The organism is Planktotalea arctica (assembly GCF_002105285.1).
GTDB classification, from domain to species: Bacteria; Pseudomonadota; Alphaproteobacteria; order Rhodobacterales; family Rhodobacteraceae; genus Planktotalea; species Planktotalea arctica.
Genome location: NZ_MUHR01000005.1, coordinates 1 through 56,546 on the forward strand (window position 1 = coordinate 1; position 56,546 = coordinate 56,546).

Below are 56,546 nucleotides of genomic sequence, written 5' to 3' on the forward strand. Positions count from 1 at the left end.
AACAATATAGTCGTTGGCCATGACGGCTCTCTCCTCAAAACACTCTTATTCTGCTGTGCAGATAGCACTGAGTGTCTATTGTTTCAAACACTAGACGAAACAAGGGTCAGAGCGCAGCGAAACTGTGATTAACGCTCGCCGGGAAAAAAGCCCTGCCAGTTTTCATCGCCCGCTTCGATATTGGCAGCGCGGCGCAAGGCCCAGCGCGCGCGAATGGCTTTGGAGACATTGAGATAGAGCGCACCGTCGTGCACACTCCAGGCATCGGGATCACCAGACGCGAAATAGCCGCGCGACATGGCGAAGGCGCAATAGCCGCCATAATGCGGGGCGTACTTATCTGGATCAGCACTGAAGGTCGTGAGGTTTTCAGCATTGGCAAAATGAAACATCGTGCCTTTGTGCATTACGCTGAACGCGTCACTCCCCATGACACCATCCCCGCCGCTCAGCGAGAAATAGGCGACGACGTCACGCCCCGTCGCGGCGAGACCGCTGCCAATGTCGTACCAACGCGGCTCTGTGCTCGCAAAGGCGGGCATCGCAACAGTTGCTGCACCAAGCGCTATAATTTTTCGACGCGAGAAGATCATGGCAAGTTTCCTTTTCATCTGGGGGCGGGCTGCGTTACATCTTGCCCTCAAATTAGGAATTGAAATTCACGGAGTCTCCCCTTGTCACAGAAACGTGCTTGGCAGCGCATGCTCTCGGGTCGCAGGCTCGATCTTTTGGACCCCACTCCGGTGGATATCGAAGTCGAGGATATCGCCCATGGGTTGGCCTTCGTTGCGCGCTGGAATGGCCAAACCAAAGGGGATTTTGCCTATTCAGTTGCCGAACACTCCTTGCTTGTCGAGGCGCTTTTCAGCCGCATGCAGCCCTCTGCACCCGTAAAGTGGCAACTGGCCGCTTTGTTACATGACGCGCCCGAATATGTCATTGGCGACATGATCAGCCCCGTGAAAACCGCCATCGGCCCCAGTTACGGCGTGCTGGATGATCGCCTGACGGCGGCGATTCATATCAGGTTTGGCTTGCCTGCAACGCTTCCAGCCGCAGTGAAGAAGCAAATCAAAAAGGCGGACCGGATCAGCGCATGGCTGGAAGCAGTGCAAATCGCGGGCTTCACCGAAAAGGAAGCGGATCAGTTCTTCGGCAAGCCCGATCCGGCGATGATCGAGGGGCTGTCGATCCGCTTGCGCGCGCCCCTTGAAGCGCGCAATGAATTTACCCAGCGCCATGCTGAATTATTAGAAAAGATGTGATGGCAATTTCTATTCGACCCTACCAGATCGGTGATGCGCCACAGATGGCTGACATCCTGAACGAGATTATCGAGATCGGCGGCACCACCGCCTATCTTTCCCCGCTCTCGGCTGAAAAGATGAAAGCCAAAATTGCCGGTGGCGGCGAGAGGGCCCGCTGGAACATTGCGGTTGACGAAAACGAACAGATCATTGGTTTTCAATGGGCGGAGCCACATTCGCTGTTGCCGCCAGAGGCGGCCAGCATCGCCACCTTCGTGCGCGTTGGCGTCGTTGGCGGCGGCATTGGCTCCAAACTGTTCGCAGTCACATGCGCTCAGATGCGCGCGCTCGGGTTTATTTGGATCAATGCCTCGATCCGCTCCGACAATGCGAGCGGGCTCAGCTATTACACCAAGATGGGCTTTCAGGATTGGAGCATCGAGCCGGACGCCGCTCTTAGCGATGGGCGCATCGTTGGGAAAACCCACAAGCGCTACAATTTATGAGAATCTCAATAACCCTAGGCGTGTATTTTCCAAATTCTTAGGTGTTTTTCGTAGTTTATGAGACAGCAATCACAATTCCGCCTCAAATGGGAACCATAAGAAGACGATGCCGATGGCTTGGCGTCGAATAAGGAATACCAAATGCGCACTTCTCGTATCGCACTCTCTACAGCAATAGCACTTGCTCTTTCAGGGTGCATGCCGTCGAACGAACCAATGTTCAGTTCGCGGGGTGCCGTTTCCAGCGAAATCACAAAAAGCAATGCTTCGAGCGAAATCCTAATGGCCGAGCAAACCAGCGCATTGACGCAAATGACCCGTGATATCATTCGCAAATCCACATTAAACGGAGCCGCGATCGGCGCGATTGCAGGCTGCGGCATGGCTGTTTTATCCGCGGGCAATGCTAAAAGCTGTGTAACGGCTGCCCTTTCGGGCGGCGCCGTTGGTGCGGTCGCAGGGAACATAAAAGGCAGACAGCACGCCGCGAAGCGTGTCGCACTGGTCTCTCCCAGCGCACTTGTTCGCTCGATCGGCAAAGCCGACGATCGCATGGATGCAGTCACACGCGACCTTCCCGAACTGTTGAAACAGCAAGATGCAGAGCTTGTAACACTCAACAGCCAGGTTAGCGCGGGGCAAATCACAGAGGCCCAGTTCACGCAGCGTTTCGAAGTGATCAAGGCTAACCGCCAACAGCTTGCCGAAGCGCTCAGCCTGAGCGCCGCACAGGCCGAGGAAGCGCATACAAATCTCGAAAACGCCCAATCCAAAGGGCAAACCGGCCTTGAGTGGCACCTGAGTGCAACACAAAACCTTGCGCGCGAAGCGACCTCTGCGCGCTCGGCAATCTCGCTTCTTTGAACTCACAGACATTTTAAGAACGCTCAGTCACCTTCGGGTGACTGTTTTTTTTGTCACTCGCCATTAAGAAGAATACAAAAACGCGAACAATCTTTCGAAAAATGGAAACAGTTCACATTCTTGCCTTAATTCAGCTGCTTACTCATTTACAGATACGCGCAGTGGTTGATTTGAAAAAGTAGGAATTGGTAAAATGCGGATTGTGGCAAGCGTCATACTATTGGGACTTTCGTTCTTGATTTCAGGCTGTACCAACAGTCCTGACACAACTTTCGCAACGCGCAACGCTGAGGTCGATTTCGATCTCCAAAGCATTGTGCGCACGCAGTCCAACGACATGCTAAGCCTTACAAGCGATCTGAAAAACCATGCAATAAGCGGTTTTCGATCTGCTAAAAAACTCGACCGCGATCTGGAAAAAACCGTCATCCATATGGATCAGCTTCACATGAATCTACCCGCCCTGCTTGCGGCGCAGGACATGGAACTAGCCGAACTTCGCGATATGATCAACAAAGGCATGGCTGACCAAAACGCACTTACCCTGCGCGCACAAGAGGTGCAGACCTATCGCAAATCCCTCGTCGGATCGCTCGATGCGAGCGCGAAGCGCGCGAATATCACAGCCATCAGTCTAGAAAGCAATTATGCGACGGGGCGCGCCGATCTGGCCAGTCCAACGCATACCGCCCAAGATCTTGCCCGTGATCTGCGCGCAGCGCGCACGATGATCGAAATGCAGCTTTAATATAGAAAACGCCACCCATAGGGTGGTGGAATTGTCCCTAACGGGGGCTGCGCTTTGCCAAAATACGCTGCAATGTGCGCCGATGCATATTGAGGCGACGGGCGGTTTCGCTCACATTGCGATCGCATAGCTCATAAACACGCTGAATATGCTCCCAGCGCACACGATCGGCGCTCATCGGATTTTCCGGAGGCGGGGGAAGTGCGTCGCCCGTTGCCAGCAACGCGTTGGTCACATCCGTCGCATCCGCAGGCTTGGATAGGTAATCCGTCGCACCGATCTTGACCGCAGCAACCGCCGTCGCAATCGCTCCGTAGCCCGTCAAAACGACAATGCGGCTTTCGGGGCGTTTCTCGCGCAGCACTTCAACCACATCAAGACCATTGCCATCCTCGAGCCTCAGATCGACCACGGCAAAGGCCGTCGGGCGCGCCGTCGCAATGGCCTTGCCTGCCGCTACAGAACCAGCGGTTTCCACTTCGAACCCGCGCTTCTCCATCGCTTTAGCAAGGCGTCGCAAAAAAGGTTCGTCATCATCTACAAGCAAAAGGGACTTGTCTTCACCGATGTCTTGAAGCGCTTCAGTGTTCACGAGAGGACCTCCCAAGGATGCGTATTTTTTAGACTTTTACGCATCTTGCGCGAATGGTCAAACCTTTGTCGCAGATCACGCACGATCCTAGCTGTTATCTACAAAGCACTGGATCGTGTCAGCCATCTGATCTGCCTGAATTTCACGGCGAAAGAACTCGACAAAGCCTTGTTCTGGCAGAACCAAATAGGAGAAGGTCGAATGATCCACTAGGTAGTATTCGTCTTCTGCAGGCTGAGCTTTATAGTAGGTCCGATAGGCTTGGCTGGCCGCCTTGACCTGAGCCGGCGATCCTGTGAGGCCAATCATTTTTTCATGCAAGTTATCAGCAAATTCACCAACCACCTGAGGCGTGTCACGCTCTGGATCAACAGTAATGAAAACCGGTGTGATCGAGGTTCCGCGCTCTTGCAGAATGTCGGTGACTTCCGCGTTGCGCGATGTGTCGAGCGGGCAAACATCCGGGCAGAACGTATATCCGAAGTAGATCAGCGAGGGTTCGGTGATCACATCCGTGTCGCTCACTTCTGCACCCGTTTCATCAAGCAGCGTGAAGGGGCCGCCGATCTGGCTTGTACCGCCTGCGACCTGGCCAATCCGGCACTCTGCAAACTGATCATCCGATCCACCAAACAGGGTGAACACCCAGATACCAGCAAGAGCCAAAACCACAGAGATCGCGGCAAAAATAGCAAGAAGGCGGGTCATAAACATCTCCAACTGTGACAGCGAGGTGATTGATTCATAGTGTCGTCTGCGCCTATCACTTGAAGCGTCGGTTGAAAATGCACCATGGCGTGAAGCCCTGCGACAGATTGAGGCGCAGGTAAATGAGCAAGGCGAACCTATGAGTGATCTGAATATCTATTCGCCCTTGGGGCAACAGCGCCACAACTGGGTGCGCCTTCGCACGATGATCATCCTACGCTGGGTCGCAATATTCGGGCAGATCGTTGCTATCACGGTGGCGCAGAGGCTTTATAACCTCCAGTTGGAACTGGGCCTGTGCTACCTTGCTATCGGCGTGTCGATCATTGGCAATCTGATCGCGATATTCGTCTTTCCAGAGAACAAGCGCCTCTCGGAAATTGAGAACCTGCTGATGGTTGTCTTTGATCTTTTACAACTGTCGTTCCTGCTGTTTCTAACGGGCGGCCTGCACAATCCTTTCGCGCTTTTGTTGCTTGGGCCCGTCACCGTTTCTGCCGCCATCATGTCGCTGCGCTCAACCGTAGTGCTTGGCGTGCTCGCTTTGATCATCGTAACAGTCTTGGCGCAATATCACCTGCCGCTGCGCACCGAAGAGGGGTTCATCCTGCGCGTTCCAAGCGTTTTCGTCTTCGGTAATTGGGTCGCCTTCGTAATCGCGCTACTATTCTTAAGTGCCTATTCATGGAAAACCACCAATGAAATGCACACGATGTCCGATGCGCTGCAAGCGACCTATCTGGCCTTGTCGCGCGAACAAAAGCTGACCGATCTTGGCGGTGTCGTCGCCGCTGCCGCGCATGAACTTGGCACGCCTTTGGCTACAATCAAACTGGCAAGCGCCGAGTTGATAGAAGAACTGGCCGATCGCCCCGACCTTGCCGAAGATGCCCGCCTGATCCGCCAGCAGGCTGATCGTTGCCGCGATATTCTTCGCTCTATGGGCCGCGCAGGAAAGGACGATCTTCACCTGCGCAAAGCGCCGCTTAGCACTGTCCTCGAAGAAGCGGCAGAGCCGCATTTGGATCGCGGTAAATTCATCACCTTCGAATACAATGGCCAAGAGGGTTTGCGTGACGTTCAGCCAGAAATCCTGCGTCGACCGGAGATCATTCATGGGATCAGAAATCTTGTGCAAAATGCCGTCGATTTTTCCGAACAGAATGTCTGGGTTGAATGCGAGTGGGCAGACGACAGAATTTCCGTGCGGATCGTGGATGATGGCAATGGCTTTCCTGCTCATCTGATCGGACGTATCGGCGATCCTTTCGTGAGCCGGCGAAAGACCGAAAGGGAACGCAAAGCGAGACCGGAATATGAGGGGATGGGGCTTGGGCTATTTATCGCCAAAACCCTGCTGGAAAGATCAGGAGCCGAGCTCAGCTTTGCCAACGGATCAAGTCCGTTTTCCGGCGATCGGCATGAAAAGCGCGGCGCTATCGTTGAAGTGGTGTGGCCACGCAATATGATTGATGCCGCCTTCTCGGAAGTCGCTGAGATTACGGGGGAAAATCGACGAAACCCAACACATTAAGGCACCGCTTAATTAAATATTAACCTTGCACTCATTACGGTGAACCCGGTTTTCTAAGGAATTGGGCATGCTTGTAACTTTCACTTGGATCGATCTTGGCATCGTCGTCGCGGCGGCCCTGTTCACAGCCCTCATTTTACTGATGGCGACAAGTAAGATCCAGCGGGGAAACGTGAGCCAGCAGGAACGCGCGGCGCTGCCTGTCGCGGGCCAAACGTTAAGTTTCGACTTTGATCTCTCTGGCCAGCTATTGTTCACCAACGAAGCCGGGGCGACCCTTCTCGATGAACTTGAAATTCCCGACCCGGACTGGGCGCAATTTCGCGCGATGTTCCTTGATAGATTTCCTGATCTTCCGGGCGGTATCGTCGCCTCAGACAAGCCCCGCCTAAGCACGCACATGCCCTGCTCGTGTGCAGATCCTATGGAGCTTGAGCTGGAGCAGCACGCAAGCGGACTTTCGATTAACCTTCGCAATCGCGGCTTCGACGCGCTGCGCCATAGCGCGAACCTTCATCGAACGCTTGCCAGCTTGCCCAACCTAGACCTAATCCGAACCGTCTGTGAACAGGCACCTTTTCCGATTTGGCAATCTTTTTCAGATGGCTCTATCGGCTGGTCGAATGGGCGATATCAATCACTTGATACCCATGTTGTTCGCCAAAACGGGGTCAAAGGCAGGCCTCTGTTTATCCTACCGGATTCACTTGCCGATGCAGGCAAACCTGTGCGCGTATCCCTGAAAGATATAGAGCATAACCGGACTTACTGGTTTGATGTATCGCGAGAGAAATTTGAAACTGGTCATCTGAATTTTGCGGTCGATATCCACGCGGTTGTGAACGCCGAATCTGCCCAACGCAATTTTGTTCAAACGCTCGCTAAAACCTTTGCCCATCTTGCGATCGGCCTCGCAATCTTTGACCGCAACAGACAACTTGTCTTGTTCAATCCGTCATTAATCGATCTGACCGAACTGCGTCCGGACTACCTGACGGCACGGCCAAATTTATTTTCATTCTTCGATCAATTGCGCGATAATCATGTCATGCCGGAACCCAAAAACTACGCCTCTTGGCGCGAGCGTATTGCGGACGTCATTTCAGCTGCATGCGACGATAATTTCAACGAAACCTGGCATCTACCCAATGGTTTGACCTACCGCGTGACAGGCAGGCCACACCCGGATGGCGCAATTGCTTTCCTCTTTGAAGATATAAGTGCCGAGATTTCCTTAACTCGTCGTTTTCGCGGCGAGGCCGATATCACCCGTTCTGCACTTGATGCGCTTGAGGACAGTCTCGCGATTTTCAATCAGGCCGGATTTTTGCAACTCAGCAATCGCGCAATGGGGCGGTTCTTCGATCCCAGAAAACCGTCTCCACTTGAGAAAATGAACATCCGCGAAGTCACGTATTTGTGGCAGGAGCAATTCCAGCCAAGTCCAGCATGGGGTGAAATTCGCGACTTCATCACCGGCAATGCCGAGCGTGAAACATGGAGCACGCAATTGCGTCACGTCGATGGCGACCGCTTTGATTTGCAAGTTTCCCCTTTGGTGTCTGGCGCAACTTTAGTCACGTTTCGCTATGCCCTCGCAAAGCAAGGGAAAGGCCTCGAAACTACCTCCAAATCGAAGCGATCTTCAACCGTCGCAGCCTAGGCGCATTTCACGGTTTCGCCTTGCTTCAAAGCGCCGTACCTTGGCACCATGAGCAACGCTGCGCGCCCCTTGATCCTCGCGTCACCCGACGCAACCGCCGCCCTCGCCCGGCGTTTCGGTACAGCCCTGCGTGCAGGCGACACGCTGCTATTGCAAGGCGACATCGGCGCTGGCAAAAGCTATTTCGCGCGCGCTTTGATCCAGTCCTTGCAAGATATTCCCGAGGACGTGCCCTCGCCCACCTTCACGCTTGTGCAGACCTACGACACACGTCTGGGCGAGCTTTGGCACGCGGATCTGTACCGGCTAGGCGATCCGGGCGAAGTCGAAGAACTTGGGCTCACCGAAGCCCTCACAAGCGCAATCTGCCTGATCGAATGGCCCGATCGGCTTGGCACACTCACGCCCTCCGCCGCAGCGGTTCTGACGTTTGACATCCTAGGGCGCGAAGAGCATCGCCGCATCACGCTGACCGGCCAAAACTGCGACCTTATGCGCAGACTTTCGAAAGCTATGACATGACCACACGAGACAGCAAAATCGATCGCTTTCTTCACGAAACGAACTGGCAAGGCGCAACGCGCGCGCCCTTGGCCGGGGATGCGTCGATGCGCAAATATCTTCGCATCGGCGCAGGCACAGATGGGCGCATCGCCGTGCTCATGGATGCAGACCCCACCCTTGGAAACGATGTGCGCCCCTTCCTGCGCATCACCGACTATTTGCGCAGTATAGATCTCAGCGCACCAGAGATTTATGTTGCGGATGAAGATTCTGGCTTCCTACTGATCGAAGATCTTGGCGATACCCTTTACGCCCGCGTCGTTGAGGCGGATCACACCCTTGAACACCCGCTCTACGAGGCAGCGGTGGACGCGCTTTTGCATCTGCACCGTACGCCGCCTCCACCGCTCGATCCCTATGACACAGCGTTTATGACGCGCATGGCGGCGCTGTCGTTCGAATGGTATCAACGCGGCGCACATACTGCAATCGATACCCGCGCCAAAGCTCACTTTGAAACTGCATTTTTTACCTTGTTAGACACATATATCGACCCGCCCAGTGTGTTGATCCAGCGTGATTATCATGCGGAAAACCTGCTTTGGTTGCCCGAGCGATCCGGCGTAGCGCGGGTCGGTTTGCTTGACTATCAGGACGCACTTTTGGGACATCCTGCCTATGATCTCGTGTCCTTACTGAAGGATGCACGCCGCGATGTTTCTGTCGAGAGCGAAGAAGCGATGATCGCGTATTACATCGCGCGATCTGGCATGGATAAAGCCGCATTTCGCAGCGCCTATCACCTGCTCGGACTACAGCGGAACCTGCGCATTCTGGGTGTCTTCGCACGCCTGTCCATGCACTTCGGCAAGCCATCCTACGTCGATCTGATTCCGCGCGTTTGGGGCCTGATCCAACGTGATCTGGAGCATCCTGTTAATGCGCCTGTGGCTGATATGTTACGCCAATCGCTTCCCGCGCCGACACCTGAAATTCTACAAAGGCTCAAAGACAAATGCGCGATCGTCCCGACGCTATAATGCTCTTCGCCGCTGGCTTCGGCACGCGCATGCGCCACCTCACGGCGGATCGCCCCAAGCCTTTGGTCAAGGTCGCTGGCCATACATTGCTCGATCACGCGCTGGCGCAGACTGATGGAGTTGCGCTTACCCGCAAGGTCGTGAATAGCCACTATTTGCCAGACCAGATCAAAGCACATCTTGCCAATCGCCCAGACATCACGGTGATCCATGAGGGTGGTGAGATCCTTGAAACGGGTGGTGGACTCAAGAACGCGCTGCCAGTGCTCGAAAACAGTCCTGTGTTTACCATGAACACCGATGCCGTATGGCAAGGGGAGAACCCGCTGCAGGCGCTGCTCGATGCTTGGGAACCAAACAAAATGGACGCGCTTTTGCTTTGCGTGCCCAAGGAAAATGCGATCGCTCACATGGGTACCGGAGACTTCACAATCACCGACGATGGCCGTCTGAATTATGGCCCCGGAGACATCTATTCGGGCGCTCAGATTGTCCAAACGGACCGCTTGCACGAAATTTCAGAAACCTCCTTTTCCCTCAAACAGCTTTGGGCAAAATTGTTGGATTCCAAGCGCATGTATGGCCTTCGCTACACAGGAAAATGGTGCGATGTCGGCTCGCCCGAGGGCGTGGAACTGGCAGAAACGATGCTAAGGACTCCCGATGTTTGATCCGCAGAAAACCCCCCGCATCTTTGCCTTGGGGCTTGGTGTCGATTTCCCCAAAGCCTTGGTGGCAGGCCTGCGCGAAAAGATGCAAGGTCAGCCCCCCGAAGCTATGGCGCGCATCCAGCTTATCGTGAACACGGCCCGCATGCGCCGCCGTGTCAGCACACTGTTCATGGACGGCACCGCGCAGCTTTTGCCGCAAATCACACTGCTGAGCGATCTGGGCAAAGACCCCAAATTCAACGCGATCCCCCAAGCCGTTTCCCCCCTCGTGCGGCGGATCGAATTGATCTCTCTGGTGGACGCCTTGCTGCGCCAGAACCCTTCCCTGGCGGCCCGTAGTTCCTTGTTCGACCTCGCAGAATCGCTCGCGGCGTTGATGGATGAAATGCAGGGCGAGGGCGTCTCACTCGCTGATATTTCCAACCTCGAAGTGACGGATGTATCCGGCCATTGGGCACGCGCGCAGAACTTTATCGGAATCGTCGGCCGCTTTCTTGATCAGTCGCAGGAAGCGCCGGATACACAGGCCCGCGCACGCGCCGTTGCGCTGGCTCAGATTACGGAGTGGACGCACAATCCGCCAGAACATCCTGTCATCATCGCAGGCTCGACCGGATCGCGCGGCACCACCGCTTTGCTGATGCAGGCCGCTGCGAACCTACCCCAAGGTGCCGTCGTTTTGCCGGGCTTCGATCGGGATATGCCCGAAACTGTCTGGGACGAATTGATCGCCCAAAGCCCCGCGCGAATGGCTGCGGAGGATCACCCGCAATATCGCTTTGCAAAAATGCTACAAGACCTCTCGATCCACCCCAAAAACGTTCCGAATTGGCACGAAACCGCCCCCGCCGATTCCGCCCGCAATAAGGCTGTCTCCCTCGCATTGCGCCCTGTTCCCGTCACTGATGGCTGGCTGCGTGATGGGCCTGACTTGGGAGATCTGCCCAGCGCGATGCAGGGCATCACTTTGCTAGAACCACAAACAGCCCGCGAAGAGGCACTCGCCATCGCGATGCGTTTGCGTATGGCCGCCGAGGAGGGAAAAACAGCCGCGTTGATCACCCCAGATCGCATGCTCACACGGCAAGTTACCGCCGCGCTTGATCGCTGGGATATCAAGCCGGACGACAGCGCAGGCATGCCTCTTCAACTCTCCCCGCCCGGACGCTTTCTGCGCCATGTTATTGAGCTGTTCACTCGCCCGCTCGATGCCGAGGCATTGCTGACATTGCTCAAGCACCCAATGACCCATTCTGGCAGCGAACGCGGCGCGCATTTGCTCCTGACCCGCGAATTGGAGCTCTCCATTCGCAAGAACGGCCCTGCTTTTCCGGATGCCGCAAGCCTTGGTAAGTGGGCGAAGGACAACAAACTCGCTGGCGCAGCAGAATGGACGGAATGGGTCGCGCAAATCTTCTGCGGCCACATGTGCGAGGGCACGCAAAACGCGGTGCATCTGGCAGAGCGGCACATCGATTTGGCCGAAAGAATTTCGCAAGGCCGTATCGGTAATGGGGCAGGCGAGCTTTGGAATGAGGGCGCAGGGCGCGAGGCGCTCAAACAATGGGAAGCGCTGCATCCTGCACTCGACGCCTTGCCTGATCTAAGTGCGCGTGATTACGCCGATCTACTGGGGGGAATCTTGTCGCGCGGCGAGGTGCGCAACCCCGATGTAGGCCATCCCAACGTACTGATCTGGGGCACTTTGGAGGCGCGCGTTCAAGGCGCCGATTTGTTGATCCTTGCAGGCCTGAACGAGGGTAGCTGGCCCGAAGCGCCAAGCCCCGATCCATGGTTGAACCGACGTATGCGCGCAGGTGCAGGATTGTTGTTGCCGGAGCGGCGCATCGGGCTGTCTGCCCATGATTTTGAGCAAGCAATTGCCGCGCCAGAGGTCTGGCTGACCCGCGCCCAGCGCTCGGATGATGCGCAAACTGTGCCATCCCGTTGGCTCAATCGGTTAACCAATTTGATGGGTGGCTTGAAAGGACAGCATGGTCCCGAAGCAATCAAACAGATGCAAGCGCGCGGCAACGCATGGCTAGAGCGCGCACGCCAGCTTGAAGCGCCGATAGAAACGCCACCGGCGCCCCGCCCCTCACCGTGCCCGCCGCTCGAAGTGCGTCCAAACAAGCTCTCCGTGACAGAGATAAAGACCCTCGTGCGCGATCCTTATGCGATCTACGCCAAGCATGTTCTAGGGCTTAATCCGCTCGAAAGTCTTGTCAAAACCGCCGATGCGCGCTTGCGCGGAATAGCGGTGCATCAGGTCTTCGAAGATTTCGTGAAAAACTGGGATGACACGCGCACCGCTGGCGATCTAGTCGCCCTAGCAAGGCATATCTTTGCCAAAGATGTGGATTGGCCCTCTGCCCGCCTGATGTGGGCTGCGCGCATCGCGCGATTGGCGCAGGACTTCGTGTTTGAGGAGCAGCAAAGGCAGCAAAGCACCGTTTCTTCTCATCTCGAAGTGAAGGGTGAAAGCGTGCTGGCCGATCTTGGCTTCACCTTGACCGTGAAAGCAGATCGCATTGATCTGGATGCTCGCAGCGGCGCGCACTTATACGACTACAAGACGGGACAAATTCCGTCGAAATCGCAACAGATCGCCTTTGACATGCAGCTCTTGCTAGAAGCCGCCATGGCAGAGCGCGGCGATTTTGAGGGCCTTCATCCGCGCCACATCGAAGGGGCAACGTATCTGGGCGTCGGCGCAGGTCTTAAATCTATCGCTGCGCCTTTGGATGAGAAACCGACAGCGCAGGTCTGGAAAGAACTTTTCAAGCTGATTTCCGATTATCAAGAGCCTAAAAAGGGATATACGGCTCGACGCGCCATGGAAAAATCCAAGTCATTCGGACGCTACGACCAGCTTTCGCGTTTTGGCGAGTGGGACGAAACCACCCGGCCCGATAATTCAGGAGTGACGCCATGACCCCACAAAATGATGCCACGCAGGCGCAGGTTGATGCGGCGCGCCCCCATGTGTCCACCTGGCTTTCCGCCAATGCCGGCTCTGGCAAGACCCGCGTGTTGACGGACCGCGTCGCACGTCTGCTTTTGGCGCAGGTTCCGCCCGAACGCATCCTGTGCCTGACCTACACCAAGGCAGCGGCGGCAGAGATGCAGAACCGTCTATTCAAGCGCCTTGGCGAATGGGCGATGCTGGGTGACGAGACGTTGCGTGCAGCCCTGCGTGATCTGGGCGAAGAAGGCAAAATCGACCCCGAAGCGCTGCGCAAAGCGCGCACCTTGTTCGCCGCGGCGATCGAAGCACCGGGTGGTTTGAAAATCCAGACAATCCATTCGTTCTGCTCCACCGTTCTGCGCCGCTTTCCCCTCGAGGCGAACGTCAGTCCGCAGTTCGCCGAGATGGAAGAACGCGCCGCCGATCTACTGCGCGAAGAAATAATCGAGGAGATGGCCTCCGGCCCAGAGGCCCCTTTGATCGTCGATCTTGCGACAATCACCGGAGCTTATGATCTCACCGATCTAAGTGGTGAAATCGTCCGCCATCGCAGTGCTCTTTTGACGCCGCCAACGGATGACGCCGTCTATGCGGCCTTTGAACTTGACCCCAAAATGGACGACACCGTGATTGCCGCGTCGGTATTTTTAGGCGGCGAAGATGCCATTCTTGACGCGCTCGTTCCCGTGCTGAAAGGCTCCGGCGTTAACGATGTTAAGCTGGCGGCGAAGCTGGCAGACCTCACCAACCTTGATGCGAAATCGCTCCCGAGCTTGGAGGCCGCATTCCTCACGCTTGACGGGCGCTCCAAGGCCGGGAAAATTCCCGCGAAAGCTGCGCAAAAGTCGTTCACCTCTCATCAAGACGCGCTGGATGCCTGGATCGAGCGGGTCGAGCGCGCGCGCACGGATCGGCTCAAACTGGCAGCAGTGCAAAAGACCCTCCATCTCAACCGTTTCGCTGCCACTTTCCTCAAGCGCTACGAGGCGAGCAAACAGGCGCGCGGCTGGCTTGATTTCGACGATCTGATCCTAAAGACCCGCGATCTTCTGGCCAATTCCGAGATGGCGCAATGGGTGCTCTACAAGCTCGACGGCGGCATCGACCACATTCTTGTGGACGAAGCCCAAGACACCAGTCCCGCGCAATGGGACGTAATTGAACGGCTGACCTCCGAAATAACCGCCGGGATCGGTGCGCGCGATGATGTGCCGCGCACGATCTTTGTGGTCGGTGACAAAAAGCAGTCGATCTATTCGTTCCAAGGCGCTGATCCGCGTGAATTCGATCGTATGCGTAGCGAATTCGATACGCGCCTGCGGCCTACCAATTCACCGCTTGTCGATGCGGAATTGCATTACTCCTTCCGCTCCGCACAGTGCATTCTCGAACTTGTCGATCAAACGTTCCAGGGCCACGCCGCCGCCGGTTTCGCCAGTTCAAACCATCTCGCGTTTGAGGGCGGCCCGCCCGGGCGCGTCGATATCTGGCCCGCCATTCCCAAAGCAGAAAAGGACGACGGCGACGCAAATTGGTCCGATACGCTGGATAAGCTCGGCGAGAAGGATGAGACGGTTCTGATGGCGCGGCGCATCGCAGATGAAATCGCGCGCATGACCGGATTGGACGGAAGCGCGCCCGAACCGATCTATGACGATGGCGCATTTCGCGCTGTTCGCCCGGGTGACGTTCTGATCCTCGTGCAGCGCCGCTCGGACCTGTTCGAAGAAATCATTCGCGCTTGCAAATCCGCCAACCTGCCCATCGCAGGCGCAGATCGGCTCAAGGTGGGGGCGGAAATGGCCGTGCGCGATTTGCAGGCCTTGCTCAGCTTTCTCGCCACCCCCGAGGACGATTACGCACTGGCGGTGGTCTTGAAATCACCGCTGGTCGGGTGGAGCGAAAAGCAGCTTTTCGATCTAGCGCATGATCGCGGATCACGCTTTCTCTGGCAGGCTCTGCGCAATCAAAAGGATCAGCATCCCGATGTGTTAACATTGCTCGAAGATTTGCGCACACAGGCCGATTTTCTGCGTCCCTATGATCTGATCGAACGCGTGCTGACCCGCCACAACGGGCGTCGCCGCATCATTGGCCGCCTTGGGCGCGAAGCTGAAGATGGCATCGATGCGCTGCTCGCACAGGCGCTCTCGTTCGAACGTTCGCGCATCCCTTCATTGACAGGGTTTCTGACATGGATGGAAAGCGATGATTTGACGATCAAACGCCAGCTTTCTCAGGACCGCGATGAGATTCGCGTGATGACGGTGCATGGCTCCAAGGGTCTTGAAGCGCCGATCGTCATTTTGCCCGAAACACAGAAACGGCGAAATCCCTCTGGTGGCTCGCTTTTCAAGACAGAAGCGCTGGTGGGCTGGAGCGTACGCAATGACGATGCGCCAGATATCATTCGCGCCGCCAAAGCACAGCGCGATGAAAAGCAAGCGGAAGAGCGGATGCGCCTGCTTTATGTCGCCATGACGCGTGCGGAGAAATGGCTGATCCTCGGGGCGGCGGGCGATCTGGGCAAGTCCGATGACGAGAGCTGGTACAGCATGGTCAGCGCTGCTGCGCGTGCACGCACGCATGTTGAACATGACTTTGGATTTGGTCTGGGCCTCAGGATCGAACCTATGCCTTGGGGCGTTTGCGAGGAAGTGGCATCCCTCGGACTGGCACAGGAAGCGCCTTTTTTGGAGCCGCTTTTTCGTGAAACCGTCGCCAATCCTGTTATTCTCGAACCCTTTATTACGCCCTCCGCCCTCGGAGGGGCGAAGGCCCTGCAGAGCGAGGGTGCCTTGGATGAAGAGGCCGCAAAACTGCGCGGCACCCGTATCCATCTTCTGCTCGAACATTTCGCTGCAACCCCACAATCCGCTTGGAACGACACCGCCAAGGCTCTTCTCGCGGATGCGCCTGATTTGACAGACATGATTCGCGAAGCGCGCAGAACCGCGACCCAGCCCGATCTCTCGTTCATCTTCGCAAAAGGCACGCTTGCCGAAGTCCCCATCACTGCCAATCTGGCAGAGCTTGGCGGTAAAACGATCCACGGCATCGTAGATCGCCTGATCGTAAGCGAAAAAGATATTTGGGTGATCGACTTCAAATCCAACGCCGCAGTTCCACCCGATGCAGAGGCTTGCCCCGAGGGCCTCCTGCGCCAAATGGGGGCCTATCATGCCGCGTTGAAACAGATTTATCCACAGCGCAAAGTGCGCCCCGCAATCGTCTGGACCCGCGATGCCACGCTCATGGAGTTGCCAGACCCTTTGCTGCACGCTGCGCTGGGCAGAGCAGGTGCATCTATGCGCCTTGACGCCCCCGTCCCCAATACCTAGGTTTGGGCAGCAAGATTTTCCGCGATATTCCCTAGGAGACGCACTATGGCTACCGTTGCCGTCACAGACGCCACATTTGACGCTGAAGTCAAAAATTCCACCGTTCCTGTTGTTGTCGATTTCTGGGCAGAATGGTGCGGTCCCTGCAAGCAAATCGGACCAGCGCTTGAAGAGCTCTCCGCAGAATACGGCGATCAGGTCAAGATCGTTAAGGTTGATGTAGACAGCAACCCGAACTCCGCCGCCGCCATGGGCGTACGCGGTATTCCTGCGCTGTTCATTTTCAAGGACGGCGAAGTCGTATCCAACCGTGCAGGCGCCGCACCAAAAGCCGCTCTTCAAAGCTGGATCAACGACGCGATCTAATTGCTTTCTTTCAAAAGCCATAAAGGGGCGTGCCGATGGCGCGCCCTTTTGCTTTTTTAGTACGCTTTCTTGCGCGTCGCCGCACGGCCCGCCATATACGAGTTAACGAACAAGGAGAGAGTCCATGAGCAGCAATGAATTCCCCGGCTGGCACGGCACCACGATAATCGGCGTTCGCAAGGACGGCGAAGTGGTGATTGCGGGTGATGGTCAAGTTTCCCTTGGGCAAACTGTGATCAAAGGAACCGCGCGCAAAGTGCGCCGTCTCTCCCCTGGTGGGTATGATGTTGTCGTGGGTTTCGCGGGCTCCACCGCAGATGCATTTACCTTGCTTGAGCGCCTTGAAGCAAAACTGGAAGCGACCCCAGGACAATTGGCGCGCGCGTCCGTTGAATTGGCAAAGGACTGGCGCACAGACAAATACTTGCAAAAACTCGAAGCTATGTTGATCGTCACAGACGGCACGGAGTTGCTCATTATCACAGGCGCAGGCGATGTGCTGGAACCCGAGCATGATGTTGCTGCCATCGGATCTGGTGGTAACTTCGCTCTCGCCGCTGCACGCGGCCTCATGGACGCTGATGGAACAGCCGAGCAAATTGCGCGCCGCGCTATGGCGATTGCGTCCGATATTTGCGTTTACACCAACGGCAATCTCACTGTTGAAACGATCAAAGCATGAGCCTTGATAAAGACGACATTCGCGCGGCCGTTGCCGGTAATATCCTGACAGAACCACAGGCGGCCTCTCTCATGGCGCTGGCCGAAAAGCGGCGCGGCACACGTGAAAACATGGATGGGCTTGATGAGCCGTTCGAGTTGTTCCGCGGTTTCAACGAGGTGTTCATTGTGATCGGCCTTGTAATTCTCTACGCGGGCTGGATGGGCCTTACGGGGCTGAACATTTTCTTCTCCGAAGATGCGAACCTGAGCACGTTGATCTATGGCGTCATTTCCGTTGCCGTGACCTATTTCCTTGCGCGCTACTTCACGTTGAAACGTCGCATGGTCGCCCCCTCGATCATGCTGGTCGTGTTAATGTTGCTGAGCGGGCTGCAAATCGGTGCAAGTCTGGCGAACCTGCTAGCGCTTGAGAACGCATCAATGACAGGATTTTCCGCCGGCTTCGCCACACTCCTTTTAGCTGCTTTCTACGCCATGTTCCGCATCCCCGTGACCGTATTTTTCATCGCCCTTGGCGTGTTTATCGCCATTGGTGCGCTCTTCGTGAAAGGCGGCGCAGACGCCCCAGTCGTGAGTGATCTGTTCATGCTCACCAACGACGGCCCCTTCGCGATCATCACCATCATCTTGGGCCTCATCGGCCTGACAATCGCGCTACGCTTTGATATGTCAGATCCACACCGCGTGACGCGTCGCGCCTCCGCTGGGTTCTGGCTGCATGTCATCGCAGCGCCCGCAATTGTGAACACTATCGCGCTGACACTGTTTGAAGCGGGCGGCGTAGCTGGTCAAATTGTCTTGCTCACTTTCCTCGCGGCCATGGCTATCTTTGCAATGATCATCGACCGGCGCAGCTTTCTGGTCGCTGGCATCGGCTATATTGTTGCAATCGCCATTGCATTTCTTGAAGGAAACGCGGCCATCGTCATTTTGATCCTCGGCCTAGGTCTCGTAGTCCTTGGTGCAAAATGGGAAGGCTTGCGCGCCCGCATAATGGATGCACTGCCAGCCTTTCCAGGCAAAAATAAACTTCCCCCATGGGGCCTGACGGAGACATCCTTATGACCGACCTCACCCCACGCGAAATCGTCTCGGAACTTGATCGCTTCATCATCGGCCAAAACGATGCCAAGCGCGCAGTAGCAGTCGCCCTGCGCAATCGCTGGCGGCGCAAACAACTCGCCGATGATCTGCGCGACGAGGTTTACCCAAAGAACATCCTGATGATCGGGCCGACTGGAGTAGGCAAAACCGAGATCAGTAGACGCCTCGCCAAACTCGCGCGCGCGCCGTTCATTAAGGTCGAGGCGACGAAATTTACCGAAGTGGGTTACGTTGGCCGCGATGTGGAGCAAATCATCCGCGATCTGGTCGATGCCGCAATTGGCGAGACGCGTGAATACATGCGCGAGGACGTGAAAACCAAGGCAGAAGCCGCCGCAGAAGAACGTGTGATCGAAGCGATCGCTGGCGACGGCGCACGCGAGGCCACGCGCGAAATGTTCCGCAAGAAGCTGCGCTCGGGCGAATTGGACAACACACTGATCGACATTGAAATCGCGGATAGCTCTAACCCCATGTCCGGCTTTGAAATTCCGGGTCAACCCGGTCAAAACATGGGAATGATGAACATCGGTGATCTGTTCGGCAAGGCCATGGGCGGACGCACGACGCGCAAGAAATTGACCGTTGCAGAAAGCTATGATGTGCTGATCGGCGACGAAGCCGACAAGCTGCTTGATGATGAAAGCGTTACTCGCGCCGCGCTTGAAGCTGTCGAACAGAACGGCATCGTTTTTCTGGATGAAATCGACAAGGTCTGCACCCGGGCCGATGCGCGCGGCGGCGATGTGTCCCGCGAGGGCGTGCAGCGCGACTTGCTGCCACTTATCGAGGGAACGGTCGTAAGCACCAAACACGGGCCCGTGAAAACCGATCATATCCTGTTCATTGCCTCCGGCGCGTTTCACATCGCCAAGCCCTCAGATCTGCTGCCCGAACTACAGGGTCGCCTGCCGATCCGCGTTGAATTGCGCGCACTGACCGAGGGCGATTTCGTACGCATCCTGACCGAAACGGACAATGCACTGACGCGGCAATACACAGCGCTGATGCAGACCGAAGAGGTAATTGTGTCCTTCACCGATGATGGCATTGCAGCGTTGGCAAAAATCGCGGCAGAGGTGAATCAAAGCGTTGAAAACATCGGAGCGCGCCGCCTTTATACCGTGCTGGAGCGTGTGTTCGAGGAGTTATCCTTCACTGCGCCCGATCGCGGCGGCGAGACGATTTCAGTCGATTCAGCTTTTGTAGAGACGCATTTGGGCGAACTCTCCCGCTCTACCGATCTTTCGCGATACGTGCTCTAGCGCGCGAAATCAGATCATTTTCAATACCTGCGATGCGCTGTAGCTTGGGTCCAACTGTTTGATTGGACCCACTGCAATGCGCCGCGCCTTATTGATGATCACCCTATTCGCGCTCGGGGCCTGCACCGACAGAACGGACGCGCCCTACGTCAAGGACGTACCGGAAAGCACGACGAAAACCTCTGTGCTGACGATCACCGCGCGCGATCGCAACGGCGCGGGCAATTTCACTTCTGCACGGGCCGAAGCGCCACGCTATTTCAACAACACGATTTCCATTCCCCCGATCCACAAAGCAGGCGATATCGAACTTTCATACCGCGAGCCGGATCCTGAAAAGGTCTTTGTGATTGCGGATCAAAAACCACTTTCCGGCGCCGCCGGTTTCACGCACGAATTGCGCAGCGCGTTGACGCAAAAAACCAAAGTGAACCGCGAAGTCGTGATTTATGTGCATGGCTATAATTCGTCCTACACTGATGGCGTGTTTCGCGCGGCGCAGTTGCAGAACGATCTGTCCGTTCCGGGCGTTATGGTGAACTACTCATGGCCCAGCGCCGCCAATCCTTTGGGGTATTCGCATGATCGCGATTCCGTTCTGTTCGCGCGTGACGGCTTTCAAGACGCACTCGAACTTATCCGCGACAGCACGGACGCGCCGATCCTTCTTGTTGCGCATTCCATGGGGGCGTTTCTGGTGATGGAGGGCCTGCGCCAGATTGAAATCGCCAATCCGGGCTGGTCCGAAAAAGCGCTGAGCGGGGTCGTTCTGGTTGCCCCCGACATCTCGCTGGATGTGTTCCGCCAACAAGCGAGCCGCTTTGACACCCTGCCGCAACCCTTTGCGATCTTCACGTCGCAGAAGGATCCTGCGTTGAAACTAAGCGCGCGGGTGAATGCCGTCGATGCACGACTGGGAAATCTGGCCGATCCACTGGAACTTGCCGACTTGCCCGTCACTCTGATCGACGTCACCCAGTTTAGCGCGCGCGGCGTCGATCGCCATTTCGTACCCGGAACCTCGCCTGCGTTGATTGCTTTGCTGCGCAGAAGCCTAGAGATCGAAACCGCGTTTCGCAGTGACGCATCCGGCCGCTCGGGGCTGATACCGGGCGCGGCAATTTCGGTGCGCAAGGCGACGCAATTGGTGCTCTCGCCCGGTTTGGTGCGCGCAAATTGAGCGCGCTGAGCACCTATCTGCGCAGCAATCTTCCCTGGCTGAGCGCGGGTATGTTGCTGACCTGCCTGTCCAGCTTCGGGCAAACGTTCTTCATCGCCATTTTCGCCGCTGAACTTCAGACGGCTTTCGATCTTAGCCACGGTGCGTGGGGCGCGATGTACACGATCGGCACGACCGCTTCTGCACTGGTGATGGTCTGGGCGGGGCGTCAGGCGGATATTTTCCGCGTGCGCACTTTGGGGGTTTTGTCGCTCGCTGCGCTGGCGTTTGCCTGCCTCGCCATGGCGCTCAACCCGTGGGTTTGGATGCTGCCTGTGGTGATTTTCGCGCTGCGTCTCACCGGGCAAGGCATGATGAGCCATATCGCTTCTGTCGCGATGGCGCGCTGGTTCGTGGCGACGCGCGGGCGGGCCTTGTCGGTTTCAGCGCTGGGATTTTCTATTGGTCAGGCGCTGTTTCCCCTCGCGGTTGTCGCGCTTATGACGCTGCTCGATTGGCACGTGATCTGGGTGATTTGCGCAGGGATTGCGCTACTGGGCATTCCAGTTTTGCTGCGCCTTTTGTCACAAGAACGCACCCCCGCCTCAATGGCGAAAAGCAGCGAAAGTCTGGGGATGCAAGGGTTGCATTGGAGCCGCAAAGCGATGCTGCGCCATCCGCTGTTCTGGCTGATGGTGCCTGCTTTGCTGGGGCCTTCCGCGTTCAACACCGCGTTTTTCTTTCACCAAGTGCACTACGCCGAAGTCATCGGTATCACAAACATGCAAATGGTGAGCTATTTCCCGCTTTATACGGTGATCACGGTGTTCGCGATGCTGCTCTCCGGTGCGTTGCTGGACCGGTTCGGAACTGCGCGTTTGCTGCCGTTTCATCAATTTCCCATGGTGATTGCCTTTTTCATTTTTGCAACGCACACCTTCGGCCTCGGGATCGGGTTCTTCTTTCTTGCGCTTACAGCAGGCGCGCAAACCACGTTAATCGCCGCTTTCTGGGCTGAATTCTACGGCACTGCCCACCTTGGCGCGATCAAGGCAATGGCGGCTGCGGTGATGGTGTTCGGATCGGCCATTGGGCCGGGGATCACGGGCGCGTTGATTGATTTCGGGATCGGAATCGAGGTGCAGTATATCGGCGTCGCAGCCTATTTCGTGTTCACCACCGCGTCGATGTGGCTCGGCATCTCGCTTACGCGCGGGGAGTTAACGCGCGCGGCGTAGATAGACGTAATAGGCGCCGCCACCGCCGTGACGCAGATGCGATTCCGTCACCTGCAACACAGCGCTCGACACGGGGGCCATGGTCAGCCAATGGGGCACTTGCCGCTTCAACGTGCCCATCCGCTGCGGTGCGATCGCGCCGATATCCTCGCGCCGCCCGCCTTTTCCAGTAATCACCAAAACCAGACGTTTGCCGGCACCATGAGATGACAGAATGAAGGAAATCAGCGCCGGATGCGCCTCTGCCACGGTCATTCCGTGCAGATCGATGCGCCCTTCGGGCTTGAGCTTGCCACGCTGCATGAACTTGTAGGATTTGGCGTCCATCTTGACGGGCGCAGCACGCAGGCGATCCGGCACTGAGGGCATCACGTCGCGCATTTCGCGGCCTGCACTGCCCCCGCCAAGGGTGAAGGGCGCGATCGACCTCGCTTCGGGTTTCATTGCTTTGGGTTTGTTAGCGCGCGGCACATCGGCGATCACGCTGCGCTTGGGCGGCACCAACCGCGTCGTGGTGCGCGCGACCTGATCCCACAGATCAAGCTCGTCTGGTTTTATACGGCGACGGCGCATCCTATTGCACGTTCTCTGGCAAATAGGCGTAGGCGCGCTGGATCGGCATCAACACGACAATGCGGCCAGGATCGCGAAGGCGACCCGCCTCGCGACCCGCCTGATCGCCCGTTCCAAAGAACACGTCGGCACGCTGCGCGCCCTTGATCGCAGACCCTGTGTCCTGCGCGATCATCAAGCGGCGCAGTGGGTTCGCCCCATCCTTTTCTATCCACACAGGTGCACCGAGGGGTGTAAATTTCGGATCAACCGCGATCGAGCGCATGGTGGTGATCGAACGGTTCATTGCCCCAAGCGGGCCCTTGTCCGCTGGCACTTCGCTAACTTCGCGAAAGAACACATAGGACGGATTGTGATAGAGCAACTCCCTGCCCTCTTCGGGATTTCGGCGCACCCAGTTCTTGATCACTTCGGCAGACACTTGATGCGGCTCATAGATGCCGCGCCGGACCATTTCCTGCCCGATCGAGCGGTAATTGTGCCGGTTCGATCCACGATAGCCAACGCGCAGGAACGATCCATCCGGCAAACGCACACGCCCTGAACCCTGAATTTGCAGGAAGAAAAGTTCAACAGGATCATCAACATAGCAGATTTCAAGGCCAAGCCCGTTCATCACCCCGTCTTCAAGAATCTGGCGGCGCGTGTACCATTGACCTGCGGTCTTGGCGTCCTGCGGCATCGCGTAAATCGGATATCTGTAACGCGATGTTTTTGCGCGCGATCCATCGAGTTCTGGTTCGAAATACCCCGTGAACATCGCTTCGTTGCCATCCTCGATCATCAGGGGCCGAAAGAACAGCTCGAAAAAAGCGCGGGGGTTTTTTTGGTCCTCCGCCGCTGCGCAAAGCGAGCGCCAGTCAGAGGTTTTCATGTCGCGGCAGGTGCTCCGAAACACATCGAGCGCTGCGCCGTGATCATCGCTTGCCCAGCCGTCGAGGTCTTTGAAATCAAGAATGCTGTAGACGGTTTCCGCCTGTGCAGGGGCTGTCATCGCGATAGCCCCTGCCAATGATATTGCCCTAAGGGCACGAATCATTCGCCAGTGGCAACGAGTTGCCAGTTAGGATCATCGGAGCCCATGCGCCGTGCGAAGGTCCAGACATCTTTCTGGCGCTTGATCTTCTTTTCGTCGCCCTCGACGATTTCGCCCGCATTGTCGCGCACGACAGAAGTCATTTCTCCAATAAAGCGCACAGAGACTTCGCCAACACCGCTGTCATCGTCGAAGGTCGCGTCGGCCAGCGCCATTTCGCGGATACCGACGAATTGCGCTTCGACGCTAAGACCCTGCTTTTCGCGCAGTTCCACCACTTCGGCAAAGCTGGCGTAAACGTCATCATCGAGGAAGGGTTTGATTTCAGCCATATCGCCGCGCTCAAAACCCATGAGGATCATCTCATAGGCACCGCGTGCGCCGCCAAGGAAGTCGGATACGCCAAATGACGGCTCTGCCGCCTTCATCTTGGCGAGCGCCTCTGCGGCGCCAGGCATGCCGTCGGTGTGATCTGCAATATCAGGATCAGGACCGCCTTCGATTACCTCGAAGTCCGGACGTTTGCGCGCAGAACTTTGCACTTGTGCGGGCGGTTTTTCGAAACCTTCCCGTGTTCCAAGTACGTTTTTCAAACGCAAGATGAGGAAAACTGCGATGCCGGCAAGCACCAAAAGCTGAATAATGGGCGAATTCATGTATGTGTCGTCCTTATGGGCATAGCAACGCGTGTACTGTGGACTTATGTACGCAAGGCCAGTGGTCAAGTCCACTACACCGCCAAGTGACAGGAGAACCAGAAAGATGTGGTTATTTTTAGCCTTTTTATCAGTACCGTTAATAGAAATCGCCCTGTTCATCCAGATTGGCGGTGCCATCGGGCTTTGGTCGACTTTGGGAATCGTCGTTTTGACCGCCGTGATCGGTACGTTTTTGGTGCGCACACAGGGCGCATTGGCGTTGCAGAGCCTGCGCCAATCGTTCGGGACGCTTTCTGATCCGTCCGAACCACTTGCGCACGGGGCGATGATCCTCGTATCCGGCGCACTTTTGCTAACGCCGGGTTTTTTCACTGATGCGATTGGCTTTGCATTGCTCGTTCCAGCAGTGCGTTCTGCGGTCTTTCGCTATCTCAAGGCCCGCATCAAAGTGAAGAGCTTCGAGATGGGTAGTGCGCCACGCCAGAGACATCCACAAGATCCCACCATAATTGATGGCGATTTCAAAGAAGTGCCGCGCGATCCCAATGCACCGCCGTCAGGTTGGACCAAGCATTGAGGCCCACGCACCTTGCTGATAAGCACTGCGCCAAGTGACATATTAATGGAGAATTCCCATGGCTGAAGAAGACACAGTAGCAGCGGCAGCCCCCGAAGCACCGCAGATTAAAATGAACATCCTCGCGCAATTCATTCGCGATATGTCCTTCGAAAACATCCTTGCCCAAAAGGGCATTGAGGGCGAAGTGAACCCCGACGTTCAGGTTCAGGTGAACCTAGATGCGAAGAAGCGCAAAGCAGAGCATCAGTTCGACGTGATCACGAAAATCGAAATCAATTCAAAGGTCAAGGACACAGGTCAGCAGTTGTTCCTGCTCGAACTCGAGTACGCAGGCGTGTTCCACATCGAGGGCGTGCCAGAGGATCAGTTGCACCCGTTCCTTCTCATCGAATGCCCACGCATGACGTTCCCGTTCGTGCGCCGCATCGTATCAGATGTGACGCGCGATGGTGGCTTCCCGCCACTCAACCTTGAGAACATTGATTTCGTTGCACTATATCGCAATGAAATCGCGCGCCGTCAGGCCGAAGCCGCGGCACAAGCCCAGCCTAACTAAATTTAGACCAAAGCGCATCGGCACCGAGTTTATCAACAAAGGCCTGATGCGCTTTGACTTCCTCTTCGGTGATCCGCGGAGCAAGCAGGGTAGGGCGCTTAGATGCGCGCCAAACCTCTTCTGACCCACCCTCGGAGGCACCACCCGAGCGCGCAAGCACGAGGCCCGGCTGACGCCCGCCCAACAATTCCAGATAAACTTCCGCCAGAATTTCAGAATCGAGCAACGCTCCATGAAGCGTGCGGTTCGAGTTGTCGATATTGAAACGACGGCACAACGCATCAAGCGAGGCAGGCGAGCCCGGAAACCTCTTGCGCGCAATGGCGAGCGTATCGAGCGCTTGCTCCCACGGAAGTTGGCGCAGATTAAGTTTGGCCAGTTCCGCATTGAGGAATTTCATATCGAACGCCGCGTTATGGATGACCAACTTGTCATCCCTAACGAAATCCAGAAATTCTTGTGCAATTTTGGCAAACACAGGTTTGTCGCGCAAAAAGTCATCGCCAAGGCCATGCACCTCAAACGCCTCATTCGGCATGGCGCGTTCGGGATTAATATATTGATGATAGGTCCGGCCCGTCGGCATCTGATTGATCAACTCAACCGCGCCGATTTCCACAATGCGATCCCCCATCTGAGGATCAAAACCAGTGGTTTCCGTATCAAGCACCAATTCACGCATTTGCCAGCTTCCTTTTGATGTCTTTGATCACCGCCTCGACCTGCGCTTGCGCATGTTCCAGCGTGTCAGTTTCGATGACATAATCTGCGCTAGCGCGCTTTTCTTCAATGGGCATTTGTTTGGATTTGATCAACTCGAACTGCTGCTCACTCATCGTGCCGCGCTCTAGAACGCGCGCGCGTTGGGTGACGGCGTCAGTGCTCACACAAACGGTTGCATCCATGTTTTTGTCACCGCCCGTTTCGAACAACAGCGGAATATCAAAGACCAAAATAACCTTGCTAGACTCTGAAATGAAGCGCGCACGATCTTCGCCAAGCAGGGGATGCACGATCGCCTCAATCTGCTTCAGCGCGCTTGGATCATTTCCGATTATGCGCTTCAAAGCGTCGCGTGAAACGCTTCCGTCAAGGATAGCCTCAGGAAAAGCAGCCTGCATCGGATCAACCGCCGCTCCGTGTTTTTCATAAATCCGGTGCACCGCCGCATCCGCGTCCCAGACATCACATCCTGCATCTGCAAACATTTTAGCCGTGGTCGATTTGCCCATTCCGATAGAACCGGTCAGACCGAGTTTAAAGCTCATCTGAGGACCGCAGCGCGCAGTGCATCGTCCACTTCGGGGCGAATACCAAACCATCGCTCGAACGCGGGAACGGCCTGATGAAGAAGCATGCCAAGGCCATCGACAGGCGTTGCACCCGCCTCTGTCGCGGCGCGCAAAAGTTTGGTTTGCAAAGGCGCATAAACCAGATCGCTCACCACCATTCCAGGCGCAAGCGCATCGAGCGGCACGCGCATTTCAGGATGGCCGATCATGCCAAGCGATGTGGTATTAACCACGGTATTCGCCCCTTCCATCGCATTACCGGCCTGCACCCAGTCAACAATGGTGATCTTATCACCAAAATCAGCCTTCAACGCTTCGGCGCGCTCGCGAGTGCGGTTGGTCAGTAGAATTTCTGGGACACCGACATCAAGAAGTGAAGCAAGAACAGCCCGCGCTGCGCCGCCCGCGCCAAGCACAAGGGCAGGGCCAGCTTTCGGATCCCACTTCGGCGCGGATTGGGCAAGGTTTTGAACAAAGCCGTAACCATCAGTGTTATCCGCGTGAATTTTGCCGTCCTTGCGAAATACCAGCGTGTTTGCGGCACCAATCAACCTCGCGCGATCGGTTACCAGATCAGCAAGTTTCAGCACCGCCTCCTTATGCGGAATGGTCACGTTAACCCCGACAAAGCCAAGCGTCGGCAGCATCCGAATGACGTTTTCAAGATTGTCCGGTGCAACATCCATTGGGATGTAATGACCTCGTATCGCATATCTACGCAGCCAATAACCATGCAATTGCGGCGATCTGGAATGGGCAATCGGATGGCCGATCACCGCTGCCAGTGGAACCTTTTTGTCGGTCATTGCTGCAACTCCCCCTTGAGAGTGAGATAATTCAACAATTCAATCAGTGGAAGACCAAGGACAGTAAAATGGTTGCCCTCGACTTGCGAGAACAGGCGCACGCCCTCTGCCTCTAGTTTGTAACACCCCACGCAATGGCGCACGTCCTCGAAATTTCGTGAAAGGTAGTCATCCAGAAACGCATCTGTGAACACGCGCATGGTTAAACGCGCTTGGCCCACATGACGCCAGATCGGTTTACCATCTTCGTAAAGAACCGCCGCAGAAAGAAGACTGTGCCGTTTACCACGAAGCTCCATCAACTGCGCACGCGCTTCTTCAATGTCGCACACTTTGGAAAATAGTCTGCCCTTCAGATCAAGCACCTGATCACAGCCCAGAACAAGGCGGCCCGGGTGCTTTTCGCTCACACGGCGCGCCTTCATTTCCGCCAGCGTATCGGCGATATCGCGTGGAGATTCGTCATCAGCCAGCAGCGCGTCGCGCATCATCTCTTCATCGACGCGCGGCTTGATCACCTCAATCGCGACACCTGCGTTAACCAACATGTCGCGCCGCGTTTCGGAACCTGAGGCTAGGATAAGGGGCATTGGCATGTGGATACTTTCGGGGATCAAGTTAGGGATTTGTTAAGGTGTATTACTGGGCAACCTCGTGGAAGTTAGCAAGGCGGGGAGTAGCCTTCGCTCTCACAAGATTTTGCGCTGATTCCTCCCTTGTGGATTAGAATAAGTCAGTATCGGCCAAGCGGGGGATAGGTGTGAATCGCCCCCAAGCCACACCAGAGTTATACATATATAGAACAGGTTTAGTGCATTGTAATTAAATATAAAAATTATACCATTCACAATACTGTTAAACTCTCAGATACTCATTCAAAGAAGCAGACAAACTGTGGAAAACGAAGTAATCCACAGAAAACTGGCTCACTACTTAATCATCAACCTTTTATCTTTTCTTTATTATTATTATGAAAGACTCATGTCAGATTTGCTTGCCTCAGCGTACCCTTGGATCAAGTCCCTACATATCATGTCAGTGATATCCTGGATGGCAGGACTGTTTTATTTCCCAAGACTACTGGTGAACCATGCTGAGCGGGATGACCCCACAGGGCTTTTGAACACCACCTTTCAAGAGATGGAGCTGAAGCTGTTTAGAGTGATCATGAACCCTGCCATGATTGCGACCTGGGTTTTTGGTCTTTGCCTTGTATTCACGCCCGGTATTGTTGATTGGTCTTCTGCCTGGCCATGGATCAAGGCTGCAGGTGTTCTTGGAATGACGTGGTTTCATCATTGGCTTGGTTACCGACGTAAAGACTTTTCTAACGGCACAAATACGCGCACAGGGCGTACGTACCGCCTCATGAATGAGGTTCCGACGCTTTTGATGGTGGTGATCGTGATATCGGTCGTGGTTAAATTCTAAGGGCGTATTTGACTTGCCTACGCTCACGCGATAGTTGATGCGCAACGCGCGCCCGTTCGGGACTTCCGCGCACTTCCTTAATTTACTATGAAACGCCCCGCACGTGTTGCGGCGCTAGGATATTTACCATGCCTCAGAACTCCCTAACTCTCGCAGAGCTCAAAGCGCAAAGCCCAAAAGTCCTTCTGGCTATGGCAGAAGAGCTTGAAATCGAAAACGCATCTACGATGCGTAAGGGCGAAATGATGTTCCAAATTCTGCGTGAACGCGCTGATGATGGTTGGGAGATCATGGGCGATGGTGTGCTTGAAGTTCTGCAAGACGGATTTGGTTTCCTGCGCTCACCCGAGGCGAATTATCTACCCGGACCTGACGATATCTACGTCTCTCCTGAAATGATCCGTGCCAATTCCCTGCGCACGGGCGATACTGTGGATGGCGTGATCAAGGCACCGGATGAGCAAGAACGCTATTTCGCGCTTGTTACTCTGATGCAGATTAACTTTGAAGCGCCGGAAAAGGCCAAGCACAAGATTGCCTTCGATAACCTTACGCCGCTTTACCCTGACGAGCGCTTTAACCTTGAGATCGAAGATCCGACGATCAAGGATCGCTCAGCGCGCATCATCGATCTGGTTGCGCCGATCGGTAAGGGGCAGCGTTGTTTGATCGTTGCGCCCCCGCGCACGGGCAAGACGGTTCTTCTACAAAACATCGCGGCAAGCATCGAAACCAATCACCCGGAGTGCTATCTGATCGTTCTGTTGATCGACGAGCGCCCGGAAGAAGTCACCGACATGCAGCGCTCCGTCAAGGGTGAGGTCGTGTCCTCGACCTTTGACGAACCTGCGACACGTCACGTTGCCGTTGCTGAAATGGTCATCGAAAAAGCCAAGCGTCTTGTTGAACACAAACGAGATGTTGTGATCCTTCTCGATTCGATCACAAGACTTGGTAGAGCCTTCAACACTGTGGTGCCTTCCTCGGGTAAGGTACTAACAGGCGGTGTAGACGCGAATGCGCTGCAACGTCCTAAGCGTTTCTTCGGTGCTGCACGTAATATTGAAGAGGGCGGATCGCTTACTATTATTTCAACTGCATTGATCGATACAGGGTCGCGTATGGACGAAGTGATCTTTGAAGAATTTAAAGGCACGGGTAACTCCGAAATCGTGCTGGATCGCAAAATATCTGACAAGCGTGTTTTCCCGGCGATCGACATTCTAAAGTCCGGTACGCGCAAGGAAGATCTCCTGATCAACAAAGTTGATCTTCAGAAAACCTTTGTTCTGCGCCGTATCCTGAACCCGATGGGCACTACGGATGCGGTTGAGTTCTTGATCGGAAAACTCAAGCAAACTAAGAATAACGCTGAATTCTTCGATTCAATGAATACCTAACCCAGCACTGGAGCGCGTGTCATGGACACCATTTTTGCTCTAGCGACAGCGCACGGTAAAGCTGGCGTTTCGGTCATTCGCATTTCTGGTGCTTTGGCTTGGGATGCTGGCTCGCGACTTTGCGGTAGTTTACCGTCATCGCATAAAGCGGCGCTGCGTAATCTTCGTGACGCAGAAAATGAGCTTGTTGATCAAGCTCTTGTTCTGTCTTTTGAGGATCGTCGAAGTTTCACAGGTGAACCTGTTGTTGAATTTCATTTACATGGAAGTACCGCGATCGTGTCGCGCGTTATGCAACTACTAGGCAGCGTTGATGGCCTGCGCCTGGCTGATCCAGGTGAATTCACACGGCGTGCTTTGGAAAACGGTAAACTTGATTTGGCACAGGTTGAAGGACTGTCTGATCTGATTGAAGCTGAAACCGAGGCGCAACGCAAACAAGCGGTTCGTGTGCTCGCTGGTCAACTCGGTCGTATTGCTGAAGTTTGGCGTAGTGATCTTATTCGCGCTGCATCGTTGCTTGAAGCGACGATTGATTTTGCTGATGAGGATGTTCCGGTCGATGTGACACCGGAGGTTCTTGAACTGTTGGTACGCACTCAAGCGGTGATTTCGAAAGAAGCGGAAAGCGTCAAAACCGCTGAGCGCATTCGCACAGGATTTGAGGTTGCGATTATTGGTGCGCCAAATATTGGGAAGTCTACTCTACTCAATGCGATTGCAGGGCGTGATGCAGCAATTACCTCTGAATACGCTGGCACGACGCGCGATGTGATCGAAGTGAAACTCGATCTGAACGGTTTGGCCGTAACCTTGCTCGACACAGCTGGTTTGCGCGAGACGGATGATTTTGTCGAGAAAATTGGAATAGAGCGTGCTATTTCTCGTGCACATAGCGCTGACATGCGCGTATTTCTGAAAGAAACACGCGATGCAAAAACCCCTTTTGCCGCACTTTTAGGTGATCTGGAAGTTGTTGGCAAAGCTGATTTAGTGGTTGGTACTGATGGTTTAAGTGTATCGGGCGTAACAGGGCAGGGGGTCGACAGTCTAGTCGCTGAAATTTCCAGGACCCTGCTGGATCGAGCAAGTAACGCGGGAATTGCGACGCGTGAACGGCATCGAGAAGCGCTTCTTCTTTCTACACGTTACTTAAGTGCTGCTAGAGATGGGTTAGACCTGGGTCCAGATCATTACGATGTTGTGGCGGAAGACCTGCGAAGTGCAATACGGGCTTTGAACAGCCTAATAGGTCGTGTAGACGTCGAGAATCTGTTGGATGAGATTTTTTCGAGCTTCTGTCTCGGTAAGTGAGGAGTGTTTCACGTGAAACAATCACGCTTTGATGTTGTGGTTATTGGTGGTGGCCACGCGGGTTGCGACGCTGCGCACGCAGCCGCGCGCGTCGGCGCTGAAACCGCGCTGATCACTTTGGCTGAGGGTGGTATCGGCGTAATGTCGTGCAATCCAGCAATTGGTGGCCTTGGCAAAGGCCACCTTGTTCGCGAAATTGATGCGCTTGATGGTGTTATGGGGCGTGTCGCCGACAAGGCGGGTATCCAGTTCAGACTGTTGAACCGCCGCAAGGGTCCTGCGGTACAAGGTCCTCGCGCACAATCCGACCGTAAAATCTATCGAACCGAGATGCTGAAAGAAATTAAAGGTCAATCGGGCCTAAGCATCTTGGAAGGCGAAGCCGTTGATTTTCTGATGGACGGAAACACTGTTTGCGGGGTGATCCTCGCGGATGGGCATGAAATTCACGCGAAAGCTGTCGTTCTAACAACTGGTACTTTCCTGCGCGGCATTATTCATATTGGTGATGCTTCCAAACCCGGCGGTAGAATGGGTGATAAACCTTCCATCAAGCTCGCAGAACGCATCGACAGTTTTGGCCTGCCCCTAGGTCGTTTGAAAACGGGAACGCCCCCACGCCTCGATGGGCGCACAATCAATTGGGATATTCTAGACAGTCAGCCGGGTGACGATGATCCAGTGCTTTTCTCCTTTATGTCCAAAGGTGTAACTGCGCCTCAGGTGAACTGTGGAATAACTCACACGAATGAGGAAACTCATCGAATTATTGCCGAGAACCTCAAGCGGAGTGCGATGTATGGTGGTCACATTGATGGCGTCGGGCCCCGTTATTGTCCATCTATCGAGGATAAGATTGTACGTTTCGCCGACAAAACCTCGCATCAGGTCTTCTTGGAGCCTGAAGGTTTTGATGATCACACAGTTTATCCCAATGGCATTTCCACTAGCCTTCCGGAAGATGTTCAGGTGCGATACGTTCATTCAATGCTTGGATTGGAGGAGGCTGTGATCTTGCAACCAGGCTACGCAATTGAATATGATTACGTTGATCCACGTGCCCTAAATGCAAACCTTATGGTTAAGAACGTGCCAGGCTTGTATCTCGCCGGGCAGATAAATGGGACTACGGGTTATGAGGAAGCAGCGGCGCAGGGTCTTGTCGCTGGTTTGAACGCGGCTTTGGGCTCTCAAGGTCGTGCCCCTGCGCAGTTTAGCCGTACCAACAGCTACATTGGTGTGATGATAGATGATCTAACGACACGTGGTGTGACTGAGCCGTATCGCATGTTCACATCCCGCGCAGAGTTTCGCTTGTCCCTTAGAGCAGATAACGCGGATCAGCGACTGACTCCCATGGGGATGAAATTAGGTTGTATAAGTGTCGAACGTGCAGAAGCTTTTGGTGCAAAGAAAGAAAAGATTCATTCGGTTGTAGCCATCTTGAAATCAAGGTCGCTAACCCCAAAAGAAGTGAATGCGGGTGGTATCGCGGTCAATCAGGATGGAAATCGGCGGGATGGAGTTCAAGTCCTCGCATTTCCAGATGTTGCGTTTGGCGATCTGATCCCGCTTTTTCCCGAACTTGATGATACCCCATTAGAGATTCGCGAACAGGTTGAACGAGATGCACTTTATTCAAATTACATTGAGCGCCAACAAAAAGACGTGGAGGCTCTCAAGCGGGACGAAGCCCAGATCATTCCGAGCGACTTCGTTTATGCTGATATTGAAAGCCTTTCCAGTGAGTTGAAACATAAGCTCGGGCTTGTTCAACCGCATAATTTGGCGCAGGCGAGCCGAGTAGATGGTATGACACCTGCAGCTCTTACTTTGCTGCTGGCGAAGCTTCGGCAGAAACGGCGGGCCTAGATGGATTACAAAATCGGTAAGTTGAGTGTTTCACGTGAAACATTTGAACGCTTGGAACTCTATGCGGATTTGCTGAAAAAGTGGAATCCCAAGATTAATATTGTTTCAAAGACGTCTTTGGATGATCTTTGGGGGCGACACATAGTTGACTCGGCACAGATGTTTTCATTGCTGCCTTCAAGCGCACGACTCTGGGTTGACATGGGAAGTGGCGGCGGTTTTCCGGGGTTGGTCGTCGCAGTACTCGCGCGAGAATTGGCACCTGAATTACGCGTGACACTCATTGAGAGCGACCAACGCAAGTGCGCATTCCTTAGAACTGTTTCACGTGAAACAGAGGGTGGCGCTCAAGTTCTCACGGGGAGAATCGAAGAGATTGAACCACTCAACGCAGATGTTGTATCAGCAAGGGCTTTGGCTGATCTTTCAAAATTGTTGGAATTCGGTGTTTACCATCGAACCAAAACTGGCATTTGTTTGTTTCCAAAGGGCCTCACTTGGGAAAAAGAAGTACAGGCTGCACGCGACTCATGGCGCTTTTCTTTAGAGGTTATTACAAGTGAGACTCAAGAGAATGCGGTTATTTTAAAGATAAATGAGATAGATAATGCCTGATCCAACGCGCGTGAATGAAACGAAGATCGTGGCAGTTGTGAACCAGAAGGGTGGAGTCGGGAAGACCACGACAACCATCAATCTGGCTGCTGCGATGGTTGCAGAAGGCCTCCGCGTTTTGATCATTGATCTTGATCCCCAAGGTAACGCCTCTACAGGTCTTGGCATTGATGCGAGCGATCGTGAGCTAACCACTTATGAGCTTTTGTTGGACGATGTTGCGCTTGGCGATGTTATTCAGGATACGCAGACCGAAGGGCTGTGCATCGTTCCTGCGACCGTTGATCTAAGCTCTGCGGATATCGAGCTGATGGCGAACGAAAAGCGGAGTTTTTTGCTTCATGACGCGCTTCGACAACCTTTGATGGACGATTACCACTTTGACTATATTTTGATCGATTGCCCGCCTTCGTTGAACCTGTTGACGGTAAATGCAATGGTTGCTGCGCATTCGGTTCTCGTGCCCCTTCAAAGCGAGTTTTTCGCACTTGAGGGCCTGTCACAGTTGATGTTGACGATCCGTGAAGTGCGGCAGACAGCTAATCCTGATCTACGGATTGAGGGAGTGGTTTTGACGATGTTTGATGCGCGCAACAACCTGTCGCAACAGGTTGAAAACGATGCGCGCGACAATCTTGGCGATCTGGTGTTTCAAACAAAAATTCCCAGAAATGTGCGCGTTAGCGAAGCGCCGTCCTATGCGATGCCGGTTCTGGATTATGACCCTACATCCAAAGGGGCGATCGCGTATCGTGATTTGGCGCGGGAAGTGATAGCAAAGAACGCGAAACTCGCGGCTTAAGAGGAAAAGAGCATGGCAGATAACAAGAAAAATCGTGGGTTGGGTCGTGGTCTGTCGGCGTTGATGGCCGATGTCGGGCAGGAAGCGCAGCAAACGACGACAGGTCCCTCGCGCCCTGATATGATCGTTCCGGTCGAAAAGGTCTTTCCGAATCCAGATCAGCCGCGTCGTAGCTTTACGCCAGATCAGCTTGAAGATTTGGCCGCGTCGATCAAGGCGAAGGGGATTATTCAGCCGCTCATCGTGCGTGCGCGTCCGTCTGGTAAGGGCGAGTATGAAATTGTTGCGGGTGAACGCCGCTGGCGCGCGGCGCAGATGGCGCAATTGCATGAGATTCCGGTGCTTGTTCGCGAGTTTACCGACACTGAAGTGCTTGAAGTTGCGATCATCGAGAATATTCAGCGCGCTGACCTTAACCCTGTTGAGGAAGCCATGGGCTATCGTCAACTGATGGATAAATTTGGCCACACGCAGGAAAAATTGGCTGAGGAGCTGGGGAAAAGCCGTAGCTATCTGGCGAACCTTATGCGGCTTTTGCAATTGCCTGATGACGTACAAACCTTGCTGGTCGAGGGTAAGCTTTCTGCAGGACATGCGCGAGCACTGATCACCTCGGAAGACCCTTCTGGATTGGCGAAGCAGGTCGTAGCGCAGGGCCTTTCCGTGCGGGCGACGGAAAGTCTGGCGAAGAAGAAAGCAGACAGGGATAAGGGCGATCGCGCAAAGTCACGTAGTGGCGGCGAATTGAAGGATGCCGACACCAAAGCGTTGGAGGATGATCTTTCAGCAGCGATTGGTCTACCGGTTCAGATCACGCATAAGGCTGGAAGTGAGGCGGGGCAACTTTCGATCAAATATGCGTCGCTCGATCAACTGGACGAGATTTGCCGCATTTTGAGCATTAGCTAGAACAGCAATTCGCCGATCACGGAGTTGAGCAAAAGCCGGCCACGCGGCGTCGCCCTCAAGTATGGGCCGTTCTGCGCAACGAGCTCAAGATCGGTGAGGTGGGCTAATGCGGCAGTGTCCAGGGGTTGATTTGCCAGCGCTTCGATCCGGTCAACATCGATGCCTTCGGAAATGCGTAAGCCCATGATCAGGTACTCATTGGCTTGATCGATCCCCCCAAGTGGATTGCGCGGCTTTTCGGCTTTGCCGATTTCAGCGCGGTCAAGCCATGCGGTCGGCATTTTGTATTGCTCTGTCGCATAGCGTTGATCCTCGATAGTGATGCGACCATGCGCACCGGGACCGATACCGAGGTAATCACCATAGCGCCAGTAGATCAAATTATGCCGGGATTCAGCGCCGGGTTTGGCGTGATTGGAGACTTCGTAGGCTTCGAAACCGGCTCTCTCGCAGAGCTCCTGTGTGGTATCATACATATCCGTAGCGAGGTCCTCCACAGGAAGCCCCAAAAGCCCGCCTTTTTCATATCGGTCCGAAAAAGCTGTGCCTTTCTCTATAGTTAGCTGATAGAGAGACAGATGATCGATTGCCAAACAAAGTGCCTCATTTAGTTCATTCCTCCACTCCTGGAGGGTTTGATCCTGCCGTGCATAGATAAGATCAAAACTTACGCGCTCAAAAACTGAGCGCGCGGTATCGAAAGCAATTTTTGCTTCGGCAACGGTGTGAATGCGGCCGAGGCGTTTCAAGTCGCGATCATTCAGCGCTTGAACACCCATAGAGATACGGGTGACGCCGCCATCGGCATATCCGCGAAAGCGACCTGCTTCGACTGAACCAGGATTCGCTTCGAGCGTGATTTCAGGATCGTTGGGCATTGCCCAGTGTTTGCGAATGCGTGCGATGATTGCAGCAACCGTATCAGGGTGCATCAGGCTGGGTGTACCGCCGCCAAAGAAAACTGCGTTAACCACGCGGCCAGGCAGTTCAATCGCGGCGCGGTCTAACTCAGCGAGATAGGCGCTGCACCAGCGTGCCTCATCGATTTCACGTGAAACATGCGAGTTGAAATCGCAATAGGGGCATTTGGCTTGGCAAAAGGGCCAGTGGACATAAATGCCAAAGCCGCCATTTTGCCAATCAGCGCTCAAAACAGCCCTTAACCAATTTCGCGAAAGCGTTGGCGCGATGGCTGATTGTATTCTTTGCTGCGAAATCCATTTCGGCGAATGTGATGTCATGACCATCAGGCATGAACATAGGATCGTACCCATGACCGAGAGCCCCGCGCACGGGCCAGACAAGGCTTCCGCTAACGGTGCCCTCGAAAACTTCGTCGTGTCCGTCAGGCCAAGCGAGTACGAGCGTGGAGCAGAAGCGCGCTGTGCGAGGATGGGCAGCGTTAACCGCTTCGAGTTGGTCGTGTGTCTTGGTCATTGCCATCATGAAGTCACGACCATTCGGCGTTTCGGCCCAATCGGCTGTATACACACCAGGTGCGCCGCCAAGGGCATCAACTTCGATCCCGCTATCATCGGAGAGAGCAGGCAGACCGGTTGCCTTCACGGCTGCGACAGCCTTGATACGTGCGTTACCGGTGAACGTGCTTTCGGTTTCTTCCGGTTCAGAGAGTTTCATTTCTGCTGCGCCGACTACGCTCACCCCGAACGGGGCAAGCAGGTTGCGCATTTCATCCAGCTTACCTGCGTTGTGCGTGGCAATGAGGAGAGTTTTGTCAGTGAATTTCCGGCTCATGCAGTTGCGGCCAATTGCATTGCAGATAGTTCCGCAACGCCCTTTTCTGCGAGATCAATCAACTGGTTCATTTGATCACGCGAATATGTGCTGCCTTCGGCGCTCATCTGTGTTTCGATCATCTGACCGTTGGCAAGCATGATGAAGTTGCCATCAACGCCCGCCTCGCTGTCCTCGGGGTAGTCCAGATCAAGCACAGCTTGGCCCGCGTAGATGCCGCAAGAGATTGCCGATACGGGACTAATCAAAGGATCAGAGATGATATCTCCTGCTTTTATCAGCTTGTTCACCGCCAGTTTTAGCGCGACCCAGCCACCCGTGATTGACGCGCAGCGTGTGCCGCCGTCTGCTTGGATTACATCGCAATCAATGGTGATTTGGCGCTCGCCAAGCGCGACACGATCGACCCCAGCGCGCAAAGAACGCCCTATTAGTCTCTGAATTTCGACTGTTCTGCCACCTTGCTTGCCTGCTGTCGCTTCGCGGCGCATGCGCGATGTTGTGGAGCGGGGAAGCATGCCGTATTCGGCCGTGATCCAGCCAAGACCTGATCCTTTGATGAAAGGGGGGACGCGCGGCTCAAGTGAGGCAGTGCAAAGAACATGGGTGTCGCCCATTTTGATCATGCACGACCCTTCGGCATGTTTTGTTACGTTTGTCTCAATGGAAACAGCGCGCATTTCGTCTAGTTTACGTCCAGAGGGTCGCATGGGATATCCTTTTCGATTTGGCCTTTGGATACCTCTGCGCGCAATGAGTACGCAACCCCGATTGACCTTTGGGGCTAAGAGGGGTCTTAATGATGCGCTGATTAAGGTGTGAAAAATGCAGGACGGAGCACAAATTCTCTCGGAAATGAATGACCGCTCGCGCGAAGTGTTTCGCCAAGTGGTCGAGGGATACTTGGCGAATGGTGAACCGGTAGGGTCGCGTACATTGACGCGATCCCTTTCTGAAAAGGTAAGCGCGGCGACGATCCGCAATGTGATGCAGGATCTGGAGTTTCTGGGCCTACTTGGAAGTCCGCATATCAGTGCGGGGCGCGTTCCGACGCAAAAAGGGCTGCGCATGTTTGTGGATGGCCTGCTTGAGGTGGACGATCTTAACAATGATGACCGCGACAAGATTAACTCGACTGTCGGAAATGGCTCTGATGTAGGGGATTTGCTGGATCGTGTTGGGTCTGCCCTGTCGGGCGTTACGCAAGGTGCATCGCTGGTTCTGACGCCGAAACATGAGGCGCCGATCAAGCATATTGAGTTTGTTTCGCTTTCGGCCGAGCGCGCCTTGGTGGTGTTGGTGTTTGCTGACGGGCACGTTGAGAACCGTCTGTTCACACCGCCGCCGGGGCAAACGCCCAGTTCCATGCGAGAGGCGGCGAATTTCCTGAATGCGCTGATGGAAGGACGCACGCTTAGCGAGTTGCAAACAGTGATCCGGCGCGAAATTTCTGCACGCCGTCAAGAAATTGATGTGCTTGCGCGCGATCTGATAGATAGCGGTCTGGCGGTTTGGGAGAATGAGGGCGAACATCACGAGCGTCTTATCGTACGTGGCCGTTCCAATTTACTCGCGGGCGAGGCACCCGAAGAAGAGCTTGAACGCATTAGATCGCTGTTTGACGACCTGGAACGTAAGCGCGATATCGCTGACTTCCTTGAGTTGACGCAAGACGGCGACGGTGTGCGCATTTTTATTGGCTCTGAGAACAAACTTTTCTCACTTTCGGGTTCCTCTTTGGTCGTTTCTCCTTATATGAACGCTGATCGAAAAATTATCGGTGCTGTTGGGGTTATCGGTCCGACTCGTTTGAACTATGGACGGATCGTTCCAATTGTAGATTACACAGCACAACTGGTTGGGAAGCTGATTTCCGACCGGAGCTAGAGGTAGAGAAATGGCTGAGCGTAACGAAAACGAATTTCTGGACGATCTGGACGCGCTAGAGGCGGAGTTCGATGAGGCAGAAGAGGCAGAGCCGACAGAGGAAGAGTTGGCTGCAGATCAATTAGCTGTCGTGACGGCGGAGCGTGACGAATACAAAGATCGCTTCATGCGTGCGCTTGCGGATGCGGAGAACTCGCGCAAGCGATCGGATCGCGATCGCAAGGAAGCGGAGAATTACGGCGGCTCGAAACTGGCGCGTGATTTGCTGCCTGTGCACGACAACATGAAGCGCGCGCTGGAATCGGCGACAGACCAACAGCGCGAGGTATCTGCGGCATTGATTGAAGGTATTGAGCTGACGATGCGCGAGTTGGTTAACGTGTTTGGCAAGCACGGCATTACGGCGATATCACCGGCAGTTGGCGACAAGTTCGATCCGCAAGTGCATCAAGCGATGTTCGAGGCGCCTGTTCCGGGCACTAAGGCAGGCGAGATCATTCAGGTCGCGGCAGAAGGGTTCATGTTGTACGACCGCTTACTGCGTCCAGCGCAAGTCGGGGTTAGCTCCACGCCCGGTTGAGGGCGTCGATGGATTTGAAAACAAGATGAACAGAGGCGTTTCGATTAGGTTCGGGACGCCTCTTTCAGTTGGTAAATGAGGTTTAAGGCTTCTTTTGGTGTGAGGTCATCGGGGTGGATTTTTTCGAGCAGATCCACGGCGGGGGATTGTTTGGTTTGAACTGACGGTGGGGGCGGCGTAATGGAGAACAGTGGTAGGTCGTCGATAACTGCCTTTTGAACGCCGCCTTCTCGTTCGCCTTTTTCGAGGGCATCCAAAACGATGCGCGCGCGTTCGACTACAGCGGAGGGAAGACCGGCGAGTTTAGCGACTTGCACGCCATAGCTTCGGTCGGCGGCTCCCTTGATCACTTCGTGCAAGAAGATGACATCGCCTTCCCATTCACGAACGGAGACGGTGGCGTTTTCGGCGCCGTCCAGTTTAGCGGTGAGGTTGGTCAATTCATGGTAGTGCGTCGCAAACAGCGCGCGAGATTGGTTAACGTCGTGCAGATGTTCCAGTGTGGCCCAAGCGATCGAAAGGCCATCGTAAGTTGCTGTGCCACGCCCGATCTCATCGAGGATCACCAATGCGCGATCATCGGCTTGGTTCAGGATTGCGGCTGTTTCGACCATCTCCACCATGAAAGTCGAGCGACCACGCGCCAGGTCATCAGAGGCACCAACGCGGCTGAACAACTGGCTGACGATACCGATATGGGCGCTTTGCGCTGGAACGAAACTGCCCATTTGAGCGAGGACCGCAATCAGGGCGTTTTGGCGCAGGAATGTCGATTTACCTGCCATGTTCGGGCCCGTGAGCAGCCAGATCGCCGCGCCGTCTGCATCGTCTGACAGATCGCAATTGTTGGCAATGAAAGGCGTGCCGCCGTGATTTCGCAGCGCTTGCTCTACGACAGGGTGGCGCCCGCCTGTGATTTTAAAGCTGCGCGTGGCGTCAACCTTGGGTGCATTCCAGTCTTCTGCGCGTGCGAGGGTGGCAAGGCTGGTGTTCAAATCTATCTCTGCCAAGGCGCGCGCCGAGTTGGAAATTTCGCCAGCTTTGGTGAGTATTTCTCTTGTTAGTATCTGATAGTGCCGCTTTTCGATCTCGAGGGCATGATTTCCTGCATTGAGGATTTTTGTTTCGATCTCGGACAATTCAACCGTGGTAAAGCGCACTTGATTGGCTGTGGTTTGACGGTGGATAAAGGTCTCGTTCAGAGGTGGTGCTAGCATTCTCCCTGCGTGTGTTGCGGTGGTTTCAATGAAATACCCGAGGACATTGTTATGCTTGATCTTGAGTGATGAAATGCCTGCGCGCTCGGCATAGTCTTTTTGCATCGAAGCGATGACACTGCGCCCTTCATCGCGCAGAGCGCGAGTTTCATCTAGCTCTGGGTCATAGCCGGACGCAACAAAACCGCCGTCACGGGCGAGCAGGGGCGGTTCAGCGACAAGCGCATCGTTGAGGTAAATTAATAAGTCTCTATGCCCACCCAGTGCATCGAGGCTGCGGGCAAGCAATTCGGGCGCACCAGCAAGTCCTGCACTCAGAATCGTCTGGGCTTGCTCCAATCCGTTGCGGATGGCGGCAAAATCGCGGGGACCGCCGCGTTCGAGAGACAAGCGCGAAAGGGCACGATCTAGGTCAGGTACTTTGCGAAGAGTGCCGCGCAAATTTTCGGTCTTGTGCGTGTTTTCAAACAGCCAGCTGACAGCGGACAAGCGATTACTAATGGTTAACAGATCACGCGATGGACTGGACAAGCGGCGCTCTAGCAAGCGACCGCCACCAGCGGTCACCGTGCGGTCGATTACGGACAAAAGCGAGTTGGCGCGCCCACCATTCAAACTGGCCGTCAGCTCCAGATTGCGGCGGGTCGCGGCGTCGATCTGCATGGTGCCACCGCTACTTTCCTTTTGTGGGGGACGTAGCAGCGGCAATTTGCCTTTTTGAGTGATTTCTAGGTATTCGATCAGCGCGCTCATCGCGGAAATTTCGGGGCGTGTGAATTCGCCAAAAGCATCCAGAGACGCGATCTGGAAAACGGTGCAGATACGTTTTGCGCCTTGCGTACTGTCGAACGCGCCGGGGGAAAGAGGCGATATTGATGCGCCGGATTCAGACACTAAATTAAGGGTTTCAGCGTCTGACGTGTCGGACAGAATGACTTCGCTCGGGGCGAGGCGTGCTAGTTCAGGCGATAGCCGAACTGCATTGAGGGGCATCACATGAAAGGCCCCGGTCGACATATCGGCCCAAGCGAGCGCACCTTCACCACGCACATCGGCATAGGCGGCGAGGTAGTTGTGACGGCGCGCATCGAGCAGGCTTTCCTCGGTCAATGTGCCGGGAGTGACAAGGCGCACAACCTCGCGGTGCACAACGGATTTACCGCCACGTTTCTTGGCTTCGGCGGGACTTTCCATTTGCTCGCAAACGGCAACGCGAAACCCTTTGCGGATAAGGGTTAACAGATACCCCTCTGCCGCATGATAAGGCACGCCGCACATGGGTATTTCCGCACCCTCGTATTTACCACGCTTCGTCAACGCAATGTCTAGCGCTTCTGACGCGGCTACAGCATCATCGAAAAACAGTTCGTAAAAATCACCCATCCGATAGAATAAAAGTGCCTCAGGATAGCTTTCCTTGATCTCGAGAAATTGGGCCATCATGGGTGTGATGGTGGGTTTTGTAGCGCTCATATTAGTCCCCTGATCCTAGCGCGCAGACTAGCGGCGCGCGCCACGCTGCGAAAGGCGAAAACCAACAGGGAGTTGAGCGCAAGGATTGCATAAGATATGAGACGAAGACGCCAAAAGGAACGCAAAAACATGTCAAAGCAAAAGATCACCGAAGAAGACGCCCTGGCGTTCCATCTGGAGCCGACGCCCGGTAAGTTCGAAATTAGCGCAACCGTGCCGATGACGACCCAGCGTGATCTGTCGCTGGCGTATAGTCCGGGCGTTGCGGTGCCCTGTTTGGCGATCGCGGAAAACCCCGAATTGGCCTATGATTACACTAACAAGGGCAATCTGGTTGCGGTGATTTCCAACGGTACGGCGGTGCTTGGCCTCGGCAACCTTGGCGCGCTCGGGTCCAAGCCGGTGATGGAGGGCAAAGCAGTTTTGTTCAAGCGTTTCGCTGACGTGAACTCCATTGATATCGAGTTGGATACGGAAGATCCTGACAAGTTTTGCGAGGCCGTGCGCCTTATGGGACCAACGTTTGGTGGCATTAATCTTGAGGACATTAAAGCACCCGAGTGTTTTATCATCGAACAGCGCCTCAAGGAAGAGATGGACATCCCCGTTTTCCATGACGACCAGCACGGAACGGCGGTGATTTGCGCCGCAGGTTTGTTGAATGCGTTGCACCTGTCGGGCAAGAAAATCGAAGATGTGAAGATCGTTTTGAACGGTGCTGGTGCCGCTGGAATTGCCTGTATCGAATTACTGAAATCCATGGGTGCGCGGCATAGCAATTGCATCGTTTGCGATACAAAGGGGGTCATCTATCAGGGCCGCACGGAAGGCATGAACCAGTGGAAATCGGCGCATGCTGTGACCACTGAATTGCGTACATTGGAAGAGGCAATGAAGGGTGCGGATGTGTTTCTTGGCGTGTCGGTCAAAGGGGCGGTAACGCAGGAGATGGTGCAAAGCATGGGCGATAATCCGGTGATTTTTGCCATGGCGAATCCCGATCCGGAGATCACTCCAGAAGATGCCCATGAGGTCCGCGTCGATGCGATTGTTGCAACGGGGCGCAGCGATTATCCTAACCAAGTCAATAATGTACTTGGGTTTCCCTACCTGTTTCGCGGTGCCTTGGACATTCATGCGCGCGCGATTAACGATGAAATGAAGATCGCTTGCGCTCATGCGCTCGCGCAGCTGGCGCGCGAAGATGTCCCGGACGAGGTGGCGCTGGCATACGGAAAGAACCTGACATTCGGGCGTGATTATATCATTCCGACACCATTTGATCCGCGGCTGATTCATCGCATTCCTCCCGCGGTTGCGAGGGCGGGAATGGACACGGGCGTTGCGCGTCGTCCGATCATTGATATGGACAGTTACGAGTTGTCGCTGAAGACCCGCATGGATCCGACTGCGAGCATCTTGCGTGGCATCAATTCGCGCGCTCGCGCGGCGCAGGCACGTATGATCTTTGCAGAGGGCGATGATCCGCGCGTTCTGCGCGCGGCTGTCATGTATCAGCGCGGCGGTTTGGGAAAAGCGCTTGTCGTTGGACGCTCGAAAGATGTGCAGGAAAAGCTGGAAGCGGCGGGCATGGGTGACGCATTCCGCGAGCTGGAGGTGGTTAACGCCGCCAACACGCAGCATTTGGACGTTTACAAGGATTACCTCTATAAGCGTTTGCAGCGCAAAGGCCTTGATCGCACCGATGTTCACCGTCTTGCGACCCGCGATCGCCATGTCTTTGCCGCCCTTATGCTTGCCCATGGTCATGGCGACGGATTGGTTACCGGCGCCACGCGTAAATCAGCGAATGTTCTCGAATTGGTTAACCATGTGTTCGATGCGACTGCCGAAGACGGCGCCGTCGGTGTAACCGCTTTGCTGCACAAGGGACGCATCGTTTTGATGGCGGATACGCTGGTGCATGAATGGCCGGATGAAAATGATCTGGCTACGATTGCCGAGCGTGGGGCTGCAGTTGCGCGCCATCTTGGCCTCGAACCGCGCGTCGCTTTTGTCAGCTTCTCGACCTTTGGCTACCCGGTTTCCGAGCGCGCGGAGAAAATGCACATTGCGCCGGACGTTCTCAAAGCGCGCGGCGTCGATTTTGAATACGAAGGCGAAATGACCGTCGACGTTGCGTTGAACGCAAAATCGGCCGAGCAATATCCGTTCTCGCGCTTGACGGGGCCTGCGAATGTATTGGTCGTTCCTGCGCGCCATTCTGCCAGTATCTCCGTCAAGTTGATGCAGGAATTGGCGGGCGCGACGGTGATCGGTCCGATCCTGAGCGGAATCGACAAGCCGATCCAGATTTGCTCGACGGTTGCGACGGCGAATGACATTCTGAACATGGCTGTGCTGGCGTCCTGTAAGGTTGGTTAACGCTATAGGGAGATTCGCATGACCATATTTAACCTGGGCTCGATCAACGTTGATTACGTTTACCGCGTTTCGCATTTGCCGGGTGCGGGTGAGACGCTTGCAGCGCACTCCTTGCAAACGGGATTGGGTGGCAAGGGCGCGAATATGTCTGTCGCTGCTGCGCGCGCGGGAAGCCATGTGGCGCATATCGGTGCGGTCGGCCCCGACGGGATTTGGGCGCGCGATCGATTGATGGAATATGGCGTCGATACGCGCCATATTGCGCAAATCGATGTGCCGACGGGTCATGCGATCATAAATGTGGATGACGCCGGCGAGAACGCGATCACGCTGTTTTCTGGTGCCAATCAAAGCATTGCTCAAAGTGCAATTGGCGCTGCGCTAAGCGCGGGATCAGTGGGTGATATTTTGGTGATGCAGAATGAAACCAATGGGCAAGAGTATTTGGCGAAAACAGGTTCTAACCTGAAATTTCGCGTCTGTTATGCTGCGGCCCCCTTTGACGCGAAAGCGGTCAAATCTGTTCTGCCATACCTTGATTTTCTGATCTTGAACGAGGTCGAGGCTAATCAGTTGACCCGAGCGCTGGGCGTGGAAATTGGCGCGCTTAAGGTGGCGGACATCATCGTGACCTTGGGTAGCAAAGGCGCGCGGTGGATCAACGCGGGGGCGGGGGTTGATCAGCACTTTGACGCGCTGAGCGTTACGCCTGTCGATACCACAGGGGCGGGTGATACGTTCACGGGTTACGTATTGTCGGGCTTGGATCGGGGGCTGTCGATGGGGCAATCCATTTCGCTTGCCATGCGCGCCGCGGCCTTGATGGTTACGCGGATGGGCGCGGCGGATGTGATCCCCGACCTCAAAGAGGTCGAGGCGTTTGCGGGCCTTTAGTGGCTGACAAAGGGCGCGTCTTTACCCCAAAGTTGCTTAACGCGCGCGTCGCGGCCGCAGCCCATTCTATAGCGCTTGTAGGCATCTGATTGTTTGACCGCACCAAAGCGGGTCAACACGCGTTTGGTGCCTTTGTAGTAATCCTGATGATAGTCTTCGGCTTCGTAAAACGCTCCGGCCTGAATGATCGGGGTCACGATTTTCTGACCAAGGGCGTTCTGGGCAGCTTGTTTCGCGGCGGTTGCAGCGGCGCTTTGCGCGTTTGTCGAGACGAAAATCGCGGTGCGATAGCTGTCACCGCGATCGCAGAACTGTCCGCCCGCGTCGGTCGGATCGACAGAGCGGAAGAACATGTGCAGTAATTGATTGTGCGACACTTTCGTGGGATCGAATATCACCTGAACGGCCTCATAGTGTCCTGTGCCGCCACCCGTGACCGTCTTGTAGGTCGGGTTTTTCGTGTTACCGCCAGTATAGCCGGAGACCACTTCTTTGACGCCTGGCACGCTTTCAAAGTCACTCTCGATGCACCAAAAGCAACCTCCAGCCAGTGTCAAAATTTCCGTTTCGGCGGCTTTAGCGGGTTGGCTGTGCAAGGTCATCCCAAGAGCGATTAGGCCTGCGAGAAGGGCGGGTTTGATCTGTTTGAATTGAAACATGTTTGTCTCCTTTAGTTGACGCTATGGCTAGAGGGGGCGATCGATCAATCCACTGACATGCAAAGTCACGCCTTGGTGACAGGAATTTACCGCTTGGCGCGGTTGAATTGTTTGCCTAGCATTGCGCAAAACAGGAGGGGCTTGTGAGAATTGCGATGTGGTCAGGGCCACGAAATTTGTCGACGGCGCTCATGTACAGCTTCGCCAACCGCATGGATATGAGTGCGGTGGACGAGCCTTTTTATGCGGCCTACCTGAACGAGACAGGGCTGGATCATCCAATGCGCAAAGAAGTGATTTTGTCGCAAAACGTTGATCCGAAACTTGTCGTTTCTGCCTTGTTCGAAGCTGATACAGCAGTGCATTCCTATCAGAAACACATGACGCAGCATATGCTGCCGTGCGTTCTCCGTGACTGGATGAGGGAGGTCACAAACGTCTTTCTGATCCGCCATCCTGCACGTGTTCTGGCGAGTTTTGCGAATAAGTATGACGGGCTCACGCTGGCTGATATCGGGTTTGTGCAGCAATTGGAGTTGTTCGATCAGGTCTGTGCGTTTGGGCAGGTGCCTGTCGTCATCGATAGTGCCGATATTCGCGCCAACCCCGAACGGGCGTTGCGTGCATTATGCCATGCGATAGGCTTGGAGTGGGATCCAGAAATGTTATCCTGGCCTGCCGGTCCCAAGCCGTTTGATGGCGTTTGGGCGTCGCATTGGTATGATGCAGTCCATCGTTCGACGGGCTTTGCTGATACGGAGGGTGAATTGCCTGTTTTGAGTGGCGAATTGCAGGTGATCAACGAAAAAGCGCTGCCAATCTACGAGAGACTGGCAGCGCATAAATTGTCAATTTAGAGTCTACTTCTTCAGGCGGCGCTCGCGTGCGGCAAGCAGTTTCAAGCGAAGCGCGTTCAACTGGATAAAGCCCGCTGCGTCCTTTTGATCGTATGCGCCTGCATCATCTTCAAACGTGACATGGGCTTCGGAATATAAGCTGTGATCGGACCAACGCCCAACCGTGCGCGCAAGGCCTTTGTAAAGTTTGAGGCGGACCGTGCCGGTAACATGTTTCTGGCTATGATCAATCGCTGCCTGCAACATTTCACGCTCAGGGCTGAACCAAAAGCCATTGTAGATCAGTTCGGCATATCGCGGCATCAACTCGTCTTTGAGGTGGCCAGCCCCTCGATCAAGCGTGATCTGCTCGATGCCGCGATGCGCTTCAAGCAGGATCGTGCCGCCAGGCGTTTCATAGATGCCGCGCGATTTCATCCCGACGAAACGGCCCTCGACCAGATCGAGGCGGCCGATGCCATGTTTGCCGCCAAGCTCGTTCAGCTTGGTTAACACTGTGGCGGGGCTCATGGCTTCGCCGTTGACTGAAACCGCATCGCCTTGTTCGAATCCGACTTCGATAAATTCGGGCGTGTTGGGCGCATCTTCAGGGCTGACCGTGCGCTGGTAGACGTAATCGGGCGCGTCGTTTGCCGGATCCTCTAACACTTTGCCCTCGGAAGAGGTGTGCAACAGGTTGGCATCGACCGAGAACGGCGCTTCGCCGCGCTTGTCTTTTGCAATAGGGATCTGGTGCTTTTCTGCGAAGTCGATCAGCTTGGTCCTGCTGGTCAAATCCCACTCACGCCAGGGCGCGATCACCTTGATATCGGGGTTAAGGGCATATGCGGCCAATTCGAAACGAACCTGATCGTTGCCTTTGCCGGTCGCGCCATGGGCAATCGCGTCGGCACCAACTTCTTCGGCAATCTCGATCAAGCGTTTGGAGATCAAAGGGCGCGCGATGGAGGTTCCAAGCAAATAGAGTCCCTCGTAAACCGCATTGGCACGGAACATAGGGAAAACGAAATCACGCACGAATTCCTCGCGCACGTCTTCGATGTAGATGTCTTTTACGCCCATCAATTTAGCCTTGGCGCGGGCTGGTTCCAGTTCTTCGCCCTGCCCGAGATCGGCGGTGAAGGTCACGACTTCGCAGCCATATTCGGTCTCGAGCCACTTCAGAATGATCGAGGTGTCTAGGCCACCAGAATAGGCCAGAACGACTTTTTTAGGCGCAGTCATCGCGGGTTCCTTTCAGGAGAATTTGATCGCGCGGATACCGTGTTTTTGTAAGGTGGGCAAGGCGCTGCGCTGCGCATTGGGCTTGAATGCGCGACTGCGCTGCGTCAGACACGGTTAATGACCAGTTTTCAAGATAAGGCGATCCTCGCCGAACATGCGATCCGCGGTGTGCTGCCGCCGACGCCTTTGCAGCGCAACGTGCATTTGTCCGAGGCGTTCGGCGCGGATATTTGGCTGAAACGCGAAGACCTGTCGCCGGTGCGATCCTACAAATTGCGCGGTGCGTTCAATGCGATGCGCAAGGTGCTGGCCGGTGATCCGGGCAAGGCCGATTTTGTCTGCGCGAGCGCGGGAAATCATGCACAGGGCGTGGCCTACATGTGCAAATATTTTCAAGTGAAGGGCACGATTTTCATGCCGGTCACGACGCCGCAGCAGAAGATCGACAAGACACGGATATTTGGTGGCGAGCACATCGAAATCAGTTTGGTGGGCGACTATTTTGATGACACATTGCGTGCGGCACAGGCCTATTGCGCCGATATTGATGGTCATTTTTTATCGCCCTTCGATGATGAGGACGTGATCGAGGGGCAAGCGACGGTGGCGGTCGAGATCGAAGCGCAGCTAGGTGGCATGCCGGATCGTATCATCCTGCCTGTCGGTGGGGGTGGCCTTTCGGCGGGTGTGCGCAGCTATGTTGGTGATCGCTGCGCATTAACCTTTGTCGAGCCGATAGGCGGCGCCTGTCTGCTTGCAGCTTTACAGGCTGGAGGCCCCGTCGATTTGAGAAAGGTGGATACCTTCGCCGATGGCGCGGCTGTGGGCCGGATCGGCGTGCGCACATTTGACCGCTTGCGCGATGTTTCCTTGGTGGACATGATACAAGTTAGCGAAGATCGTCTGTGCATCACGATGCTGGAAATGCTCAATATTGAAGGGGTTGTTCTTGAACCCGCGGGCGCGCTTGCGATCGATGCGTTGAAGGATTTACGTGAGCAGATCGCAGGCAAACAAGTGGTTTGCGTCGCCTCTGGCGGTAACTTTGATTTTGAACGTTTGCCCGAAGTCAAAGAACGCGCACAGCGGTTTGCGGGGTTGAAGAAATATTTCGTGTTGCGCATGCCCCAGCGCCCCGGTGCCTTGAAGGAGTTTCTGGGAATTCTTGGGCCGGAAGACGATATCAGCAGGTTCGAGTACCTCAAGAAGTCCGCACGCAATTTCGGCTCGGTCCTGATCGGTCTCGAAACCAAGAGAGCGGAAAATTTCGATGCGCTTTTGAGTAAATTGGAAGCGGCTGGATTTACTTACACCGACATAACCGACGATGAAATTCTGGCGCAATTTTTGATTTAGGGGCCTGAAATGTTTGCAGACAAGACGATTGTTGTGACGGGTGCCGGTAGCGGAATTGGCGCGGCGCTGGCGCGGATGTTTGCGCATCAGGGTGCCAGGGTTTGCGTTTCGGATTTAAACGGTGCAGCGGCTCAAAAAATAGCTGCTGATACAGGCGGGCTGGCAGTTCAATGCGATGTGCGCGACGAGAGCCAGATCATCAAACTGATTAATACAGCCGAAACCCGCCTTGGCTCGATCGATGTTTTCATCTCCAATGCAGGGCTTGCCTGTGGTGAACCGAGTCATGCCGCCTCTGCAAGCACACAAGTCTGGCAGTTGAATTGGGAAGTGCATGTGATGGCGCATGTCTACGCGTCGCGAGCCGTGCTGCCTTCGATGATCGCGCGCGGTGGCGGCTATCTGGTGAATGTCGCCTCTGCGGCCGGGCTTCTTAATCAAATCGGTGACGCGGCCTATTCGGCGAGCAAACATGCCGCCGTCAGTTTTGCTGAATCCTTGGCAATCACCCATAGTGGCGACGGAATCGATGTGTCGGTGGTTTGCCCCCAGTATGTTGCGACACCGCTTTTGGATATGGATGATCAGACCGACACCGGCGGTTCTTTGATAAGCGCTGATGATGTGGCGCAAAGTGTGCTGGCCGGGATGATCGCGAAAGAATTTTTGATCCTGCCGCATCCGCAAGTCTCTGAATATGTCGCACTCAAAGGCACGGATCACATGCGCTGGATTTCTGGTATGCAAGGGCTTCGACGCAAGTTCCTGCGAGACTCTGAAAACGGCGACTTGAAAGAGATGCACAAGTTTATCTGATCTAGGCGGCGGCACTTTCTGCCAGTTTGGATAGAAACGCCGTTTTGGATGCCTCGTAAACGCCGACGACCTGATCTAGCTCCTCGACCGGTTCGCCGGACGCCGCGCGTTTTTCCCCTAGGTGGCAAAGCTTTGCAAGGCCCTCGAAGCCAAGGTTAAGCGCACTGCCTTTGAGGAAGTGTAAATCCTCCTCGATGGCGTCGATGCTTTTGTCTTTGCTAAGGGTTTCAAGCCTCTCTTCGACCTCGCTCAAAAATAAGTCAACAACTTCCTCAAAGTCCTCTGCGCCGATTTCATCGCGCAGTTCTGTCGCCCGTGCCCAATTGATCATGTCGCCCTCCTGTGGGGGATTTATCTGTGGAAAAAGTGAATAAGTCGTTTCTAAAACCATAGCTGATCAGAAGTTTGTTAGAACTTTGAATTTCACTTTTCCTTAGGACTTTCGGTTTAGCGAGGGCGTCGAGAGGAAAGAAAGTGAATGCAATCCAGCCGATAGAATTGGGCGTGCTCGAACAGAGCCACTTGTCAAAAATTAAGGTACTCATTGTTGATGATAGCCGCCTTCAACGACGCATCCTTTCCGCGTCTTTGTCCCGTATGGGGTATGAGGTGCGTGAAGCCGAAGGCGGGGCGCAGGCGCTTGAGATTTGTGAAGGCTGGCCACCTGATCTGGTGCTTAGCGATTGGATGATGCCGGGGATGGATGGCCTGGAATTCTGCCGCTTTTTCAAAGCGATGCCACGCGAAGGTTACGGGTATTTCATCCTTTTGACATCCAAGAGCGCGAAGGATGATGTGGCGCAGGGTCTGGAGGGCGGGGCAGACGATTTCCTTACCAAACCCGTGAACGGTATCGAGCTTCGTGCGCGCTTGGCTGCGGGCGAACGTATCATCCAGATGCAGCGTGAGTTGACCAGCCAGACCAAGGTCATTTCCGATACGTTGGATCAGTTGCGTGCGGTGCACGATTCCCTGAATCTCGATCTGATAGAGGCCAAGAAACTTCAACAATCCTTGGTTCGTGAGAAACACAAAAAATTCGATCGCGCGTCATTGTCTTTCACTTTGCTGTCTGCGGGTCACGTGGGCGGCGATCTGGTTGGCTATTTTCCGATCTCCAGTACCGAAGTCGGTTTTTTTGCAATTGATGTGTCAGGCCACGGGGTGAGTTCGGCCCTTATGACGGCGCGTTTGGCGGGGTATTTGACGTCCCCCTCGCCCGATCAAAACATTGCGCTATGCTATCTTGAGGACGGGACAATTTGCGCAAGGCCGCCATCGGATGTGATCGCAGACCTCAATCGGATTGTGTTGGAAGAAATGGAGACGGACCACTATTTCACGGTAATTTTGGCTTTGGCTAATATGGAAACCGGCGCAACGACGTTGTGCCAAGCGGGCCATCCGCATCCCTTGGTGCGCCGCAAGGATGGACGTATCGAGCAGGACGGAACGGGCGGGCTTCCTGTAGGGTTGTTCGAAAATGTGGACTTCGAGGAATTTCGGGTTCAGTTGGAGCCGGGTGATCAGCTTATATTGTCATCCGATGGCATTACCGAATGTCCCGATGTTGAGGGTAATATGCTTGGGGAAGATGGATTCGAGAGGATGGTGCAAAAGTTAAGCGGGTCAAGCGGCCCGCAATTGCTTGAAGCGCTGGTTTGGATGTTGTCGGAATACGCGGTTGATGCGGGTTTTCCTGATGATGTTTCAGCGGTTCTTTATGAATTTTTGCCTTGGCAATAGCGATCAAGCGCGCGAAGCAAAAACTGCTGATCACCTACGTTTTTGATCAGATTAGGAGCCTGCTCAAAAGGAACCCAGTTGGCGTGATGCCCTCTTTCTGTGGGCTCGCCAATTTTCATCGCGGGCCGTGCAAGGAAAATATGGCAGAGTTTATTTGCCCACATGTCGTACTCTGGCATAAAGACAAACCGGCGGAATGCGCCAAGACGCACAGGTGCGCCAATGCTCCAACCGGTTTCTTCCATAACCTCGCGGCGTAGTGCTGGGATCAGGCTTTCACCCGGATCAATACCGCCACCAGGAATTTGAAATTCAGGGATTGGTTCTTCCTGGAAGGTTAACAACACCTTCCCTTCGCGGATGAGGATAGCATATGCGCCGGGTCGGTTGCGATAAGTTACACCGCTTTTGGGAGGTGTACCAAAACGTCTGATCATGTGCTTGCCCTTGGACCTGCGCTTGAAGCGCCTATATAGGCGCGGTATGCCAAGAGCCTGCGCATAAGGAAACCCCATGTCACTTGGACAAAAACTCGCTTGGGACGATTCGGTCCTACCATTTCAGTTGGATGCTTCGGACATTCGTGGCCGCGTTGCGCGCCTTGACGGTGTTCTCGACGGTATTCTTCAACAACATAGTTACCCACCGGCGGTCGAAGCACTGGTCGCAGAGATGGCTGTCCTGACCGCCCTGATCGGCCAAACGATAAAATTACGCTGGAAGCTGTCGCTTCAGGTGCAATCCAAAGGTGCGGTTCGTATGATCGCGACGGACTATTATGGCCCGACCGAAGATGGTGAACCTGCGCGCATCCGGGCCTATGCAAGCTATGATGCGGATCGTTTGACCGACGCGAGCCCGTTCGAGCAAATTGGTGAAGGCTATTTCGCGGTCATGATTAACCAAGGTGAAGATATGCAGCCCTACCAAGGGATCACGCCAATCGCGGGCGGCTCCTTGTCGACCTGCGCCGAAGCGTATTTCGCGCAGTCCGAGCAAATTCCAACACGGTTCGAGCTGAGTTTCGGCATTTCGACTGAAGATGCTGCGCCGCATTGGCGCGCGGGGGGGGTGATGTTGCAGCACATGCCGAAAGCCTCACCTTCGGTGACCGAAGCCACGGGCGAGGGTGGGCTTTTGTCCGCGAATGATGTTGCGGGCGGTGGCGATGATGGTGAAAACTGGAAGCGCGCGAATATTCTGCTTGATACGGTGGATGAATTGGAATTGATCGGCCCGATCATTACACCAGACGCTCTACTGCTTCGCCTTTTTCACGAAGAATCCCCGCGTGTTTTTGACGCTCAGCCCGTGCGTTTTGGCTGTACCTGTTCGGAGGAGCGCGTTCGTCAGAGCCTATCTATCTATTCGGCCAAAGATATTGCGACGATGACGACAGAAGAGGGGCGCGTGACGGCGGATTGCCAGTTCTGCGGCGCGCATTACGATCTGGACCCCGCGAGTGTGGGTTTCGAGGCGGATGCCTGAGCGTATTGCGCATATTCGTTCGAAGCTGGTGGGGGCGAATTCGCCCTCGTCCGATTATGATCTGAATCCTGAAATTAATCTTCCCTGGGGGCGCAAGCTTCGCGAGGCGGCGGTGCTTGTTCCCTTGATTGAACAGAATGGGGAATGGCGGGTGATCCTGACCATGCGTTCCAGTGCGCTGAAACATCACCCGGGGCAGATTGCGTTTCCTGGTGGCAAGCAGGATGAAAGCGACGAAAACCTGATCCAAACCGCGCTGCGAGAGGCTGAGGAAGAAATCGGACTGCCGAGGGGCAACGTCGAAATTTTAGGAACACTGGCACCGCATGAAACGGTGACGGGCTTCACGGTCACGCCGATCGTGGGCCTGCTGAAAGCGCCCTTCGGGATCAGGCCCGAAGCTGGCGAAGTGACCGAAGTGTTTACGGTTCCTCTGGCCTTCTTAACCAAGCCAGAGAATTTCCAGATACAGTCCCGGCGCTGGCGCGGCAAGCGCAGGTATTACTATACCATTCCTTACGGGTCCTATTACATCTGGGGGGCAACGGCGCGCATGCTTCGCGCCTTTGCTGACGCCCTGGCTGCGCGATGAAAATCGCGGGCGATTGGATCGAGGCACTGGCGACCCAAGCAGTTTTTGACGCGTTAACCGGTCAAGGATACCAAGCGCTTTTCGTGGGCGGATGCGTGCGTAACGCGCTTCTGAAGGTTGCTGTTTCGGATATCGATATCGCCACGGATGCGCATCCTGAAGAGGTGACGCGCTGTGCGAAGACCGCTGGTTTACGCGCTATTCCAACGGGGCTGGACCATGGTACGATAACAGTCGTTTCAGGCGGTATCGCACATGAAATAACCACGTTTCGTGCGGACGTTGAAACCGATGGACGCCATGCCAAAGTGCAGTTTTTCGATGACGTTGCGAGGGATGCAGCGCGGCGCGACTTTACCATGAATGCGCTTTACGCGATGGCCGATGGGTGTGTGATCGACCCGCTGGGTGGGCTGGCGGATTTAGAGCGCGGTCATGTGCGTTTCATCGGTGATGCGGGCGCGCGCATTTGCGAGGATTATCTACGCGCGCTCAGGTTTTTTCGCTTTACTGCGTGGTACGGCGATCCTGCGCTCGGGATTGATGCGAATGGGCTGGCGGCGGTGGCAGGCAATCTTGAGGGGTTGGAGAGATTGTCGCGCGAACGCGTCGGCGCAGAGTTGAAAAAGTTACTGAGTGCGCCTGATCCCTCAATGGCGGTTGCTGCGATGCGCAGTTGTGGCGCTTTAAGTACAGTTCTGGATGGCGTCGATGATCGCGGGCTTTCGCCCTTGATTCACCATGAACAGGAATGGGGTGTTGCCCCTGATCCGATGCGCCGTTTGAGCGTGTTATGCGGGGGCGAAAACGCAGAAAAACTGCGCCTGAGCAAGGCGGATAGGGCGCGCTGGGCGATGTTGCGCGGGGAAGTCGGGTCGATGAAAGCGGCCGGACATTTGGGGTATTTGCATGGCAGCCCCGTTGCGCTCGATGTGCTTATCTTGCGTGCTGCGATATTGGAGATGCCTTTAAGCGAAACGCAAATAGAAGAAACTAAAAAAGGTGAAAGCGCGGCATTTCCAGTGAAGGCAAAAGACCTCCCTGACCTGTCAGGCAAGGATTTGGGCGCGCGCCTCAAAGCGTTGGAAGCGCTATGGATCGCATCGGAATTTACGCTGAGCAAAAGTGACCTTCTCAAGTGACCATTTTGAGTGATCCCCTGTATTTGTTCGTTTTTCTAGGCCTGTTTTCGCCTGGGCCCAACGTGATCCTGCTCACAGCTTCTGGCGCGCGTTTCGGGTTCATGCGCACGCTCCCTCATCTGCTGGGTGTCGCGCTGGGCGTCGGGATCATTGCGGGGCTAACTGCCTATGGTCTTGGCGCTATCTTGCTAGCATTTCCGAGCCTGACGCTTGCCCTTAAGATCCTCGCATCGGTTTGGATTTTGTGGATGGCGTGGGGGCTTTGGAATGCCAAGCCACGCGAGGTGGACGACACGGACGCGCCGATGACTTTCATCCAAGCGTTGCTGTTCCAATGGGTGAACCCGAAAATCTGGGCCGTCGCCCTAACAGCGATGTCGGCCTATCCGGGTGGGCTTTCCCCGACGGGCGAAGCGCTGCGCCTCGCG

The 56,546-nt window shown here is 55.0% G+C and carries 56 protein-coding genes (1 of these 56 running past the window's edge); 38 read left to right on the forward strand and 18 right to left on the reverse strand.

Annotation, left to right across the window (positions count from 1 at the left end):
* Window positions 1–128 precede the first annotated feature (128 nt).
* A complete protein-coding gene (locus tag B9P63_RS04710) occupies window positions 129–593 on the reverse strand; it encodes a YHS domain-containing (seleno)protein (RefSeq protein ID WP_139816208.1) in 465 nt (154 codons plus the stop codon).
* A 108-nt stretch (window positions 594–701) separates the two neighbouring features.
* Here B9P63_RS04710 and B9P63_RS04715 point away from each other — a divergent pair, with 108 nt between their 5' ends.
* The 4 genes from B9P63_RS04715 (at window position 702) to B9P63_RS04730 (ending at window position 3,365) form a co-directional block, all read left to right on the forward strand.
* Entirely contained in the window at window positions 702–1,265 is a 564-nt protein-coding gene (locus B9P63_RS04715; protein ID WP_085307418.1) for an HD domain-containing protein, read from the forward strand.
* Window positions 1,265–1,753 (forward strand): GNAT family N-acetyltransferase, encoded by a 489-nt coding sequence (locus B9P63_RS04720; RefSeq protein WP_085307419.1) that lies wholly within the window; start codon window positions 1,265–1,267, stop codon window positions 1,751–1,753. Before B9P63_RS04715 ends, B9P63_RS04720 begins: the two co-directional genes overlap by 1 nt.
* Before the next feature lie 282 nt (window positions 1,754–2,035).
* On the forward strand, window positions 2,036–2,617 hold the full coding sequence (locus B9P63_RS19140) for a hypothetical protein (protein WP_176219103.1): 582 nt from the start codon (window positions 2,036–2,038) through the stop codon (window positions 2,615–2,617).
* A 193-nt stretch (window positions 2,618–2,810) separates the two neighbouring features.
* Window positions 2,811–3,365, forward strand: a complete 555-nt coding sequence (locus B9P63_RS04730) for a hypothetical protein (protein ID WP_085307421.1) — start codon at window positions 2,811–2,813, stop codon at window positions 3,363–3,365.
* Between the two features lie 37 nt (window positions 3,366–3,402).
* Here the strand turns inward: B9P63_RS04730 and B9P63_RS04735 are convergent, their stop codons facing one another.
* Both B9P63_RS04735 and B9P63_RS04740 read right to left on the reverse strand, forming a co-directional pair.
* Window positions 3,403–3,957: an ActR/PrrA/RegA family redox response regulator transcription factor gene (locus B9P63_RS04735; RefSeq protein WP_085307422.1), complete on the reverse strand. Its 555-nt coding sequence runs from the start codon at window positions 3,955–3,957 to the stop codon at window positions 3,403–3,405.
* An 87-nt stretch (window positions 3,958–4,044) separates the two neighbouring features.
* On the reverse strand, window positions 4,045–4,665 hold the full coding sequence (locus B9P63_RS04740; RefSeq protein ID WP_085307867.1) for an SCO family protein: 621 nt from the start codon (window positions 4,663–4,665) through the stop codon (window positions 4,045–4,047).
* 139 nt (window positions 4,666–4,804) lie between these two features.
* Between B9P63_RS04740 and regB the strand changes: the two genes are divergently transcribed.
* The 13 genes from regB to B9P63_RS04805 all read left to right on the forward strand — a co-directional run bounded on the left by regB (window position 4,805) and on the right by B9P63_RS04805 (window position 22,202).
* Entirely contained in the window at window positions 4,805–6,199 is a 1,395-nt protein-coding gene (gene regB, locus B9P63_RS04745) for a sensor histidine kinase RegB (protein ID WP_085307423.1), read from the forward strand.
* A 67-nt stretch (window positions 6,200–6,266) separates the two neighbouring features.
* Complete coding sequence (locus B9P63_RS04750) at window positions 6,267–7,862, forward strand: PAS-domain containing protein (protein WP_085307424.1); 1,596 nt, start codon at window positions 6,267–6,269, stop codon at window positions 7,860–7,862.
* A 48-nt stretch (window positions 7,863–7,910) separates the two neighbouring features.
* The gene (tsaE, locus tag B9P63_RS04755) at window positions 7,911–8,384 is read left to right on the forward strand and encodes a tRNA (adenosine(37)-N6)-threonylcarbamoyltransferase complex ATPase subunit type 1 TsaE (protein WP_085307425.1); all 474 of its coding nucleotides are present in this window, start codon (window positions 7,911–7,913) and stop codon (window positions 8,382–8,384) included.
* Window positions 8,381–9,406, forward strand: a complete 1,026-nt coding sequence (locus B9P63_RS04760) for an aminoglycoside phosphotransferase family protein (protein ID WP_085307426.1) — start codon at window positions 8,381–8,383, stop codon at window positions 9,404–9,406. The genes tsaE and B9P63_RS04760 overlap by 4 nt, the downstream gene beginning before the upstream one ends.
* The gene (locus B9P63_RS04765) at window positions 9,382–10,077 is read left to right on the forward strand and encodes a nucleotidyltransferase family protein (protein WP_085307427.1); all 696 of its coding nucleotides are present in this window, start codon (window positions 9,382–9,384) and stop codon (window positions 10,075–10,077) included. Before B9P63_RS04760 ends, B9P63_RS04765 begins: the two co-directional genes overlap by 25 nt.
* Complete coding sequence (gene addB / locus B9P63_RS04770) at window positions 10,070–13,012, forward strand: double-strand break repair protein AddB (RefSeq protein WP_085307428.1); 2,943 nt, start codon at window positions 10,070–10,072, stop codon at window positions 13,010–13,012. The genes B9P63_RS04765 and addB overlap by 8 nt, the downstream gene beginning before the upstream one ends.
* A complete protein-coding gene (gene addA, locus B9P63_RS04775; protein ID WP_085307429.1) occupies window positions 13,009–16,386 on the forward strand; it encodes a double-strand break repair helicase AddA in 3,378 nt (1,125 codons plus the stop codon). The genes addB and addA overlap by 4 nt, the downstream gene beginning before the upstream one ends.
* 45 nt (window positions 16,387–16,431) lie before the next feature.
* Window positions 16,432–16,752, forward strand: a complete 321-nt coding sequence (gene trxA, locus B9P63_RS04780) for a thioredoxin (protein ID WP_085307430.1) — start codon at window positions 16,432–16,434, stop codon at window positions 16,750–16,752.
* 124 nt (window positions 16,753–16,876) lie between these two features.
* Window positions 16,877–17,434: an ATP-dependent protease subunit HslV gene (gene hslV, locus B9P63_RS04785; RefSeq protein ID WP_085307431.1), complete on the forward strand. Its 558-nt coding sequence runs from the start codon at window positions 16,877–16,879 to the stop codon at window positions 17,432–17,434.
* Window positions 17,431–18,501, forward strand: coding sequence for a hypothetical protein (locus B9P63_RS04790; RefSeq protein ID WP_085307432.1), 1,071 nt, complete (start codon window positions 17,431–17,433; stop codon window positions 18,499–18,501). Before hslV ends, B9P63_RS04790 begins: the two co-directional genes overlap by 4 nt.
* Window positions 18,498–19,805, forward strand: a complete 1,308-nt coding sequence (gene hslU, locus B9P63_RS04795) for an ATP-dependent protease ATPase subunit HslU (RefSeq protein WP_085307433.1) — start codon at window positions 18,498–18,500, stop codon at window positions 19,803–19,805. Before B9P63_RS04790 ends, hslU begins: the two co-directional genes overlap by 4 nt.
* 76 nt (window positions 19,806–19,881) lie before the next feature.
* Window positions 19,882–20,985, forward strand: coding sequence for an alpha/beta hydrolase (locus tag B9P63_RS04800; protein WP_085307434.1), 1,104 nt, complete (start codon window positions 19,882–19,884; stop codon window positions 20,983–20,985).
* Window positions 20,982–22,202, forward strand: coding sequence for an MFS transporter (locus B9P63_RS04805; protein ID WP_245830551.1), 1,221 nt, complete (start codon window positions 20,982–20,984; stop codon window positions 22,200–22,202). The genes B9P63_RS04800 and B9P63_RS04805 overlap by 4 nt, the downstream gene beginning before the upstream one ends.
* Here B9P63_RS04805 and B9P63_RS04810 read toward each other — a convergent pair.
* Genes B9P63_RS04810 through B9P63_RS04820 form a run of 3 tightly spaced genes read right to left on the reverse strand, consistent with a single transcriptional unit; the run spans window position 22,185 to window position 24,467 of the window.
* Window positions 22,185–22,775: a Smr/MutS family protein gene (locus tag B9P63_RS04810; RefSeq protein WP_085307435.1), complete on the reverse strand. Its 591-nt coding sequence runs from the start codon at window positions 22,773–22,775 to the stop codon at window positions 22,185–22,187. The genes B9P63_RS04805 and B9P63_RS04810 overlap by 18 nt on opposite strands.
* Before the next feature lies 1 nt (window position 22,776).
* On the reverse strand, window positions 22,777–23,769 hold the full coding sequence (gene mltA / locus B9P63_RS04815; RefSeq protein WP_425439732.1) for a murein transglycosylase A: 993 nt from the start codon (window positions 23,767–23,769) through the stop codon (window positions 22,777–22,779).
* A 41-nt stretch (window positions 23,770–23,810) separates the two neighbouring features.
* Entirely contained in the window at window positions 23,811–24,467 is a 657-nt protein-coding gene (locus B9P63_RS04820; protein ID WP_085307437.1) for a Tim44/TimA family putative adaptor protein, read from the reverse strand.
* A 106-nt stretch (window positions 24,468–24,573) separates the two neighbouring features.
* Here B9P63_RS04820 and B9P63_RS04825 point away from each other — a divergent pair, with 106 nt between their 5' ends.
* Both B9P63_RS04825 and secB read left to right on the forward strand, forming a co-directional pair.
* On the forward strand, window positions 24,574–25,047 hold the full coding sequence (locus tag B9P63_RS04825) for an FxsA family protein (RefSeq protein WP_085307438.1): 474 nt from the start codon (window positions 24,574–24,576) through the stop codon (window positions 25,045–25,047).
* Window positions 25,048–25,105: 58 nt separating this feature from the next.
* Entirely contained in the window at window positions 25,106–25,606 is a 501-nt protein-coding gene (gene secB / locus B9P63_RS04830; RefSeq protein WP_085307439.1) for a protein-export chaperone SecB, read from the forward strand.
* Here the strand turns inward: secB and dnaQ are convergent.
* From dnaQ to B9P63_RS04850, 4 genes are read right to left on the reverse strand one after another with little or no spacing between them, the layout of a single operon-like run.
* On the reverse strand, window positions 25,599–26,288 hold the full coding sequence (dnaQ, locus tag B9P63_RS04835) for a DNA polymerase III subunit epsilon (RefSeq protein ID WP_085307440.1): 690 nt from the start codon (window positions 26,286–26,288) through the stop codon (window positions 25,599–25,601). The two genes, secB and dnaQ, sit on opposite strands and share 8 nt — an antisense overlap.
* The gene (coaE, locus tag B9P63_RS04840; protein WP_085307441.1) at window positions 26,281–26,874 is read right to left on the reverse strand and encodes a dephospho-CoA kinase; all 594 of its coding nucleotides are present in this window, start codon (window positions 26,872–26,874) and stop codon (window positions 26,281–26,283) included. The genes dnaQ and coaE overlap by 8 nt, the downstream gene beginning before the upstream one ends.
* Complete coding sequence (locus tag B9P63_RS04845; RefSeq protein WP_085307442.1) at window positions 26,871–27,704, reverse strand: shikimate dehydrogenase; 834 nt, start codon at window positions 27,702–27,704, stop codon at window positions 26,871–26,873. Before B9P63_RS04845 ends, coaE begins: the two co-directional genes overlap by 4 nt.
* Entirely contained in the window at window positions 27,701–28,300 is a 600-nt protein-coding gene (locus B9P63_RS04850) for a Maf family protein (protein WP_085307443.1), read from the reverse strand. Before B9P63_RS04850 ends, B9P63_RS04845 begins: the two co-directional genes overlap by 4 nt.
* A 385-nt stretch (window positions 28,301–28,685) precedes the next feature.
* Between B9P63_RS04850 and hemJ the strand changes: the two genes are divergently transcribed.
* The 7 genes from hemJ to B9P63_RS04885 all read left to right on the forward strand — a co-directional run bounded on the left by hemJ (window position 28,686) and on the right by B9P63_RS04885 (window position 36,047).
* Window positions 28,686–29,135: a protoporphyrinogen oxidase HemJ gene (gene hemJ / locus B9P63_RS04855; protein ID WP_085307444.1), complete on the forward strand. Its 450-nt coding sequence runs from the start codon at window positions 28,686–28,688 to the stop codon at window positions 29,133–29,135.
* Between the two features lie 128 nt (window positions 29,136–29,263).
* Complete coding sequence (gene rho / locus B9P63_RS04860; protein ID WP_085307445.1) at window positions 29,264–30,535, forward strand: transcription termination factor Rho; 1,272 nt, start codon at window positions 29,264–29,266, stop codon at window positions 30,533–30,535.
* Window positions 30,536–30,556: 21 nt separating this feature from the next.
* Window positions 30,557–31,849 (forward strand): tRNA uridine-5-carboxymethylaminomethyl(34) synthesis GTPase MnmE, encoded by a 1,293-nt coding sequence (gene mnmE, locus B9P63_RS04865; protein WP_085307446.1) that lies wholly within the window; start codon window positions 30,557–30,559, stop codon window positions 31,847–31,849.
* A gap of 12 nt (window positions 31,850–31,861) precedes the next feature.
* Entirely contained in the window at window positions 31,862–33,721 is a 1,860-nt protein-coding gene (gene mnmG / locus B9P63_RS04870) for a tRNA uridine-5-carboxymethylaminomethyl(34) synthesis enzyme MnmG (RefSeq protein ID WP_085307869.1), read from the forward strand.
* Window positions 33,722–34,336, forward strand: coding sequence for a 16S rRNA (guanine(527)-N(7))-methyltransferase RsmG (gene rsmG / locus B9P63_RS04875; protein WP_085307447.1), 615 nt, complete (start codon window positions 33,722–33,724; stop codon window positions 34,334–34,336).
* Window positions 34,329–35,138, forward strand: coding sequence for a ParA family protein (locus B9P63_RS04880; RefSeq protein WP_085307448.1), 810 nt, complete (start codon window positions 34,329–34,331; stop codon window positions 35,136–35,138). Before rsmG ends, B9P63_RS04880 begins: the two co-directional genes overlap by 8 nt.
* Before the next feature lie 12 nt (window positions 35,139–35,150).
* A complete protein-coding gene (locus B9P63_RS04885; protein ID WP_085307449.1) occupies window positions 35,151–36,047 on the forward strand; it encodes a ParB/RepB/Spo0J family partition protein in 897 nt (298 codons plus the stop codon).
* Here B9P63_RS04885 and hemW read toward each other — a convergent pair.
* Genes hemW through rph form a run of 3 tightly spaced genes read right to left on the reverse strand, consistent with a single transcriptional unit; the run spans window position 36,044 to window position 38,512 of the window.
* Window positions 36,044–37,198: a radical SAM family heme chaperone HemW gene (gene hemW / locus B9P63_RS04890; protein ID WP_245830552.1), complete on the reverse strand. Its 1,155-nt coding sequence runs from the start codon at window positions 37,196–37,198 to the stop codon at window positions 36,044–36,046. The two genes, B9P63_RS04885 and hemW, sit on opposite strands and share 4 nt — an antisense overlap.
* On the reverse strand, window positions 37,188–37,802 hold the full coding sequence (gene rdgB, locus B9P63_RS04895; protein WP_085307451.1) for an RdgB/HAM1 family non-canonical purine NTP pyrophosphatase: 615 nt from the start codon (window positions 37,800–37,802) through the stop codon (window positions 37,188–37,190). Before rdgB ends, hemW begins: the two co-directional genes overlap by 11 nt.
* On the reverse strand, window positions 37,799–38,512 hold the full coding sequence (rph, locus tag B9P63_RS04900; protein WP_085307452.1) for a ribonuclease PH: 714 nt from the start codon (window positions 38,510–38,512) through the stop codon (window positions 37,799–37,801). Before rph ends, rdgB begins: the two co-directional genes overlap by 4 nt.
* A gap of 115 nt (window positions 38,513–38,627) precedes the next feature.
* Here rph and hrcA point away from each other — a divergent pair, with 115 nt between their 5' ends.
* Together hrcA and B9P63_RS04910 are read left to right on the forward strand one after the other, a co-directional pair.
* On the forward strand, window positions 38,628–39,689 hold the full coding sequence (gene hrcA / locus B9P63_RS04905; protein ID WP_085307453.1) for a heat-inducible transcriptional repressor HrcA: 1,062 nt from the start codon (window positions 38,628–38,630) through the stop codon (window positions 39,687–39,689).
* A 10-nt stretch (window positions 39,690–39,699) separates the two neighbouring features.
* A complete protein-coding gene (locus B9P63_RS04910; protein WP_085307454.1) occupies window positions 39,700–40,269 on the forward strand; it encodes a nucleotide exchange factor GrpE in 570 nt (189 codons plus the stop codon).
* A gap of 44 nt (window positions 40,270–40,313) precedes the next feature.
* Here the strand turns inward: B9P63_RS04910 and mutS are convergent, their stop codons facing one another.
* A complete protein-coding gene (mutS, locus tag B9P63_RS04915; RefSeq protein ID WP_245830553.1) occupies window positions 40,314–42,959 on the reverse strand; it encodes a DNA mismatch repair protein MutS in 2,646 nt (881 codons plus the stop codon).
* A 129-nt stretch (window positions 42,960–43,088) separates the two neighbouring features.
* On the opposite strand from mutS, the gene B9P63_RS04920 reads away from it, so the two are divergent.
* Together B9P63_RS04920 and B9P63_RS04925 are read left to right on the forward strand one after the other, a co-directional pair.
* The gene (locus B9P63_RS04920) at window positions 43,089–45,344 is read left to right on the forward strand and encodes an NADP-dependent malic enzyme (RefSeq protein WP_085307456.1); all 2,256 of its coding nucleotides are present in this window, start codon (window positions 43,089–43,091) and stop codon (window positions 45,342–45,344) included.
* An 18-nt stretch (window positions 45,345–45,362) separates the two neighbouring features.
* Window positions 45,363–46,238, forward strand: a complete 876-nt coding sequence (locus B9P63_RS04925) for a ribokinase (protein ID WP_085307457.1) — start codon at window positions 45,363–45,365, stop codon at window positions 46,236–46,238.
* Here the strand turns inward: B9P63_RS04925 and msrA are convergent.
* Window positions 46,235–46,897 (reverse strand): peptide-methionine (S)-S-oxide reductase MsrA, encoded by a 663-nt coding sequence (msrA, locus tag B9P63_RS04930; RefSeq protein ID WP_085307458.1) that lies wholly within the window; start codon window positions 46,895–46,897, stop codon window positions 46,235–46,237. The genes B9P63_RS04925 and msrA overlap by 4 nt on opposite strands.
* A gap of 143 nt (window positions 46,898–47,040) precedes the next feature.
* On the opposite strand from msrA, the gene B9P63_RS04935 reads away from it, so the two are divergent.
* The gene (locus B9P63_RS04935; protein ID WP_085307459.1) at window positions 47,041–47,754 is read left to right on the forward strand and encodes a sulfotransferase-like domain-containing protein; all 714 of its coding nucleotides are present in this window, start codon (window positions 47,041–47,043) and stop codon (window positions 47,752–47,754) included.
* 3 nt (window positions 47,755–47,757) lie between these two features.
* On the opposite strand, the gene B9P63_RS04940 is transcribed toward B9P63_RS04935, so the two are convergent.
* The gene (locus B9P63_RS04940) at window positions 47,758–48,978 is read right to left on the reverse strand and encodes an argininosuccinate synthase (RefSeq protein ID WP_085307460.1); all 1,221 of its coding nucleotides are present in this window, start codon (window positions 48,976–48,978) and stop codon (window positions 47,758–47,760) included.
* Between the two features lie 117 nt (window positions 48,979–49,095).
* Between B9P63_RS04940 and ilvA the strand changes: the two genes are divergently transcribed.
* Entirely contained in the window at window positions 49,096–50,334 is a 1,239-nt protein-coding gene (gene ilvA / locus B9P63_RS04945; RefSeq protein WP_085307461.1) for a threonine ammonia-lyase IlvA, read from the forward strand.
* Between the two features lie 9 nt (window positions 50,335–50,343).
* Window positions 50,344–51,150, forward strand: a complete 807-nt coding sequence (locus tag B9P63_RS04950) for an SDR family oxidoreductase (RefSeq protein WP_085307462.1) — start codon at window positions 50,344–50,346, stop codon at window positions 51,148–51,150.
* Window position 51,151: 1 nt separating this feature from the next.
* Here B9P63_RS04950 and B9P63_RS04955 read toward each other — a convergent pair whose 3' ends face one another.
* On the reverse strand, window positions 51,152–51,481 hold the full coding sequence (locus tag B9P63_RS04955) for an Hpt domain-containing protein (RefSeq protein WP_085307870.1): 330 nt from the start codon (window positions 51,479–51,481) through the stop codon (window positions 51,152–51,154).
* Between the two features lie 173 nt (window positions 51,482–51,654).
* On the opposite strand from B9P63_RS04955, the gene B9P63_RS04960 reads away from it, so the two are divergent.
* On the forward strand, window positions 51,655–52,896 hold the full coding sequence (locus tag B9P63_RS04960; RefSeq protein ID WP_342743569.1) for a PP2C family protein-serine/threonine phosphatase: 1,242 nt from the start codon (window positions 51,655–51,657) through the stop codon (window positions 52,894–52,896).
* Here B9P63_RS04960 and B9P63_RS04965 read toward each other — a convergent pair.
* Window positions 52,872–53,333 carry an NUDIX domain-containing protein gene (locus B9P63_RS04965; RefSeq protein ID WP_085307871.1) on the reverse strand — a complete coding sequence of 154 codons (462 nt, stop codon included), beginning with the start codon at window positions 53,331–53,333 and terminating at the stop codon, window positions 52,872–52,874. The two genes, B9P63_RS04960 and B9P63_RS04965, sit on opposite strands and share 25 nt — an antisense overlap.
* A 76-nt stretch (window positions 53,334–53,409) precedes the next feature.
* Between B9P63_RS04965 and hslO the strand changes: the two genes are divergently transcribed.
* The 4 genes in view from hslO to B9P63_RS04985 are tightly spaced (at most 2 nt apart) and all read left to right on the forward strand, a layout consistent with a single transcriptional unit that may run on beyond the window.
* Window positions 53,410–54,384, forward strand: coding sequence for an Hsp33 family molecular chaperone HslO (gene hslO / locus B9P63_RS04970; protein WP_085307464.1), 975 nt, complete (start codon window positions 53,410–53,412; stop codon window positions 54,382–54,384).
* Window positions 54,377–54,976: a CoA pyrophosphatase gene (locus B9P63_RS04975; protein ID WP_085307465.1), complete on the forward strand. Its 600-nt coding sequence runs from the start codon at window positions 54,377–54,379 to the stop codon at window positions 54,974–54,976. Before hslO ends, B9P63_RS04975 begins: the two co-directional genes overlap by 8 nt.
* Complete coding sequence (locus B9P63_RS04980; RefSeq protein WP_085307466.1) at window positions 54,973–56,118, forward strand: CCA tRNA nucleotidyltransferase; 1,146 nt, start codon at window positions 54,973–54,975, stop codon at window positions 56,116–56,118. Before B9P63_RS04975 ends, B9P63_RS04980 begins: the two co-directional genes overlap by 4 nt.
* A 2-nt stretch (window positions 56,119–56,120) precedes the next feature.
* A protein-coding gene (locus B9P63_RS04985) for a LysE family translocator (protein ID WP_095532998.1) crosses the window boundary here: on the forward strand, window positions 56,121–56,546 show its 5' portion. Its footprint extends 156 nt past the window's final position; the window shows 426 of its 582 coding nt (coding positions 1–426); it begins with the start codon at window positions 56,121–56,123; its stop codon lies off the right edge, out of view.

Bases quoted from the DNA above. Each gene is read 5' to 3' on its own strand.
- B9P63_RS04950 (WP_085307462.1), top strand. From the start codon at position 50,344: ATGTTTGCAGACAAGACGATTGTTGTGACGGGTGCCGGTAGCGGAATT.
- B9P63_RS04885 (WP_085307449.1), top strand. From the start codon at position 35,151: ATGGCAGATAACAAGAAAAATCGTGGGTTGGGTCGTGGTCTGTCGGCG.
- rph (WP_085307452.1), bottom strand. From the start codon at position 38,512: ATGCGACCCTCTGGACGTAAACTAGACGAAATGCGCGCTGTTTCCATT.
- B9P63_RS04710 (WP_139816208.1), bottom strand. From the start codon at position 593: ATGATCTTCTCGCGTCGAAAAATTATAGCGCTTGGTGCAGCAACTGTT.
- B9P63_RS04955 (WP_085307870.1), bottom strand. From the start codon at position 51,481: ATGATCAATTGGGCACGGGCGACAGAACTGCGCGATGAAATCGGCGCA.
- B9P63_RS04845 (WP_085307442.1), bottom strand. From the start codon at position 27,704: ATGACCGACAAAAAGGTTCCACTGGCAGCGGTGATCGGCCATCCGATT.
- B9P63_RS04765 (WP_085307427.1), top strand. From the start codon at position 9,382: ATGCGCGATCGTCCCGACGCTATAATGCTCTTCGCCGCTGGCTTCGGC.
- ilvA (WP_085307461.1), top strand. From the start codon at position 49,096: ATGACCAGTTTTCAAGATAAGGCGATCCTCGCCGAACATGCGATCCGC.
- hslU (WP_085307433.1), top strand. From the start codon at position 18,498: ATGACCGACCTCACCCCACGCGAAATCGTCTCGGAACTTGATCGCTTC.
- regB (WP_085307423.1), top strand. From the start codon at position 4,805: ATGAGTGATCTGAATATCTATTCGCCCTTGGGGCAACAGCGCCACAAC.
- B9P63_RS04715 (WP_085307418.1), top strand. From the start codon at position 702: ATGCTCTCGGGTCGCAGGCTCGATCTTTTGGACCCCACTCCGGTGGAT.
- B9P63_RS04920 (WP_085307456.1), top strand. From the start codon at position 43,089: ATGTCAAAGCAAAAGATCACCGAAGAAGACGCCCTGGCGTTCCATCTG.
- B9P63_RS04980 (WP_085307466.1), top strand. From the start codon at position 54,973: ATGAAAATCGCGGGCGATTGGATCGAGGCACTGGCGACCCAAGCAGTT.
- B9P63_RS04925 (WP_085307457.1), top strand. From the start codon at position 45,363: ATGACCATATTTAACCTGGGCTCGATCAACGTTGATTACGTTTACCGC.
- B9P63_RS04850 (WP_085307443.1), bottom strand. From the start codon at position 28,300: ATGCCAATGCCCCTTATCCTAGCCTCAGGTTCCGAAACGCGGCGCGAC.
- mltA (WP_425439732.1), bottom strand. From the start codon at position 23,769: ATGACAGCCCCTGCACAGGCGGAAACCGTCTACAGCATTCTTGATTTC.
- B9P63_RS04820 (WP_085307437.1), bottom strand. From the start codon at position 24,467: ATGAATTCGCCCATTATTCAGCTTTTGGTGCTTGCCGGCATCGCAGTT.
- B9P63_RS04880 (WP_085307448.1), top strand. From the start codon at position 34,329: ATGCCTGATCCAACGCGCGTGAATGAAACGAAGATCGTGGCAGTTGTG.
- B9P63_RS04800 (WP_085307434.1), top strand. From the start codon at position 19,882: ATGCGCCGCGCCTTATTGATGATCACCCTATTCGCGCTCGGGGCCTGC.
- rdgB (WP_085307451.1), bottom strand. From the start codon at position 37,802: ATGAGCCGGAAATTCACTGACAAAACTCTCCTCATTGCCACGCACAAC.
- B9P63_RS04810 (WP_085307435.1), bottom strand. From the start codon at position 22,775: ATGCGCCGTCGCCGTATAAAACCAGACGAGCTTGATCTGTGGGATCAG.
- B9P63_RS04720 (WP_085307419.1), top strand. From the start codon at position 1,265: ATGGCAATTTCTATTCGACCCTACCAGATCGGTGATGCGCCACAGATG.
- B9P63_RS04910 (WP_085307454.1), top strand. From the start codon at position 39,700: ATGGCTGAGCGTAACGAAAACGAATTTCTGGACGATCTGGACGCGCTA.
- msrA (WP_085307458.1), bottom strand. From the start codon at position 46,897: ATGTTTCAATTCAAACAGATCAAACCCGCCCTTCTCGCAGGCCTAATC.
- secB (WP_085307439.1), top strand. From the start codon at position 25,106: ATGGCTGAAGAAGACACAGTAGCAGCGGCAGCCCCCGAAGCACCGCAG.
- B9P63_RS04940 (WP_085307460.1), bottom strand. From the start codon at position 48,978: ATGACTGCGCCTAAAAAAGTCGTTCTGGCCTATTCTGGTGGCCTAGAC.
- hslO (WP_085307464.1), top strand. From the start codon at position 53,410: ATGTCACTTGGACAAAAACTCGCTTGGGACGATTCGGTCCTACCATTT.
- mnmE (WP_085307446.1), top strand. From the start codon at position 30,557: ATGGACACCATTTTTGCTCTAGCGACAGCGCACGGTAAAGCTGGCGTT.
- tsaE (WP_085307425.1), top strand. From the start codon at position 7,911: ATGAGCAACGCTGCGCGCCCCTTGATCCTCGCGTCACCCGACGCAACC.
- addA (WP_085307429.1), top strand. From the start codon at position 13,009: ATGACCCCACAAAATGATGCCACGCAGGCGCAGGTTGATGCGGCGCGC.
- B9P63_RS04750 (WP_085307424.1), top strand. From the start codon at position 6,267: ATGCTTGTAACTTTCACTTGGATCGATCTTGGCATCGTCGTCGCGGCG.
- B9P63_RS04740 (WP_085307867.1), bottom strand. From the start codon at position 4,665: ATGACCCGCCTTCTTGCTATTTTTGCCGCGATCTCTGTGGTTTTGGCT.
- rho (WP_085307445.1), top strand. From the start codon at position 29,264: ATGCCTCAGAACTCCCTAACTCTCGCAGAGCTCAAAGCGCAAAGCCCA.
- coaE (WP_085307441.1), bottom strand. From the start codon at position 26,874: ATGAGCTTTAAACTCGGTCTGACCGGTTCTATCGGAATGGGCAAATCG.
- rsmG (WP_085307447.1), top strand. From the start codon at position 33,722: ATGGATTACAAAATCGGTAAGTTGAGTGTTTCACGTGAAACATTTGAA.
- hslV (WP_085307431.1), top strand. From the start codon at position 16,877: ATGAGCAGCAATGAATTCCCCGGCTGGCACGGCACCACGATAATCGGC.
- addB (WP_085307428.1), top strand. From the start codon at position 10,070: ATGTTTGATCCGCAGAAAACCCCCCGCATCTTTGCCTTGGGGCTTGGT.
- B9P63_RS04975 (WP_085307465.1), top strand. From the start codon at position 54,377: ATGCCTGAGCGTATTGCGCATATTCGTTCGAAGCTGGTGGGGGCGAAT.
- dnaQ (WP_085307440.1), bottom strand. From the start codon at position 26,288: ATGCGTGAATTGGTGCTTGATACGGAAACCACTGGTTTTGATCCTCAG.
- B9P63_RS04790 (WP_085307432.1), top strand. From the start codon at position 17,431: ATGAGCCTTGATAAAGACGACATTCGCGCGGCCGTTGCCGGTAATATC.
- hemJ (WP_085307444.1), top strand. From the start codon at position 28,686: ATGTCAGATTTGCTTGCCTCAGCGTACCCTTGGATCAAGTCCCTACAT.
- B9P63_RS04760 (WP_085307426.1), top strand. From the start codon at position 8,381: ATGACCACACGAGACAGCAAAATCGATCGCTTTCTTCACGAAACGAAC.
- B9P63_RS04965 (WP_085307871.1), bottom strand. From the start codon at position 53,333: ATGATCAGACGTTTTGGTACACCTCCCAAAAGCGGTGTAACTTATCGC.
- mutS (WP_245830553.1), bottom strand. From the start codon at position 42,959: ATGAGCGCTACAAAACCCACCATCACACCCATGATGGCCCAATTTCTC.
- B9P63_RS04825 (WP_085307438.1), top strand. From the start codon at position 24,574: ATGTGGTTATTTTTAGCCTTTTTATCAGTACCGTTAATAGAAATCGCC.
- B9P63_RS19140 (WP_176219103.1), top strand. From the start codon at position 2,036: ATGGCCGAGCAAACCAGCGCATTGACGCAAATGACCCGTGATATCATT.
- trxA (WP_085307430.1), top strand. From the start codon at position 16,432: ATGGCTACCGTTGCCGTCACAGACGCCACATTTGACGCTGAAGTCAAA.
- B9P63_RS04730 (WP_085307421.1), top strand. From the start codon at position 2,811: ATGCGGATTGTGGCAAGCGTCATACTATTGGGACTTTCGTTCTTGATT.
- hrcA (WP_085307453.1), top strand. From the start codon at position 38,628: ATGCAGGACGGAGCACAAATTCTCTCGGAAATGAATGACCGCTCGCGC.